Annotated in this window: 49 protein-coding genes, 6 pseudogenes and 2 riboswitches (1 of these 57 running past the window's edge); of the genes and pseudogenes, 25 read left to right on the top strand and 30 right to left on the bottom strand. The window is 69.0% G+C overall.

The features are described 5' to 3' along the window. The coding region (locus ACWDEX_RS23740; protein ID WP_450465971.1) for a helix-turn-helix domain-containing protein at positions 1–103 on the top strand (103 nt) is incomplete at its 5' end. 256 nt (positions 104–359) lie between these two features. Here the strand turns inward: ACWDEX_RS23740 and ACWDEX_RS23745 are convergent. After that, positions 360–1,562: an IS110 family transposase gene (locus tag ACWDEX_RS23745; RefSeq protein WP_450465856.1), complete on the bottom strand. Its 1,203-nt coding sequence runs from the start codon at positions 1,560–1,562 to the stop codon at positions 360–362. Positions 1,563–1,802: 240 nt separating this feature from the next. On the opposite strand from ACWDEX_RS23745, the pseudogene ACWDEX_RS23750 reads away from it, so the two are divergent. From ACWDEX_RS23750 to ACWDEX_RS23760, 3 genes and pseudogenes are all read left to right on the top strand, one after another. After that, a pseudogene (locus tag ACWDEX_RS23750) lies at positions 1,803–1,943 on the top strand (IS5/IS1182 family transposase); the annotation flags it as partial. A gap of 13 nt (positions 1,944–1,956) precedes the next feature. Continuing rightward, on the top strand, positions 1,957–2,256 hold the full coding sequence (locus ACWDEX_RS23755; protein ID WP_450465985.1) for a hypothetical protein: 300 nt from the start codon (positions 1,957–1,959) through the stop codon (positions 2,254–2,256). Between the two features lie 165 nt (positions 2,257–2,421). After that, positions 2,422–2,781, top strand: a pseudogene (locus tag ACWDEX_RS23760) (transposase); the annotation flags it as partial. 319 nt (positions 2,782–3,100) lie between these two features. Here ACWDEX_RS23760 and ACWDEX_RS23765 read toward each other — a convergent pair. Continuing rightward, positions 3,101–3,472, bottom strand: a complete 372-nt coding sequence (locus tag ACWDEX_RS23765; protein WP_450465857.1) for a peptidoglycan-binding domain-containing protein — start codon at positions 3,470–3,472, stop codon at positions 3,101–3,103. Positions 3,473–4,361: 889 nt separating this feature from the next. Here ACWDEX_RS23765 and ACWDEX_RS23770 point away from each other — a divergent pair. From ACWDEX_RS23770 to ACWDEX_RS23785, 4 genes and pseudogenes are all read left to right on the top strand, one after another. Further along, a complete protein-coding gene (locus tag ACWDEX_RS23770) occupies positions 4,362–5,624 on the top strand; it encodes a sensor histidine kinase (RefSeq protein ID WP_450465859.1) in 1,263 nt (420 codons plus the stop codon). 50 nt (positions 5,625–5,674) lie between these two features. Beyond that, positions 5,675–6,361, top strand: a pseudogene (locus tag ACWDEX_RS23775) (response regulator); the annotation flags it as partial. Positions 6,362–6,757: 396 nt separating this feature from the next. Further along, positions 6,758–10,498, top strand: coding sequence for a S8 family serine peptidase (locus ACWDEX_RS23780; protein ID WP_450465860.1), 3,741 nt, complete (start codon positions 6,758–6,760; stop codon positions 10,496–10,498). Between the two features lie 586 nt (positions 10,499–11,084). After that, positions 11,085–11,522, top strand: a complete 438-nt coding sequence (locus tag ACWDEX_RS23785; RefSeq protein ID WP_450465861.1) for an FAD-dependent monooxygenase — start codon at positions 11,085–11,087, stop codon at positions 11,520–11,522. Between the two features lie 366 nt (positions 11,523–11,888). Here the strand turns inward: ACWDEX_RS23785 and ACWDEX_RS23790 are convergent, their stop codons facing one another. Continuing rightward, positions 11,889–13,301: an aminopeptidase P family protein gene (locus tag ACWDEX_RS23790; RefSeq protein WP_450465862.1), complete on the bottom strand. Its 1,413-nt coding sequence runs from the start codon at positions 13,299–13,301 to the stop codon at positions 11,889–11,891. Between the two features lie 145 nt (positions 13,302–13,446). Between ACWDEX_RS23790 and ACWDEX_RS23795 the strand changes: the two genes are divergently transcribed. The 3 genes and pseudogenes from ACWDEX_RS23795 to ACWDEX_RS23805 form a co-directional block, all read left to right on the top strand. Beyond that, entirely contained in the window at positions 13,447–14,430 is a 984-nt protein-coding gene (locus ACWDEX_RS23795) for a helix-turn-helix transcriptional regulator (protein ID WP_450465863.1), read from the top strand. A 69-nt stretch (positions 14,431–14,499) separates the two neighbouring features. Continuing rightward, a complete protein-coding gene (locus ACWDEX_RS23800) occupies positions 14,500–14,826 on the top strand; it encodes a hypothetical protein (protein ID WP_450465972.1) in 327 nt (108 codons plus the stop codon). A 131-nt stretch (positions 14,827–14,957) separates the two neighbouring features. Continuing rightward, a pseudogene (locus ACWDEX_RS23805) lies at positions 14,958–15,194 on the top strand (helix-turn-helix domain-containing protein); the annotation flags it as partial. A gap of 81 nt (positions 15,195–15,275) precedes the next feature. Here ACWDEX_RS23805 and ACWDEX_RS23810 read toward each other — a convergent pair. After that, positions 15,276–15,929, bottom strand: coding sequence for a hypothetical protein (locus tag ACWDEX_RS23810; RefSeq protein ID WP_450465864.1), 654 nt, complete (start codon positions 15,927–15,929; stop codon positions 15,276–15,278). Between the two features lie 416 nt (positions 15,930–16,345). Between ACWDEX_RS23810 and ACWDEX_RS23815 the strand changes: the two are divergent. Next, positions 16,346–16,582: pseudogene (locus tag ACWDEX_RS23815) on the top strand (transposase); the annotation flags it as partial. Between the two features lie 290 nt (positions 16,583–16,872). Here ACWDEX_RS23815 and otr(A) read toward each other — a convergent pair. The 5 genes from otr(A) to ACWDEX_RS23840 all read right to left on the bottom strand — a co-directional run bounded on the left by otr(A) (position 16,873) and on the right by ACWDEX_RS23840 (position 20,516). Continuing rightward, positions 16,873–18,858, bottom strand: coding sequence for a tetracycline resistance ribosomal protection protein Otr(A) (gene otr(A), locus ACWDEX_RS23820; RefSeq protein WP_450465865.1), 1,986 nt, complete (start codon positions 18,856–18,858; stop codon positions 16,873–16,875). Positions 18,859–19,015: 157 nt separating this feature from the next. Then, on the bottom strand, positions 19,016–19,210 hold the full coding sequence (locus ACWDEX_RS23825; protein ID WP_450465866.1) for a hypothetical protein: 195 nt from the start codon (positions 19,208–19,210) through the stop codon (positions 19,016–19,018). Between the two features lie 93 nt (positions 19,211–19,303). Then, a complete protein-coding gene (locus ACWDEX_RS23830; RefSeq protein WP_450465867.1) occupies positions 19,304–19,741 on the bottom strand; it encodes a DDE-type integrase/transposase/recombinase in 438 nt (145 codons plus the stop codon). Continuing rightward, positions 19,738–20,208 carry an IS3 family transposase gene (locus tag ACWDEX_RS23835; RefSeq protein ID WP_450465868.1) on the bottom strand — a complete coding sequence of 157 codons (471 nt, stop codon included), beginning with the start codon at positions 20,206–20,208 and terminating at the stop codon, positions 19,738–19,740. The genes ACWDEX_RS23830 and ACWDEX_RS23835 overlap by 4 nt, the downstream gene beginning before the upstream one ends. A gap of 2 nt (positions 20,209–20,210) precedes the next feature. Continuing rightward, on the bottom strand, positions 20,211–20,516 hold the full coding sequence (locus ACWDEX_RS23840) for a transposase (protein WP_450465869.1): 306 nt from the start codon (positions 20,514–20,516) through the stop codon (positions 20,211–20,213). Positions 20,517–20,683: 167 nt separating this feature from the next. Then, positions 20,684–20,801, top strand: a riboswitch (cobalamin riboswitch). 61 nt (positions 20,802–20,862) lie between these two features. Between ACWDEX_RS23840 and ACWDEX_RS23845 the strand changes: the two genes are divergently transcribed. Both ACWDEX_RS23845 and ACWDEX_RS23850 read left to right on the top strand, forming a co-directional pair. Beyond that, entirely contained in the window at positions 20,863–21,258 is a 396-nt protein-coding gene (locus ACWDEX_RS23845; RefSeq protein ID WP_450465870.1) for a (2Fe-2S) ferredoxin domain-containing protein, read from the top strand. Continuing rightward, positions 21,255–21,941 (top strand): (2Fe-2S)-binding protein, encoded by a 687-nt coding sequence (locus ACWDEX_RS23850; protein ID WP_450465871.1) that lies wholly within the window; start codon positions 21,255–21,257, stop codon positions 21,939–21,941. Before ACWDEX_RS23845 ends, ACWDEX_RS23850 begins: the two co-directional genes overlap by 4 nt. Positions 21,942–22,040: 99 nt before the next feature. Here ACWDEX_RS23850 and ACWDEX_RS23855 read toward each other — a convergent pair whose 3' ends face one another. Genes ACWDEX_RS23855 through ACWDEX_RS23870 form a run of 4 tightly spaced genes read right to left on the bottom strand, consistent with a single transcriptional unit; the run spans position 22,041 to position 25,550 of the window. Further along, positions 22,041–22,619, bottom strand: coding sequence for a histidine phosphatase family protein (locus tag ACWDEX_RS23855; RefSeq protein ID WP_450465872.1), 579 nt, complete (start codon positions 22,617–22,619; stop codon positions 22,041–22,043). Further along, on the bottom strand, positions 22,616–23,413 hold the full coding sequence (locus tag ACWDEX_RS23860; RefSeq protein ID WP_450465874.1) for an ABC transporter ATP-binding protein: 798 nt from the start codon (positions 23,411–23,413) through the stop codon (positions 22,616–22,618). The genes ACWDEX_RS23855 and ACWDEX_RS23860 overlap by 4 nt, the downstream gene beginning before the upstream one ends. Then, on the bottom strand, positions 23,410–24,492 hold the full coding sequence (locus ACWDEX_RS23865; protein ID WP_450465875.1) for a FecCD family ABC transporter permease: 1,083 nt from the start codon (positions 24,490–24,492) through the stop codon (positions 23,410–23,412). Before ACWDEX_RS23865 ends, ACWDEX_RS23860 begins: the two co-directional genes overlap by 4 nt. Then, entirely contained in the window at positions 24,489–25,550 is a 1,062-nt protein-coding gene (locus ACWDEX_RS23870; protein ID WP_450465876.1) for an ABC transporter substrate-binding protein, read from the bottom strand. The genes ACWDEX_RS23865 and ACWDEX_RS23870 overlap by 4 nt, the downstream gene beginning before the upstream one ends. Positions 25,551–25,580: 30 nt before the next feature. Continuing rightward, a riboswitch (cobalamin riboswitch) is annotated at positions 25,581–25,751 on the bottom strand. A 297-nt stretch (positions 25,752–26,048) separates the two neighbouring features. Here ACWDEX_RS23870 and ACWDEX_RS23875 point away from each other — a divergent pair. Both ACWDEX_RS23875 and ACWDEX_RS23880 read left to right on the top strand, forming a co-directional pair. Continuing rightward, entirely contained in the window at positions 26,049–26,543 is a 495-nt protein-coding gene (locus ACWDEX_RS23875) for a hypothetical protein (RefSeq protein ID WP_450465877.1), read from the top strand. A gap of 180 nt (positions 26,544–26,723) precedes the next feature. Further along, positions 26,724–27,949, top strand: a pseudogene (locus ACWDEX_RS23880) (IS256 family transposase). A gap of 439 nt (positions 27,950–28,388) precedes the next feature. On the opposite strand, the gene ACWDEX_RS23885 reads toward ACWDEX_RS23880, so the two are convergent. Together ACWDEX_RS23885 and ACWDEX_RS23890 are read right to left on the bottom strand one after the other, a co-directional pair. Continuing rightward, positions 28,389–29,549: an alanine racemase gene (locus ACWDEX_RS23885; protein ID WP_450465879.1), complete on the bottom strand. Its 1,161-nt coding sequence runs from the start codon at positions 29,547–29,549 to the stop codon at positions 28,389–28,391. A gap of 192 nt (positions 29,550–29,741) precedes the next feature. Continuing rightward, positions 29,742–30,500, bottom strand: a complete 759-nt coding sequence (locus ACWDEX_RS23890; protein WP_450465880.1) for a GntR family transcriptional regulator — start codon at positions 30,498–30,500, stop codon at positions 29,742–29,744. A 263-nt stretch (positions 30,501–30,763) separates the two neighbouring features. Between ACWDEX_RS23890 and ACWDEX_RS23895 the strand changes: the two genes are divergently transcribed. The 6 genes from ACWDEX_RS23895 to ACWDEX_RS23920 all read left to right on the top strand — a co-directional run bounded on the left by ACWDEX_RS23895 (position 30,764) and on the right by ACWDEX_RS23920 (position 37,452). Continuing rightward, complete coding sequence (locus ACWDEX_RS23895; protein ID WP_450465973.1) at positions 30,764–31,873, top strand: ABC transporter substrate-binding protein; 1,110 nt, start codon at positions 30,764–30,766, stop codon at positions 31,871–31,873. Positions 31,874–31,962: 89 nt separating this feature from the next. Continuing rightward, the gene (locus tag ACWDEX_RS23900; protein WP_450465974.1) at positions 31,963–32,796 is read left to right on the top strand and encodes an ABC transporter permease; all 834 of its coding nucleotides are present in this window, start codon (positions 31,963–31,965) and stop codon (positions 32,794–32,796) included. Continuing rightward, the gene (locus ACWDEX_RS23905) at positions 32,784–33,614 is read left to right on the top strand and encodes an ABC transporter permease (RefSeq protein ID WP_450465881.1); all 831 of its coding nucleotides are present in this window, start codon (positions 32,784–32,786) and stop codon (positions 33,612–33,614) included. The genes ACWDEX_RS23900 and ACWDEX_RS23905 overlap by 13 nt, the downstream gene beginning before the upstream one ends. Then, a complete protein-coding gene (locus ACWDEX_RS23910; protein WP_450465883.1) occupies positions 33,611–34,747 on the top strand; it encodes an ABC transporter ATP-binding protein in 1,137 nt (378 codons plus the stop codon). The genes ACWDEX_RS23905 and ACWDEX_RS23910 overlap by 4 nt, the downstream gene beginning before the upstream one ends. 121 nt (positions 34,748–34,868) lie before the next feature. Further along, positions 34,869–35,558 carry an HAD family hydrolase gene (locus ACWDEX_RS23915; protein WP_450465884.1) on the top strand — a complete coding sequence of 230 codons (690 nt, stop codon included), beginning with the start codon at positions 34,869–34,871 and terminating at the stop codon, positions 35,556–35,558. Between the two features lie 4 nt (positions 35,559–35,562). Further along, positions 35,563–37,452, top strand: a complete 1,890-nt coding sequence (locus tag ACWDEX_RS23920; RefSeq protein WP_450465885.1) for a phosphocholine-specific phospholipase C — start codon at positions 35,563–35,565, stop codon at positions 37,450–37,452. 619 nt (positions 37,453–38,071) lie between these two features. Here ACWDEX_RS23920 and ACWDEX_RS23925 read toward each other — a convergent pair. From ACWDEX_RS23925 to gcvPA, 15 genes are all read right to left on the bottom strand, one after another. Next, positions 38,072–38,533 (bottom strand): hypothetical protein, encoded by a 462-nt coding sequence (locus ACWDEX_RS23925; RefSeq protein ID WP_450465886.1) that lies wholly within the window; start codon positions 38,531–38,533, stop codon positions 38,072–38,074. A gap of 52 nt (positions 38,534–38,585) precedes the next feature. Next, entirely contained in the window at positions 38,586–39,851 is a 1,266-nt protein-coding gene (locus tag ACWDEX_RS23930; RefSeq protein WP_450465888.1) for an alpha/beta hydrolase family protein, read from the bottom strand. A 390-nt stretch (positions 39,852–40,241) separates the two neighbouring features. Next, entirely contained in the window at positions 40,242–40,901 is a 660-nt protein-coding gene (locus ACWDEX_RS23935) for a response regulator (RefSeq protein WP_450465889.1), read from the bottom strand. Continuing rightward, positions 40,898–42,097 carry a sensor histidine kinase gene (locus ACWDEX_RS23940; RefSeq protein ID WP_450465890.1) on the bottom strand — a complete coding sequence of 400 codons (1,200 nt, stop codon included), beginning with the start codon at positions 42,095–42,097 and terminating at the stop codon, positions 40,898–40,900. Before ACWDEX_RS23940 ends, ACWDEX_RS23935 begins: the two co-directional genes overlap by 4 nt. Positions 42,098–42,208: 111 nt before the next feature. Next, positions 42,209–43,480, bottom strand: a complete 1,272-nt coding sequence (locus ACWDEX_RS23945) for an alpha/beta fold hydrolase (protein ID WP_450465892.1) — start codon at positions 43,478–43,480, stop codon at positions 42,209–42,211. A gap of 112 nt (positions 43,481–43,592) precedes the next feature. Further along, positions 43,593–44,249: a response regulator gene (locus ACWDEX_RS23950; protein ID WP_450465893.1), complete on the bottom strand. Its 657-nt coding sequence runs from the start codon at positions 44,247–44,249 to the stop codon at positions 43,593–43,595. Further along, positions 44,234–46,276 (bottom strand): histidine kinase, encoded by a 2,043-nt coding sequence (locus ACWDEX_RS23955; RefSeq protein ID WP_450465894.1) that lies wholly within the window; start codon positions 46,274–46,276, stop codon positions 44,234–44,236. Before ACWDEX_RS23955 ends, ACWDEX_RS23950 begins: the two co-directional genes overlap by 16 nt. Positions 46,277–46,944: 668 nt before the next feature. Beyond that, entirely contained in the window at positions 46,945–47,559 is a 615-nt protein-coding gene (locus tag ACWDEX_RS23960; RefSeq protein WP_450465895.1) for a tyrosinase family protein, read from the bottom strand. A 4-nt stretch (positions 47,560–47,563) separates the two neighbouring features. Next, a complete protein-coding gene (locus tag ACWDEX_RS23965) occupies positions 47,564–48,007 on the bottom strand; it encodes an ROK family protein (RefSeq protein ID WP_450465975.1) in 444 nt (147 codons plus the stop codon). 255 nt (positions 48,008–48,262) lie between these two features. Continuing rightward, positions 48,263–48,652: a transposase gene (locus ACWDEX_RS23970; protein WP_450465976.1), complete on the bottom strand. Its 390-nt coding sequence runs from the start codon at positions 48,650–48,652 to the stop codon at positions 48,263–48,265. A gap of 134 nt (positions 48,653–48,786) precedes the next feature. Further along, the gene (locus ACWDEX_RS23975) at positions 48,787–49,428 is read right to left on the bottom strand and encodes a GntR family transcriptional regulator (protein ID WP_450465896.1); all 642 of its coding nucleotides are present in this window, start codon (positions 49,426–49,428) and stop codon (positions 48,787–48,789) included. 49 nt (positions 49,429–49,477) lie between these two features. After that, a complete protein-coding gene (locus tag ACWDEX_RS23980; RefSeq protein WP_450465897.1) occupies positions 49,478–50,224 on the bottom strand; it encodes an SDR family NAD(P)-dependent oxidoreductase in 747 nt (248 codons plus the stop codon). Positions 50,225–50,272: 48 nt separating this feature from the next. Beyond that, positions 50,273–51,472, bottom strand: coding sequence for an ATP-NAD kinase family protein (locus ACWDEX_RS23985; protein WP_450465898.1), 1,200 nt, complete (start codon positions 51,470–51,472; stop codon positions 50,273–50,275). Further along, positions 51,469–53,061, bottom strand: coding sequence for an aminomethyl-transferring glycine dehydrogenase subunit GcvPB (gcvPB, locus tag ACWDEX_RS23990; RefSeq protein WP_450465900.1), 1,593 nt, complete (start codon positions 53,059–53,061; stop codon positions 51,469–51,471). Before gcvPB ends, ACWDEX_RS23985 begins: the two co-directional genes overlap by 4 nt. Next, positions 53,058–54,437, bottom strand: a complete 1,380-nt coding sequence (gene gcvPA / locus ACWDEX_RS23995; RefSeq protein WP_450465902.1) for an aminomethyl-transferring glycine dehydrogenase subunit GcvPA — start codon at positions 54,435–54,437, stop codon at positions 53,058–53,060. The genes gcvPB and gcvPA overlap by 4 nt, the downstream gene beginning before the upstream one ends. Positions 54,438–54,589: 152 nt before the next feature. Here gcvPA and ACWDEX_RS24000 point away from each other — a divergent pair, with 152 nt between their 5' ends. The 3 genes in view from ACWDEX_RS24000 to ACWDEX_RS24010 are tightly spaced (at most 4 nt apart) and all read left to right on the top strand, a layout consistent with a single transcriptional unit that may run on beyond the window. Further along, the gene (locus ACWDEX_RS24000) at positions 54,590–55,930 is read left to right on the top strand and encodes an ABC transporter substrate-binding protein (RefSeq protein WP_450465977.1); all 1,341 of its coding nucleotides are present in this window, start codon (positions 54,590–54,592) and stop codon (positions 55,928–55,930) included. 4 nt (positions 55,931–55,934) lie between these two features. Continuing rightward, positions 55,935–56,867, top strand: coding sequence for a carbohydrate ABC transporter permease (locus ACWDEX_RS24005; RefSeq protein WP_450465904.1), 933 nt, complete (start codon positions 55,935–55,937; stop codon positions 56,865–56,867). Further along, positions 56,864–57,671: the 5' portion of a carbohydrate ABC transporter permease gene (locus tag ACWDEX_RS24010; RefSeq protein ID WP_450465905.1), read on the top strand. The gene runs 50 nt beyond the window's last position; the window shows 808 of its 858 coding nt (coding positions 1–808); the start codon lies at positions 56,864–56,866; the stop codon falls past the right edge of the window. Before ACWDEX_RS24005 ends, ACWDEX_RS24010 begins: the two co-directional genes overlap by 4 nt.

Here is a 57,671-nt window from a genome sequence, read left to right on the forward strand (position 1 = left end):
CAAGAACGACCGGGCGAAGGCGATCCGCTTCTCCACCCTCACCGCGATCTGCCGCGAACTGAACTGCCAGCCCGGCGACCTGCTCAGCGTCCGCAAAGACTGACCTTCCACGGAAGACCTGAACAGGGGGATCTCGACCCGTCGCGCACGTCGTCAGCCGGACCACGGAAGCCATCTGGCCTCGTTGTCAGACGATCACGGTGCTCGGCAACCACGCACGACCTGCACGAGAATCCGGACACCGCACTCACACCAGCCCCGTGACCAGCAACGTCAGGATGAAATGGGCCCATCGATGTTTCCCGTGTTGTCCTCGACTCCGCCCACGTAAGGGCTAAAAAGTGCCTCTATGGCTTTCGTCAAGCTGTGATGGAAGTCGGGGGCTCGTAGAAGGTGCCGTCTCTGAGCATGGCGAAGAGCACGTCGATGCGTCGCCGGGCGAGGGCGACCAGGGCTGCGACATGGTGCTTTCCTTCGCGACGCTTCCTGTCGTAGTAGGCGCGTGACTCCGGTTGCGAGAGCGAGGCGAACGCGGCGAGGTAGAAGGCGCGTTTGAGCTGTTTGTTGCCACGCCGGGCGGGGTGTTCACCGCGGATGGAGGAACCGGAGGCACGGGTGACCGGGGCCAGGCCGGCGTAGGCGGCCAGGTGTCCGGCCGTGGCGAAGGTGCTGCCGTCGCCGACGTCGACGAGGATGCGGGCGGCAGTCCTGACCCCGATGCCGGGCATGGAGGTCAGGACCTGGGAAAGAGGGTGAGCCTCCAGAAGTTCCTCGATCCTCGCGGCGAGGAGTCTGCGTTGGTCCAGTAGAGAGCCGAGCATGGAGACGAGGCTGGGGATGATCAGGGCGGCAGCGTCGGTGCCCGGGACTACCACGCTTTGCTCGTCGAGTGCGGTGAAGATGTCATCGACCAGGCGCTCGGCCATCCGCGGCGCCTTCGGCCGCAGTAGTGTGACCAGCCTGCGTCGTCCTGCTTTCCTGAGCTGGGCCGGGGAGCCGAAGCGTTCGAGCAGTGTGAGCACGGCAGGGTGGTCCAGGCGCGGGCCAACGACCCTTTCTAGCGGTGGATGGATCTGCGTCAGCAGGCCCCGCAGGCGGTTCTTGGTCCGCGTGGCCTCGGCGGCCAGGTCGTCGTCAAACCCGGTAAGCATCTCCAGCTCGGCCACGGTCTCATCGGCCTGTTCAACAGCACGCAGTGTGTGCGGCATCGCTCGGGCCGCGTCCGCGATGACGTGCGCGTCGCGGGCGTCGGTCTTGGCCTCACCCGGGTAGAGGTCGGCGATTCGCCGCATCGTCAGGCCCGGGAGGTAGGCGACGCGGCAGCCCGCGTCACGGGCCACGGCCAGAGGCAACGCACCTATGGAGGCGGGCTGGTCGACCACCACCAAAACGGTGCCGTGTTTGGCCTGGAGCTTGGTGAACACCTCACGAAGCTTCGGTTCGGTGTTGGGCAGCCGCTTGTCGAAGACCTTCTTGCCCGCTGGGGTCAGCGCCGTGGCATGGTGTTCGCCCTTGCCGACGTCCAGACCCAGGTAGACGTCGATCTCGCCGTCAGCGGTCACGTGCTTGCTCCTGTGCTCGGTGCTCTTCCCGGCCCTCACCTGCGGCATCAGCGTGCCGGCATCCACGTTACGAAGAGACTGCCTCCCCCGTCCGGGATCGGCGCTCGGGCCTCTGATCAGCGGTCTGCCAATGCCTTCGATCCCGGTGACACCACTTTTTCGATCATCGTCGACTGGGGGCTCAAGTCATGCCGGGGCCGAAGGCCGGGAGCCTCATTGCGAGGCCACGAAGAAGGTAACGGGGGCGAACACACAGGTCCGAGTCCCGTGGACCGGGGCAAGCCGGGTTCCACGATGCACGTCCTGTCGGACGCGAACGGACTGCCCCTGGTCGTCGGCGTCTCAGCGGCCAACGTCCACGACAGCGAAGGGCTGAAGCCTGCTCGGAGTCGCGTTGCCGCGCTGGGGCTGCGGACACCTGGACTGCGAGTCCGGGGTGCGCTGGTCGAACGGCGAACGCTGCGCGGTGTGCGAGGAAGTCGTCGCCGACAAGTTCGCCGCCCGCCAGCGCGCCCAGCGTATGGATCAGGGCCTGTGCCCTGAGCACGGCATCAAGCCCGGCCGGTCCGGCGTCTGCCGGGACTGCGAGCTCCAGCAGGTGATCGACGTGGGCACAGCGCCGCTGCCGGGCCCACGTGAACCGGGGGCCCGCCTCGCGGTTCCTGCGGTGAGTGCGGGTGCCGGATCTTCCTGACCGGCCGGGCCCTCGATGACGGTCTGTGCAAGCTGTGCCGCGAGGAAGCCTCCGCCTTGGCCATCGGCGACGCGCCCGCCACTGCGGCCGGGCATCCGGTCTGCTCGGGCCGGGATGGTGACGTCCCGTGCGGCCGTGAGGCTCTGCCGACCCGTACGTCCTCGCGCCACCAACACCACCGGCCAGAAGATCGCGGAGCTGGAGCTGCGGCACCGCCAGCGGGCCCGCACCGAGGACCGCATCCACGCCGCCCGCGCCACCGGCCTGCGCAACCTGCCCCTGCACGACGCCGCGCAGAACCAGATCTGGCTGGAGATCGTCCAGATCGCCCTCGACCTGCTCGCCCTCACCGGCACAGCCCGCCTCTGGGAACCCCGCCGCCTGCGGCTGCGGCTCTTTTGTGCCGCCGCCCAGCTCGCCACCACCGGACGGCGTCGCATCCTCCGCTTTGCCGGGCACTGGCCCTGGACCCATGTGATCACAGACGCCCTGGCCCGGCTGCAAGCACTGCCCAACACTGGCTGACCAGCAACGTTCCCCGTCCCTACGAACCACACCACCACACCGGAGCGTGGAAGCCGGCGCCCACCCGACGCGACAGCCGGGCCACCAACCTGCCCACCCGCAGAAATCTCCGCCTCGAACAAATGGAAAGGGACCGTCAGCAAGCTGACGGCCCCTCATGAAAGATCGAGGCTAATCGACGCCCTCCGTTAGATAATATTGCGTCACGAATGGCGCCTTCCGCCAGGAGCCGCTGGCGACCTTAAGGAGATGGCCACTTATTGTTGCAATCGCTGCTCAAAACCCGGGCCGCCAGATTCCTTTTTGACGGATAACCCGATCAGTAGTTGCGCAGTCCGTACCAGGTGTTCTTGCCGACGATGCCGTCGACACCGAGATGGTAGTCAGACTGGAAGGCGCGGACTGCGGAGCGAGTGCCCGAGCCGAAGTCGCCGTCGATCCCATAGGGGCCCACGCTGTAGCCCAGTGAGATCAGAAGGCACTGGGCCTCGCGAACAGTGTCGCCCTTGGCCCCGTAACTGATGGTGGGCGGCGTGGTCCGGTTGTCGTAGCCGCAATACCAGCCGGTGACGGACGAGGTAGCGGCAGTTCGCTCCGGGGCTGCAGCAGCGGGGCCCACGGTCACTGCGGTCGCGCCAACAGCAAGGACAGAGGAGACGAAGGCAGCGGCGACAAACCGACGAGCTCTCATCAGACAGACCTTCCAGTCGAAGACGGACGGTTTCCAGTGCGGCGCGATCTTAAAGCCCAGGGCGCCACGGACACCGATCCTCGCGGCCCTTCACCTGGTAGGCAAGGTGCATTCTTCGGGTTGGCAGTATCCAATCGACGGAATCAGCCATTCAATGTGTCATTAAGGCCACTTGGGCTGCAGAAAGGCCATCTAAGGTGACCCACCGGTAGTTACAGAAATGGCTGAACTGCCCTGCCTGAGGCGGACCTTCCATATCTTTCCTGTGTACTGCTTTTCGGCCACCTTTCCATAAAGGATGCCCTGTTCTGTTTGCGTCATTGTCGCAGTCTTTAACTTGATCTTTAGCTCGGGCGTCGAACAGCGTCTCGTACTTGATCACCCGGTCTGGTAACTGCCGTACGGACAGGCGGCCTTCGGCTGAGCATGTGGTCCGACCAAGGAACACACACGCTCAGCACGAAGGCCGTGGGGATGAGTCTGCTGCATCACGCTGTCCGGCAGGACCCGTTCGTGGAACTGTCACGCTTCCGGGGCGAGTTCTACTCGTCGTGATCGCCGGTGTCGTCCACCGGGTCGACCCCCCGCAGCAGGTGCAAAGTCTAGGCCATGCGCCCGTATTCGGCGAACGCGGTGCCCAGCGGGGTCGGGCGGCCCTCGCCGCCGCCCGTGCCGGGCGTCGCGAGCCGACGGCGCATCGAACTCGCCGGCCTGTGGCGCCGAAGGCCAATTTTGATGCTGTCTCTCCGGATCTCGAATATCCCGCAGTTCAGGAAAGTTGAGGATAAAGCGCTGTTTTGGATCAATCAAAGGATGGACATGCCCCCCAGTTGGTACACGGCTTAGTCTCTGCGCTGACCGCCTGAGGTGAACCGGGAGTGAGGCGCGGATGAGGATTGGGCAGCTCAGAGGGGTGGCGTACGCCATGCCGCCGGCGCTGCGGCTTGCGTTGAACGGCTTGCTCGTGTCCTCGCTCGTTCTGGCCCTTGCGGTCGTGGTCGGTCCGGGAACGACTGTGGCGAGGCAGGACGCGTCCATCGTCGTCGCCTTGTGCGTGCTCTTCGCCGCCACGTACGCGGCCGGTTTCGCCGGTCCTGTCAGGCTTGCCGGCGCTCGCCGTCGTGAGGATCGCGCCGAGTCCGTCGACACGGGCGGGCAGAACCCGGGCCGTACGGTGCGCTGGCTCGGCGCGATGACTGTGGTGTGGGTCTGCCTCATGGCATTCCATGCGGGGTTCAGCTGGCTGGCGTTCCCGTTGATCGTGCTGTATGTCCAACTGCTGCCACTGCGGCTGGCAATCCCGGCCGTCACCGTGGCTACCGCCATCGTGGTTGCCGCCAAGGGAGTACAGACCGGCACGCTGGATATCCCGCATGTGGCCGGGCCGGTGATGGGCGCGCTGGCCTCCACCTTGATGGTGTTCGGGTACCGGTCGGTGCACCGGGAGCGCCAGGCCCGCCAAGCGCTCATCGGTGAGCTGGTTGTCGCCCGGGACAGGCTGGCGGAGTCGCAGCGGGAGGCCGGCCGACTTGCCGAACGCCAGCGACTGGCCCGGGAGATCCACGACACGGTCGCGCAGGGCCTGTCGAGTGTGATCATGTTGTTGCGCGCCACCGCCGCCGCGCTGCCGCCGGACGCATCCGTGGCGCGGGAGAGGACCGAGGCGGCCACCGAGGTCGCCACGGCGAACCTCGCCGAGTGCCGGCACTTCATGTGCGAGCTGAGCCCGCCGCCCCTGGTCGAGACGCCCCTGCCCGAGGCGTTGCGCCGGCTGGTCGACCGAAGTGCGGACAACAGTCTCAGCACCGCGTTCCATCTGCACGGGGATCTGTACCCGCTGGGTGCCGAGTGCGATGTGGCGCTGCTGCGGCTGACCCAGGAGGCGCTGGCCAATGTGCGCGGGCACGCGCGCGCTGCCCATTGTGTGGTGAGCCTGTCCTACCTGGACGACCGGGTCACTCTCGACGTCTTTGACGACGGCAAGGGGTTCGATCCTCAACTGCCCAGGCAGGATGCCCGTGGCGGCTTCGGACTGCACGGGATGCGCCAGCGGATAGAGGAGCTGGGCGGCGCGCTCACCGTCGAGTCCGCGATCGGTGAGGGGACGGCGGTCGCCGCCAGCCTGCCGATGCCGCAAGGGGGGACGTCGTGACCGGGCCGCACACCGACCCCGAGCGGCAAAACACGGCCGAACCGCCCTCCATGGCGCAGGTGCGCGTGCTGATCGTCGACGACCACCCGGTGGTGCGCCGTGGCCTGCGCGCGCTGCTCGAGGACGTGCCCGAGGTCGTGGTGGCCGGTGAGGCGGGGGACGGCGCCGAGGCGCTGCGCATGGTCGCCGGGCCTGTGGCGGTCGATGTGGTCCTCATGGACCTGCGCATGGGCGGCGGTGTCGACGGGATGTCAGGCGCCGCCGCCGATGCGGCCGGCAGCGGGGGAGAGGGTGGCGAGCGCATGGACGGTGTCGAGGCCACCCGCCGCATCAGGGCCCTGCCCAAACCGCCCCGGGTGCTGATCCTCACCACCTACAGGACCGATGCCGAGATCTTCGCCGCCGTCGAAGCGGGTGCGACCGGTTACCTCCTCAAGGACGCACCGGTAGAGGAGCTGATCTCCGCGGTACGGGCCACCGCGATCGGCGAGACCGTGCTGGCCCCGCCCGTTGCCACCCGGCTGCTCGGCCGCACGCGAGCACCGCAGCACAGGCTGACACCACGTGAGATAGAGATCCTCACCCACCTCGCGAGGGGACTGTCGAACCGGCAGGTGTCACGAGCCCTGTTCATCAGCGAGGCAACGGTGAAGACCCACCTGGTCCACGTCTTCGGCAAGCTCGGGGTGGACAGCCGCACCGGCGCCGTGACGGCGGCACTGGCCCGTGGCCTGATCCCCGAGCCGCAGCCCGGCCCCACGTCGCCGACCGCACGGCCGAATCCGGTGGACCCCTCCAACCCGCTCGACCGGCCCGAGTTTCCGGATCCCGCAGCGCAGCGAGGTTCACGTGCCTGACATATCGGCGGCGCCCGGCCGCCGCATCAACACGGCACGCGGTCCGCCGACCTTGTGCTGCTGCACCGCTCGCACTTGAAAGCAGCACAACCCCACACCACAACCAACGCGTTGTTCCGCCGCGGCGCCGAATGCTGGCGACCGCGTGGCTTTCGCGCGCCCTTGTACCCCCTCGAGAAGGTCATCGCCTTAATGAGACAGTCACGACCGGCTGGGTCGACCGGATCCTCAGCCAGCCCGACCCCCCCCATAGCCTACCGGCTGACACGCCGTCCAGTGCGGACGGCCCTGGGGGTGCTGACCGCGGCCTGTGTGGCCGGCACGCTCGTCGCCCTGCCCGTCGCCGCCGCAGCAACACCGGCCGCGTCAGCCGCTCAGGCTGCCCAGCCACGGCATGACGGCCCTGTTGTCACCACACACAAACTCACCCTCGTCACGGGTGAGGTGGTGACGCTGGAGCGCCACGCAGACGGCTCCCAGGCAGCAACGGTCGCGCCCACGTCTGACGGCACCCCAGCGGCGTTCTCCACCTTGCGGGTGCGCGATGAGGTCTATGTCATCCCGGATGAGGCACAGCCGTACCTCGCCGCGAACAAGCTCGACCGCGAGCTGTTCAACGTCTCCAAGCTGGTCGAGTACGGCTACGACGACGCGCACCGTTCCGCCGTGCCGCTGATCGCGACCTACGCCGGCGCGCCGGGCAAGGCGGGCAAGGCGCTCAAGCAGGACGCGCCGGCCGGTTCGGCGAAGGAGCGCGTGCTGCCCAGCGCCAACGCGGTTGCGCTGCATGCCAGCAAGAAGAAGGCGGCGACGTTCTGGGAGGCCGTCGACGACGACAGCGCCGCCGCGACGACCAGACCGAAGCTTGCCGGTGGCATCAAGAAACTCTGGCTCGACCGGCCGGTGAACGTGACGCTGGACCGGAGCGTGCCGCAGATCGGCGCGCCGACCGCGTGGGCGGCCGGCTACGACGGCACTGGCACCAAGGTGGCCGTCCTCGACACCGGTATCGACCCCAACCACCCCGATGTGGCGGGTCGGGTGAAGAAGACGCAGAACTTCACCGACGATTCCGACGCGGTCGACCACCACGGTCACGGCACGCATGTCGCCTCTACCATCGCCGGTTCGGGTGCCGCGTCGGGCGGCAAGTACAAGGGTGTGGCGCCGGGCGCAGACCTGTACATCGGCAAGGTCCTCAACAAGGCGGGAGTCGGACTCGAGTCGGGGGTCATCGCCGGCATGGAGTGGGCGGTGGCCGAGGGTGCGGACGTCGTCAGCATGAGCCTGGGCTCGTCGGTCGCCAGTGACGGCACCGACCCGCTGAGCCAGGCCGTCAACCAGCTCACCGAGTCCTCCGGCACGCTGTTCGTCGTTGCGGCCGGCAATGAGGGCTCGGACAAGTCGACCGTGGGCGCGCCGGGTGCCGCCGACGCCGCGCTGACCGTGGGCGCGGTGTCCAAGTCGGAGGTGCTCGCGGGCTTCTCCAGCCGCGGCCCGCGCAAGGGCGACTTCGCGGTCAAGCCGGAGATCACCGCACCGGGTGTGGGAATCGTCGCCGCCCGCGCCGCCGGGACCTCGATGGGTAGCCCGGTCGACGCCAACTACACCTCGGCCAGCGGCACCTCGATGGCCACGCCGCACATGGCCGGCGCCGCGGCGATCCTCGCCCAGCGCCACCCGGACTGGACCGCGGACCGGCTCAAGCAGGTGCTGGTCAGCACCGCCAAGCAGGGCTCGTACACGGCCTATCAGCAGGGCGGCGGCCGGGTCGACGTACCCAAGGCGATCGACGCCACGGTCTACTCCAGTCCCGCAGTCGTCAGCATGGGCAAGTCGACGGCCGAGAGCGCGCCGGTCACCAAGACGGTCAGTTACGTCAACACCTCCGCAGCGGACACCACGCTGTCGCTCCGCCTGGCCGCCTCCGGGGAGACCGGGCCCGCACCGGACGGCACGTTCACGCTCAGCACCAACAGGGTGACGGTCCCGGCGAACTCCACCGCGAGCGTGACGGTGACCTACCACCCCGAACTCTGCGACCTGGGCGACTACACCGGTGTCATCACCGCCACCGCGCCCGACGGCACTGCGATCCACACCACCGTCGGCGCGACGAAGGGGGTGCCCACCGTCGACCTCACCGTCAACGCGATCGACCGGAACGGAAACCCGGCGCAGAGCGCCGACGTGATCGTGTTCGACCCGGACCAGGACGAGGTCATCCGGCCCTACCTCCAGGACGGGACGGCGACTGTCGCAGTGCCGCTGGGACGCTACTCGGTCATGGGCGTCGTCCAGACGTGGGACAAGGCCGGAGCCGAGGTCCTGGACGGTACCCTCGCCGGCGACCCCATGGTGGAGCTGAAGGCGGACAAGACGATCACGCTCGATGCCCGGCTGGGCAAGGAGGTCAAGGTCGCGACGCCCAAGGAGTCGGAGCCGAACGGGTACAAACTCGGGTACCGTCAGCAGCTCCCCGGCAATTACGGGGTCGACTTCATGAAGTTCATGTTGAGCCCGACCTGGGACCACGCCTATGTGGTGCCCACCGAGCCGGTGAAGCTCGGCACGTTCGAGTTCGACTTCCAGCAGCGCAGGTACGCCCCGACGATCCGGGCGTCCATTGCCGGGCAGGGCGGCGCGCTTCCGCTCGAGCCGGTGTTCAATGCGGCCCGGCTGGACGGCCCCAGCACGCTCCGGGCGGTCGACGCCGGCAAGGGACGGCCCGAGGACCTGGCGGGCAAGGACCTCACCGGCAAGCTCGCGGTGGTCACCAACGATGCCACCCGGAAGACGGCCGACCAGATCGCCGCCGTGGCCGATGCCGGCGCGAAGTCAGTGATCGTCGTCGGCGACCAGCCGGGCTCCTTCAACACCAGTGTGCCGTTCGCCGCCCGCACGGCCATCCCGGCTTGGACCCTCAACCGGGACGAAGGCGCGGTGCTCTTCGACCGGATGGCCGACGGCCCCGCGCAGGTCAACCTGCACGGCATCGCCAGCAGCCCCTATGTGTACAACATCGCGCTGATGGTTCCCGGTGGAATTCCTGCCAACCCCGTCGACGCGGTCACTACCGAGAACTCGGCCGTGGTGAAGTCCCAGTACCGCGGCGCCAAGGGCACCAGACTCGGCGAGGCCGCATCGGTGGTCCGCCCGAGGGAGCGTCTCATCATCCAGTGGGTGGAGTTCGTCGATGGGCCGCTGGACCGGGAGGAGTGGTACTCCACCGGCAGCAAGTGGCCGACCCTGAAGGACATGCGATGGTCCCACGCGGTCTTCCCGGCCGCCCCCAACATCGTCCGCCGCATGGATGACGTACTCCGCGTCTACAGCCCGGGCGAGCGGCGTGAGCAAACCTGGCTGGGCGCGGCGAACGGCCCGGCCGGGCCGGCGAACACCCTCGCGGTCCGCGAGGGCGACGACATGACCCTCATCGTCCCGGAGATGGGCGACAGTGAACCGGAACACTTCGGCTGGTTCGGCGCGGACGCCGACAACGCGAAGGTGCGGGTGTACCAGGACGGGAAGCTCCTCGCCGAGACGACGCGCGCGATGATGATGCTGTCGGTCAGCCCCGACCCGGCGACCTACCGGATCACCATGGACACATCGCACCCGGCGTGGTTCCCGCTGTCCACCGAGACCAGCACCGCGTGGACGTTCAAGTCCGCCCGGCCGGCGAGCGGGGAGGAGAACCTGGCGCTGCTCTGGCCTATGTACGGCTTCGGCCTGGATGCGGAGAACACCGCCAAGGGTGGCAACACCTACGACTTCGACCTGTCGTTCGCACTCCAGACCGGCACCACCCCGGACATCGACAGGGTCGAGGTGGAGATGTCCACCGACGACGGTGCCACCTGGAGCCCCGCGAAGGTGAAGAGCAAGAGCGACGGCCACTACAAGGTGTCCGTCAGCAACCCGGCAAAGGGGTACGTGTCCCTGCACGTCAAGGCACAGGACACCAACGGCAGCAGGATCGAGCAGACCCTGATCAAGGCCTACGCCGTGCGCTGACTCCTACGGCAGACCCTTCCCTTCCCTGACCGAGCCCGTGGTGCAAGGCACGCCCTTGCGCCACGGGCGCAGCTCTCCGGTCAGCCTGGGCGCACGACGGCGCCTCCACGGAACTGGACGCCCTCCCGGCAGCCGACGATGAGACCAAGCAGGCACGCAGGCTCGCGGCCGCTGGTGGTCTTGCCGGCACCGTCCGGGCCGAGCAGGGAGAAGATCGCCGCCCGTGGACTCGGTGATGTCGCCGCGCGCGGTGCTGATCTCCGCGGGGCCGCCCAGCCGGCCGACTTCGACGTTCGAGGGCAGCCGGAGCAACCCCGCCTGGCGAGGTTCGCCGCCCGCTCCCTCCAGACGGGCCGTTCAGAGGACGGAGTGTCCTGCCAGGGCGCATCCAGCCGGATCACGGTCCAGCCGGTGGGCTGCCGGCCCCATCTGCCGCCGCTGATCGCGCGTAAGAACCGCTCCCAGGGCGTGCCTGCCCGGTCGGCTACCAGGTGGGCTGCGGCCCAACGTCCGACCGTGCCAGACAATACGGTCCGGGTGGAGCTGGCGCTGGAATCTGATTAAACATACGTCTTGTACAAGCGTATTGGCCACGCACTTGCCGCTCGAAGGCGCCCAGGCCGCCCCGGACCTCTACTTCGACTCGCTGTCGCAGGTGCACATGGAGCGCTGGTCGACCGGCCGGACGGTGCTCGTCGGCGACGCCGCGTACTGCGCGTCGCCCGCCTCCGGGCAGGGCACCAGCTTGGCCCTGGCCGACGCGTACGAACTGGCCTTCGCGGCCGGCGACCACGCCGCCGGCTTCGACGCGTACGAGCGCGAGATGCGGCCGTTCGTCAATGCCAACCAGGACCTTGGCCCGGCCAACATCAAGCGGATGGTGATGCGCACCAAGGGCCAGGTCAGGACCTCGATGATGACGCTGGCGCTGCTCAACCGGATGCCGGCCAAGGACCGCATGATGGCCAAGGCGATCGAGCCGATCCACAAGGCCGCCAACGCTATCGCGCTGAAGGGGTACTGAGGACACGCCGTCGACCTGCCCGAGTCAGCGAATGACCGTGACTCGGGCGTCGCGTGGACCGATCCTTGCCTCGTCCGCTTGCCGGTCCATCACCGCCTCCTTCGCCCGCGCTGCTCACGTGTTGCCCGTGTGCCGTCGGAACCACCATGCGGCCGGCATTCCTCGGTCCCACAGGAACAGCGGAGCCGGCCAGGATGCTCACGGGGCGGCTCCGACGGCCGGCGCCGCCCCCTCCGGGGTCCGGCTGGGCTTCCCACCGGCCGGCTCGTCCGCTCGCTGTTGCGTGAGGTTGCGAGCTCGCGGTTCACGCGAGGGCAGGCTCGGCGGACGGCGGCCCTGCCTATGGCCCGGTACTACCTGATGTGCTCAGCCCGCGAACCGGGCCATCCACGCCTCGACCTCGTCTGCAGACCGCGGCAGGCCCGCCGACAGGTTCTCGTGACCATCGGCGGTGACGAGCAAGTCGTCCTCGATGCGTACGCCGATGCCGCGCCACTCCTGAGGCACGGTCAGATCGTCCGGCTGGAAGTACAGGCCGGGCTCGACGGTGAGCACCATGCCCGGCTCCAATACACCGTCGACGTACTCCTCAGCCCGGGCCTGCGCGCAGTCGTGGACGTCCAGGCCGAGCATGTGACCGGTACCGGCCATCGTGAAACGGCGCTGGAGGCCCAGCTCGTACGCGCGGTCGGCAGGCCCTTCGATGAAACCCCACTCGACCAGCCGCGCAGCCAGGGAACGCTGGGCCGCCTCATGAAAGTCCCGATACGCGGCGCCCGGCTTGACGGCCGCCATCCCCGCCTCCTGGGCCTCGTACACCGCGTCGTAGACCCTGCGCTGGACGGGGGTGAAGGTGCCGCTGATCGGCAGAGTGCGCGTGACGTCGGCGGTGTACAGGGTGCGCGACTCCACGCCCGCGTCGAGCAGGAGCAGTTCCCCGGGGCGCACCGGTCCGTCGTTGTCGGTCCAGTGCATGATCGTGGCGTGCTCGCCCGCGGCGCAGATCGTGCCATAGCCCACGGCGTTGCCCTCAAGGCGGGCGCGACGGAAGAAGGTTCCCTCGATCCACCGCTCGGACGACGCGATCGCCCGCGACAGCTCACCGACGACGTCCGTGAATCCGCGCACCGTGGAGTCCACCGCCGAGCGGATCTCCTTGATCTCCCACTCGTCCTTCACGCTGCGTAGATCGCTGAGGGCCTCTTCCAGCTCCGCGTCGCGCTCCGCCTCGGTGGCGACGGCGGCCTCCAGGGACGGGTCGATACCGCGGACGATGCGGGTCGGTGTGCCGGAGGCGGCCGTCAGCTCGCCGGCCGCGGTGCGGACGTCCCGGCACGGCAGGCCGAGCACGCGCTCCGCCTCGGCGAGGGAGCGGCGCCGGCCCATCCACAGCTCTGCTGTGGCACCGGTCCAGAACTCGTTGTTGTCCCTGCTGTCCCGCGGGAGTTGGTAGCAGTAGGCGTCGTGGCCACCGTCCGCACGGGGTTCGAGGACAAGGGCACCGTCCCGGGCCTGGTCGCCGGTCATGTGCACATAGCCCGAGTACGGCCGGAACGGGTAGGTGTCGTCGTTCGAACGGACCTTGAGATTCCCCGAAGGGATCACAAGCCGTTCACCCGGGAAGCGCGCGGAGAGCGCGGCCCGGCGCGCGGCCGCGTACGGGGCCTGCTCCTCGAGCGTCAGCTCACGCCTCTCGGTGTCCGCCCACCCCGTCCGCATCAGCGCGGACAGTTCCTCGGAGATCCCTGAGTACAAACCGTTCTTGCGGCCTTCCGCCACTGCATCCACCTTCCTGGGAGTCGAGCGCCGCCACGTGCCGACGGCTCGGCGAGGTTATCCCGCGACGCCCACACATGGTGCCCAGTAGTGCCACTGGCACAGATCGGCCACGCCTGGCCGGCCGCGGCCGTCGATAATGCGGCTCATGACGAACGCGAATCTCGGCGAGGCACTGCGGCTCCTGGGCATCGGTCAGGCGGCGGCCCGGGTCTATCTCACCCTGCTGGAGCTGGCTCCCGCGCCGCTGAGCGAGATCGGCGCCGCCGCTGGTCTGGACGGCCCCGGCCTGGTCACGGCGTACGGCGAGCTGGTCGACGCCGGCCTGGCCGCTGCCGCCGAGAGGGACGAGGACGTGGTGGCGCCGGTGGCACCGGCGGCCGGTCTCGAGGTCCTCGCCCGGCGTCGTGTGACCGGGGTCGAGGAATCCCGCATCGCGGTCGCGGGCGCCTTCGATTCGTTCCGGCGCCAGCGGCTCGCGGCCCACCACGACCACCTCGTCGAGATCGTCACCGGCGACGCCATCGGCCCCAGGATGCGCCAGGCCTGGGCCAGCGCCCGCCACCAGATCCGGCAGTTCGAGTCGCCCCCCTACTTCCCTGTGGCCAGTGCCACCGACGACGCACTGGCCACGCTGGCCCGCGGGGTCACGCAACGCGTCGTGTACTCCCGCGAGTCGCTGGAACGCCCGGACCATCTCGAAAAAGTCATCGAACCATGCATCAACGCCGGTGAGCAGGCCAGAGTGCTGCCGTCCGTCCCCGTCAAACTCGTGATCATCGACGAGGCATACGCCCTGGTGTCACTGTCGATCAAAGAGACCGACGTGCACAACACCATGCTGGTCGTACAACCGTGCGGTCTGCTCTCCGCCCTCATCGCACTGTTCGAGCAGTCGTGGCAGCACGCTCTGCCCTTCCACGGCGGCACGACCCGCCCAGGCGGTCTACCCCCCGCCGACCGCCGTCTGCTGTGGCTCCTGGCCGGCGGCACGAGCGACGACGTCATCGCCCGCGAACTGGGAATCAGCCGCCGCACGCTGTTCCGCCGCCTGCAGGTCATGATGGCCCGGCTGGGCGCCACGAACCGCTTCCAGCTGGCCCTGCAGGCCCAGCGCAACGGATGGTTGTGACGAGCCACTAGATCACCCCTGGCTGGGGCAGACGGAGGCACCCGGGGCAGGATGGGTGCCGTGCCCACCATGGTTGTTGAGATCCACGTACCGCTGCTGCCGATGTCGAACCTGGCGGACGGCGCCTACTCCTTCCCATGGATCGAGGAGGTTGAGGAGTTCCTGGCCGATCTCGAAGACCAAGGCGTGGTAGAGGTCTTCGACGAGGGAGAGGAGGACGAGGACGCCTACGTCTTCTTCATCACCGGAGCCGGCGAAGACCGTCTCCTGGCGGTAGCTTCCCGCGTGGCCAGGCTGCCCGGAGTGCCTGCGGGAACATTCGCGGTCGTCAGCAACGACGAGGCTGAGGAGTTCGGCCTGGGGCAACGGGTGACGCTTCCCCTGCCCGCGGCCTGAGATTCCGTGAGGGCCTCTGCTACGTATCAGGTTTCAGGTTCAACCGGGGGTGGCTACTGCGTGGGTGCCGAAGTGAAGCTCCTGGTAGATGGGTTGTCGACCAAGATCAACCTGTCTGCCTGGAGCTTCACGTGCTTGTCTATCCATCGGGAATCGATCTGTCCAGCAAGGCCCTTCGCTTCCTGACTGGCCGGCTGAGGACTCGACGCCGCGAACTCGGCACACGGTGGCGTCGCCTTCCGGAGCACCGGCAAGCCCTGCTGGTCCTGGCCCACCTGCGGTGCGGACACACGTATGCCCAGCTCGCGGCAGGATTCGGCATCGGTCTCACCAGCGTCTACCGATACGTATGCGAGGCCGTCGAGGTGCGCCGCTGACCGTACGGCCCGTAACTGTCCCCGCCCGGGTTCAACGACTGGTTCATGCGCACAGAACTCTTCATGATGCCCTTACGGCTTCGTGGCGTTCACCCAGGGAGCCAGGGCCTTGCGGAACGCCGGGAGGTCGGCGGATATCCACTCGGTCTTCGACTGAGGCTCGCCGTCAAGGAAGAACTCCTGGGCCGGACATGTATACCGGTCGTCACCCTTCACCTTCGTGCTGCCGAGCTTGCGGCCAGTCCTGGCCTCGTACAGCGTGACGGTGTACTGGCCCTGCCGGACGTAGCGGACGTAGTTGTCGGCCTGGTGTATGAAGCGGCAGGTCGTCACGAGCTTGCCCTTGTGCTCGTTGGCGACGCAGGCGATGAGCTGGACCGTCGCTGGATCGGGGTGGTACGTGTCGACCGGCGAGGCCGACGCCGTCTCGCCCGGCGACGGAAGCGGCGCCTGCGTGGCCGGAACACCCGACTGGTCGTTAGTGCCGAGCTGCACGGGATGCGGCCCCTTGCCCCGGTAGGCCGGCTGGCCCGTGAGCAGAGTCTCGGGGCCGTGCGGGTAGCAGTACGCCGCGAGTTCGTCGGAGGTCGTCGCGGTGGGGCGGGGGTCGGCCGAGGTCGCGGTGGTCAGGTTCGACGGGGACGGAGCGGCCTTCCGCCCATCGTCACCGCCGCCCCCGCTGCACGCCGACGCCAGCAGCACGACACCACCGATCAAGACCGACACGATGCCCCGAGCCCTTGTCACTGCTTCCGCCCCCTGCGTCTTCGTACGCGCACGCCCGTCGCGTCGCCGGTCCTCAATCCTTTCGGATCTGCGCCTCGCGATCAACGGCATGTCCGGCCCTTCGCTATGAACGGCGCGGTTGGTCCCGGACCGGGCGCCGGGCGTGACCTAGGAGCGTGAGTCAGTAATGGGTAGGCGGCCAGTTCTCTGCTCGATGGGATCGATCGCGGTCGCGCTGCCGGCATCTGCGGGGCGGTGGCTGGGGTTCTGTCCGTCTGGTGTGCGGCCTGGTTCGGGTCTGCGCTACCAGCGCATCCTCGCTGCGGTGCGGCAGGCTGATGGTCCGGTCGCGGTCCGGCAGATCGGCGAGGTGCTGGGCCGGGACACAGGCGTAGCCGAAAAGGCAGGAGTGGCACATGGTCGCCGAGGTGCGCGACGATCACCCGAACGGGACGGCCGCTTTGCAGACGGTGACCGAGAAGCTCGGCATCGGTTCCCGTGAGACGCTGCGGAACTGGGTGAAGCAGCACGAGATCGACGCGGGGCAACGTCCGGGGACGACGACGCAGGAGTCTGCCCAGCTCAAGGCGTTGAAGAAGGAAAACGCCGAACTGAAGCGGGCGAATGAGATCCTGAAGGCCGCGGCGAGTTTCTTCGCGTCAATGACAGAGTCTGGGACACGGGCCCACGGGTGGTGACACAGTGACAGACACCGGCGGGGCTGGCTCGTTTCTTTGCTGCCCCGGCAACGGTGGCTTGTCGGCGATGTGCCGCCCCGCCGGCCCTGGTCTCCGCCACGGAGTGGCCTGATAGGAGCGTGCCGCGCGAGCCCGATTGAGGCGTGCCCCCGCGGTGAGGGCCTTCCGGGTTCGGTGTGGATTGCGACATCAACATCGAACGACCAGAAGGCTCTCATGCCGCACGGGCGCGGTCCGGTGCCGGTTCAGACGCGCTTGAGTACATGCAGGATGTACTCGTCCCGGTTGAGCGGGTTGGGCCCCTCTGGTCGCGGCCGCACGGGCGGCTGTCCGGCGGTGGGCCGGTGCCCCCGGTGCTCGGCCAGGAACACCCCCTCTCCCTGGGTCAGTGCGGGAACCTGTTGGTTGAAGTCGTGCACGAGGCTGGTCGGCATCGTGCCCTCCAGCCGGAAGATGTCCCCTTCGGCCGTGGGCACGCCGGGAGTCGCGCCCAGCTCCGCCAGTTTCGCCAGCACCGGGCTGAGCCGGGTGGCGGGAACCTCCAGTTCGAAGGAGCTGACCGGCTCGTGCACCTGCGTCCCGGCCTGCCGTAGCGCGTCCATCAGGACCAGTGGCGTGGCCTCGCGGAAGTCGTTGGCCGCGCTGACCGGACTGGCGAAGCCGGTACGGGTCAGGGTGACGGCGCAGTCGGTGACTTGCCAGCCGTACAGACCGTGCCGCAGCGTGGTGTGCACCGCCTCCTCGATAGCCTTGTGGAAGGCCCGTGGGAGCGAGCCCAGTTCCACCGCCAGGCGGAACGTGATGCCCGCGCCCGGCTCGGCCGGTCCGACGTACAGACCCACGGTCGCCCAGAAGTAGTTGCGCGTGCGCGTGTCCAACTCGATCAGCGCCTCGCCCGTCCCCACGGGTTTCTCGATGCAGACCGTGCGGGTCGGGTCGAACCGGACCCGTACGCCGAAGGACTCCGCGAGCGTGCTGCCGAGGATCTCCTTCTGCACCTCCCCGTAGAGGCGGACCACCGCGCCGGCTGCGTTCTCCTCGTCCTGCCGCAGGTCGATCGAGGGGTCCTGCTCGTCCAGCATGCGCAGCGCGGCGTGCAGCCGCCCGGCGTCCGCCGGACGCTCCGGCCTGATCACGGTCTCCAGGCTGGGCGGGGCAAAGAAGTTCCGCGGCGGGGGACCGTCGAAATGCCCGGCCCGGTCACCGACTCGTACGTCCTTCAGACCCCACGCCTGCGCGATGTCCCCGGCAGTCGCCCGGGTCTCACTGGTGGCCGACCCGTGCTCGAAGACCCGCAATGCCGTGATCCGCCCGGCGTGCTCGGTGACCTGGCCCATGTGGTCGATGCGGTGCAGCGTCACTGAGTCTCGGGTGCCCAGCGTGCCGGAGACCAGCCTCAGGTACGCAACGGCCTCCCCGCGCGAACCACGGTCCACCTTGAACACGGTGGCCCGCAGCGGCGCGTCCCCCGCGTCGTGGACCGACGGCAGCAACGCCCGGATACCGCACACCAGATGGTCCAGGCCCACGCCGGTCAGCGCAGACCCGAAGAACACCGGGTGCACCAGACCACGCGCGGTCTGCGCGGCCAGTTCCTCCCCGTACTCCTTCTCGGTCAGCACGCGCTCCTCGTCCAAGTAAGCGGTGAGGAAGGCGTCGTCGTGGTCGGCCAGCAGCTCACCGACCCGGACGGCGAACGCCGGGTCGGTGCCCGGGGCGAGGGCGGTCGCGCGGGCCAGCGGCGTGCCGGCGTCCGCTACGGCCGAGAGCGCCACCGCAGCCGAGGTGAGCCGACCGCGGATCTCCCGCAGCACACCGTCGGGGCACGCGCCGCCCCGGTCGATCTTGTTGACGAAGACCAGCGTGGGGATGCCCAGCCTGCGCAGCGTCCGCATCAGGATGCGGGTCTGCGGCTGGACGCCCTCGACAGCAGAGACGACCAGGACGGCACCGTCGAGCACTCCGAGCGCCCGCTCGACCTCGGAGATGAAGTCGGAGTGCCCCGGGGTGTCGATGAGGTTGACCTTGAGACCGTCCAGGACGAACGTGGCCACGGCGGACCGGATGGTGATGCCGCGCTGCCGCTCCAGCTCCATCGAGTCGGTCTGCGTGGTGCCGGCGTCCACACTGCCGACCTCGTCAATCACTCCGGTGCGGTGCAGCAGGCGCTCGGTGAGGCTGGTCTTGCCGGCGTCAACGTGAGCCAGGATGCCCAGATTCAGCTTGTTCATGGAGGGGGTTCGGATTCCTCTGCGTCGTGATGCGGACCTTTCCTGCCGGATTCGTGGTCGCCTGCCGCATCGTTCCGCCCTCTCCGATGTCGCTCTAATCCGCCCGACGGGGACACACCCACGGGCGTGATCACGGTAGCAAGGGCCGCCGCGGCGGTCAGGGCTTGACGGCGACTATCAGCCAGTCGCCGAGGAGGCTGTCGATCCGTTCCGCCTGCAGGACCCGGAAGCCGGCCTCCTCGATCTCCGCGCGGTATTCATCGACGCTGCTGGACGAGCTGTCGCCGCGGATCAGGCCGTGATTGAGCCGCTGCAGAACGTCGTGCACCGTTGTGGTGGCCGGATCTGTCACCAGGTCGCAGACCGCTGGCCAGCAGAGACCTCGGCCTGCTCCGCGGGGGAGCTCGCAGGATGAAGTTCCCCCGTGATCGTGGACAGCGGATGGTTACGCTGCGGGGGCGAGGTCTTGTGCTGTCAGGGCCCTGGTTTCGACCGGGGTGACGTATCCGTAGACGGGATGCTTCCGTAGGCGTGTGCGGTTGTACTCGACCTCGATGAAGCGAAAGACGTCGGCGCGAGCTGCCTCGCGGGATGCCCAGATCGTGGTACCGATCTCCGCTTTCAACAGTCCGAAAAAGCTCTCAGCTGCGGCGTTATCGTAACATGAGCCAGTTCTGCCCATGCTCTGCCGAAGACCCAACTCCCTTATGAGAGTGCGGTATTCACGCGAGGAGTATTCCGAACCGCGATCCGAGTGCGCGATGCAGCCGTTCTTCAGCCCGCCTCGGCCGACGGCCATCCTCAGCGCGTCGACGACGAGCCCGGCCCGATGGTGGTCGGCCATCGCGTAGCCGACGACCTCGCGGGTGGCCAGGTCGATCACCGTGGCGAGATACCACCAGGGGCCAGCGTGGGCAGGTAGGTGATGTCAGAGACCAGTTTCGTGCCGGGCTCGGTGGCGGTGAAGTCCCGTCCGAGGAGGTCCGGTGACGGGGCCGCCTTCCGGTCCGGCCGGGTCAGGCCGCGGCGCCGGCGACGGGTGATCCCGCGGATGTCGTGCTCACGCATTATCCGCTCGACCCGCTTGTGATTGACCCGGTGCCGGTTCCTCCGCAGCGCGGCTGTGATCCTCGGGGCTCCGTAGGCCCGCCGCGACACGTCGTGGATGTGCCGGATCTCGTCGACCAACTGGTCCTCCTGGCGGGCCCGTTCCTGGGCCGCCGGACGGGCGGCGAGGTAGGCGTAATAGCCCGAGCGAAACACGCCCAGCACTCTGCACATCAGGGCGACACTGTGACCACCGGGGTTCTTCTCGGTGGCCTTCTCCACGTCGATGAACGCGTAGCGCACGGCTACTTCGTCGACTCCCTCGCGAAGAAGGCCGCGGCTTTTTTCAGGACCTCGATCGTCTGCTGCTGTTCCCGGTTCTCCCGACGCAGACGACGCAGTTCTTCCTTCTCATCGCTGGTCAGAGCACCCGAAGACCCCTGGCCCCGATCCGCCCTGTCCTGGTTCGCCCAGTTCCGCAGGCCCTCCGGGCTCACCCCGATCTCCCAGGCAACCTCCGTCACCGTCTTCCCCGACGAATGGACAAGCGCGACCGCGTCCCGCTTGAACTCGGCCGTGTACCGCTTGCTCGTGTTGCTCTTCTTGCTCACTACCTGGAAATGCTTCCTCCGGGACCGACCGTCCCAGTATCAGGCTGTCCAGCCCCACGGGGGAACTTCATCTGAGGCTTTACCCGGCGGTCGAACATCATCCACTGCCGCTGCTGCGGGTCTTGGGGTGGATGGCATGATGGCCCAGGACATGGGCGACGGCGGGCGAGGAAACCGGTGTGAATCCGGTGCGGTACCGCCACTGTGATCGGCGAGCGGATCCCGATGGGCCAACCGTGAGGCGGGAAGGCCGGGACGAGCACAGACCCGAGAGCCAGGAGACTCACGCTGTCGCCTCCTCGAAGAAGCCCGGGGCGGATTTCCCCGGTGAGAGGGAGGATGCGGCATGCCTGAGCAGCTCGCTGATGGAGACCAAGGCAGAGCGGCAGCGGCTGGTGCGGTTCTGTGCCGGGTGGTCGTGTGCCGGGACTGCTGCTGTGGAAGCACCAAGGTGCGGGGTGACCACGCGGCACAGACGGCGCGGCTGCGGGAGGTCGCCCCGGTGCGGATCTCTGAGTGCCTGGATGTCTGCGACCAGGCCAATGTCATCGTCGTGCAGCCCTCAGCAGCCGGGCGGGCGGCAGGGGCCCGACCGGTGTGGCTCGGTCTGGTCAACGACCGTGATGCCACCAAGGACATAGCCGGATGGGTGCGCGCTGGTGGGCCTGGGATGGCGGCCCGTCCCGAGATCCTGGACCTTTACCTGATCGATCCGCCGCACCGCGTGAGGACGACCTCATGAACCACGTCTCGGGTACTCGCGTCGTCGAGGCGCTGCGTGACGTGGCGGCCCTGGGCGGATTCTTCGTCCTCGACACGGTCACGACGCCGCCGGTCCAGGGAGCGGCCCCGGACGGTGGACGGCTCACGCAGGAGGGATTCGCCGCACGTGCCCGGGCGGTCAACGAGCGCTATGCGGCCGCCGAACCGCGGGTCGGGGTCTCCATCGCCCATCTGGGGCTTGCAGCCCGCCTCTGGTCGCCGGTCCTCGCCTGCGCGCTCATCCACGGGATCGTGCCGGCGATGAACACCGTGGAGTGGGCCGGTGACGGCTCGGCTCTCCGTCTGGCCGAGCCTCGAGGGCGATACACGTCGCGGCTGCCGTCCCTCGCCGACGCCGTCCACGCAGAGGTCTACAGTGCGTTGAACAGGGTGGAGGACTCCCTCACCGTGAAGCTGGCGCCTGGTCTGCTGGCCGGCAACTCTGCTTCTGCGATGGTCGGTTCGGCTTCACAGATCCTGAGGCTCAGGCCGAGTCTGCGTGAGCCCCTCACCCATCTGACGCGGGAGCTGCTGGAGAAGGGACGACTGCGGGGAACCGGTCGGTTCACCGGGCCCGATCTGACGTTCCGCCGCCGGAGCTGTTGCCTGTACTACCGGGCACCTGGTGGCACAAAGTGCGGAGACTGCTGCCTGGCACGGTGACCGGTGGACGCGGGGTGGGAGCAGTTCGGTCGACAGCTTCCGCGCAGGGCGCGGCGTTGGCGGTCCTGCTCCTCCCCGCGCCACCATGGCGTTCTCGGCTCAGGGCCCGCTGAGCGGCCGCCCCAGCCGCACATTCCACCGCCCCGTCCGCCCCGACAGCTCGGTGACCGTGAGCGGCGGCACGTCCAGGCGCCAGAACGCCATGGGCGCGGCTCCGATCGCGTGCACCGCCGCCGCCCGTACGATCTCCGGCTCGACCACAGCGACGACCCGCCCGTCCTCGGCGCGTGCTGCGTCGAGCCATGACGCGACCCGCGTGCACAATTCGGTGACGGACTCGCCGGACGGCGCTGCTGACCGTGGGTCGGACAGCCAACGGGCCAGATCCTCCGGGGCGTCGGCCGCTACCTCATCGAGGGTTCTGCCGCGCCACCGGCCCATGTCCAGGGGAGCGAGTTCGGCGGGTGCGGTGAGAGGACCGCCGAACCCGAGGGATTGTGCTGTCTCCCGGCAGCGGGTGGTGGCGGAGACGACGACCATGTCCGCGGGAGGAAGCAAACCGGCCGCGGCTTCTGCCTGCGCGCGGCCCTTGGCGTCCAACGGCGTGCCGTCGTCGAAGCGCCCCTGGCGCAGCGCGACGCCCAGCGCCGGTGACACCAGCAGTACACGCGTGGTCACTGGACCTCACCCGCCGGCACGTCCGATGGCAGGAACGTCACCTGGGGTTTGCCCGTGCGGGGGTGCACGGCGACCTCGGCGGCCACTTCGTAGACTTCCGCCAGCAGGCGCGTGGTGAGTACCTCCTGCGGTGTTCCGGACGCGACGACACCGCCATCGCGCAGGACGTACAGACGATCGCAGTAGTACGCGGCCAGATTGAGGTCGTGCAGGGCTACCAGGACCGTCGCGGGCAGCCGGGACAGGACGCCCAGGGTCTCCAACTGATGCCGGATGTCCAGGTGGTTGGTCGGTTCGTCGAGGACGAGGAGCGATGGCTGCTGTGCCAGGGCCCGGGCGATGAGTACTCGTTGGCGCTCGCCGCCGGAGAGCCGGTCGAAGGGGCGGTCGGCCAGAGCACCGGCGTCTACCGAGGCGAGCGCAGACTCGATCAGCGCGGCGTCCTCTGCCGTATCGCCGGAGAGCAGTCGCTTGTGCGGGGTGCGGCCCATCGCCACGACCTCGCGCACGGCCAGGTCGAGGCCGGCTGGTGCGTCCTGCACCACTGCGGCGAGGGTGCGCGCCAGGCGGCGCGGGGGAAGCGACCAGGCATCGACACCGTCCACGCGCACCGCTCCGGCCTCCGGACACAGCACTCGGTAGACGGCCCGCAGCAGGCTGGACTTGCCGCTGCCGTTGGGGCCGACGAGGCCGATCGTCTCGCCCGGCCGGGCCGTCAGCGTGACCTCATGAACGAGTCGCCGGGCGCCCGCGGTGAGAGTGAGGCCGTCGACGAGGAGTTCTGCCGCCTTCATACCGATCCTCCCGCGCTCCTGCGGGCGTCGCGCCGCATCAGCCACAGGAAGAACGGTCCTCCGCACAACGCGGTCAGGACGCCGACCGGGATCTCCGTCGGTGCCGCGACGGTCCGTGCCGCGATGTCGGCCAGGACGAGGAACGCGGCACCGCCAAGGGCCGCCGCCGGCAGTACGCGCCGGTGATCGCCGCCGACGACAAGCCGCACGATGTGCGGCAGCATCAGGCCGACGAAGCCGATCGGACCGGCCGCCGCGACCAGCACCCCGGTCACGAGCGAGATCAGGACGAACATCCGGGCACGGAACCGTGCCACGTCCAGGCCCATCGTCGCGGCGGCCTCCTCCCCGGCGAGCAGCAGGTTCAGATGCGGGGCCTGCACCATGAGAACGACGATCCCGAGGAGCAGCGCCAGACCGGGCAGCCACAACGACCCCCAGGACACACCGCCCAGGCCGCCCAGAGTCCACGCGAGCACGGCACGGACCTCGTCGGCCTGGTCTGTGGTCAGGAGCAGCAGATTGACCAGCGCGCTGAGCACCGATGCGACCGCCACCCCGGCCAGGATCAGCCGAAGCGAGGTGATGCGACCGCCCGTGCGCGCGGCCGCGTAGACGAGGACCAAGGCGCCCAGCGCCCCCGCGAACGCGGCCGCTGACAGCGACACCGTTCCGAAGACGCTCACCCCGAAAACGATGACCGCGACCGCGCCGAGGGAGGCACCGGAGGACACCCCGAGGAGATACGGCTCGGCCAGCGGATTGCGCACGAGGGCCTGCAATGCAGTTCCGACGACAGCCAGTCCGGCACCGGTGACCGCACCGAGCAGGACGCGCGGCCCCCGTACGTCGAGGACGATGGTCTCTCGTGCCTGGCTCCAGGTGGGATCGCTGCGGTCGGCGCCGAGCGCGTGCAGCACGATGCCCCAGACCTCACCGGGAGGCACCCGTACCGAGCCGAGGGCGAGCCCGGCCGTCACCGAGGCGACGAGCACCGCGGTGAGAACGACGAGGGTGGCGGCGAACGACACCCGGCGGCCGCGCTCCACCGCAGTGAGTTCCGCGGTGGCCGATGTCACTTGAAGCTCTCCGGGTGCAGTTCGCGCGCCAGGTCGTCCACCGCGGCGGCGGAGCGGACGCCGACCAGGGTGTCGGTCAGCGGCAGCACGACGAAACGCCGGTGCTTGATGGCCGGCACATCGGCGAGGGCCGGCTGGGAGAGCAGGTACTTCTTCTTCTGAGCGACGCTGCCGGAGCCCTCGTAGTCATAGATGGCGATGACCTCAGGCCCGCGCTCGATCACCTGCTCCCAGGAGACGTCACCGAACACGTCGTCAAGGTCGGAGAAGACGTTCTTGCCGCCGGCCAGGCGGATCAATTCGTTGCCCAGGCCCTTGCCGCCGGCCGTGAAGGCGGACTTGTCGCCGCTGTCGTACACGAACACGGAGACGTCACGCTCACCCTTCACCGCCCCGCTCGCCTTGTCGACCTGCGTGCGCAGCTTCGACACCAGCCGGGAGGCCCGCTCGGAGACGCCGAAGATCTTGCCGATGGTGCGTATCTCGGCGTAGGTGTCCTTCATGGTCACCTTCTTCGTGCCGTCGCAGTTCTCGCGGTTGAGGTAGGTGTCGATGCCCGCGTCGGCGAACGCCTCGCGCGAGCGGCCCTCCTTCTCGGCGAACGCGCTGGCGTAGCCGCCGTAGACGAAGTCAGGATCGGCGTCCAGGACCTTCTCGAACGACGGTGCCTTCTTCGACAGCCGCGGGATCGCCGCGTATTCCTTGCGCAGCGCGGGCAGGACCGCTGAGTCGGGGTACGACGTGCCAGCCATCCTGTCCTTCAGCCCCAGCGAGAGCATGAGCTCGGCGGGGTGCTGGTGGATGGTCACCGCGCGGGACGGGGGTTTGGTGTACGTCGTCTTCACACCGCAGTTGTCGATGGTGACGGGGAAGCCCTTGGCTGCCGGGACCGAGGTCTTTGGGGAGCCGGTGTCGGCGCCGGACGCACCACAGCCTCCGGTCAGCAGGATCGCCGACAGTGCAGTGACTGCCGCGCCGACGCGCACTGGGCGGCGCCCGCGCAGGGCCGTGTGCGACGGAGGGATCGGAGAAAGGGGACGGTTGTGACCGTCATGCATGGAAAGCCTCCTGCGGAGTCCGCGCTCCTCGGATCGGGCCCGCGACAGGCCAGTTTCCTGACTCCTGCGCGACACGCCTATGAGGGGTGACGCGCGGTCACAGTGGCGGGACCGTGCCGGATTCGCACCGGCTTCCTGTTTCCCGTCGCGGTGTTGACATGGTGATAGTACGGAGTGGCGGCCCACTGACAAACGCGGCTGCTCATGCGCCGCCTCATCCCCGTCCTTGCGCGGCGGGCCGCCCTGTGGATCGAAGCAGCCCCTGCCTGTACGTCTTCGTATGTGCCTCCGGGATCGCCGACGACGTTCAACACGATCAACAAGTCCTGTGCGAGGCGTACGGCATGGGCGTCCTGATCGGCTCGTACGAGCCCCACAAGCCGAGGCCGACGGCGGCGGGGGCCTTCTCCCGTCGGTGCAGCAGCAGGGTGCTCCCCGGGGGTAACGGGCGAGAAATCCGCGTGCCGGGCCGGCGTGGCGCACGGTAGAACACAGGGTGTGACCGTCTTCTTCTGCGCCAAGTGCGGCACCGCGCTCACCGGGGACCTGGCGGCCCTGCTCGCCGTCCCGGACGTCGACGATCCGGACACCAGCCGGAACAAGAAGACTAAGCGGGCCCGCTCCACCGTCCCGCGCGGGCACTATGCCATCGACCCCGACCCGTGGGGCGCGCCCTTCGTCCCGGCCACCAAACCCCGCCAGCACGCCCGCAGCACGGGCCGTGAACCGCTGCGGCCCGACACCGGGTCCACCGTCTCCGCGGGTCCGCGCAGCACCGTCGTCGTTCACCCCGACGACGTCCTCCCGCGCCTCGCTCCCTTCACCTGCGGGGACAACCAGACCGGATGCTGCGGCCCCACCGGCGCAGCCGGCCCCAACCTGGCCTGCGCCTGCGGCTCACGCCTGGCCACTTGGGCCGCCGACTGCATGGGCCCCAACGAACTGCACCTCGACCCCGTCCGTGTCCACGCCTGGCATCCCGACCCGGCATGACCGCACGCAACCCGCTGCACGATCGGGGCCGGCGACGCCGGCCCACGCCGTGAGAGCCCCTGGTCGCCCGGGATGGTGTCCCGTCGAGTGGTGTAGCAGCGATCTCTGCATAGCCCCTGGTCATAGGGCGGCCATCGCGCAACTCTCCGAGTAGAGAAGCTCGTTGAGAGAGGTGACGCGATGGCCTTGTCCCAGCATGACTTACTCCGGCTGATGGAGTCACTGCGTACGGCGGACGGAATCGAGTTGATCAGGGCTCTGGCCCAACGGATTCTGCAGGAGCTGATCGAGGCCGAGGCCACCACGTTCATCGGGGCGGAGCCCGGCGAGCACACCGAGACCCGCACCAATCTGCGCAACGGCCATCGCAGCAAGACGCTGACCACGCAGGCCGGGGATCTGGACCTGGCTATCCCCAAAGTCCGCACCGGCAGCTTCTTCCCGAGGTTGCTGGAACGCCGGCGCCGGGTCGACCGGGCCCTCTACGCGGTCATCGTCGAGGCGTACGTCCACGGCGTGTCCACCCGCAGCGTCGATGACCTGGTCAAGGCGCTGGGAGCGGACACCGGTATCTCCAAGAGCGAGGTCTCCCGGCTCTGCGCAGGGCTGGACGCCGAACTCACCGCCTTCCGCACCCGACCGCTGGACCACATCCGCTTCCCCTACATCTACCTGGACGCCACCTACTGCAAGGCCCGCGTGAACCACCAGATCGTGTCCCAGGCCGTGGTCATCGCCACCGGCATCACCGAGGACGGCGGCCGCGAGGTGCTGGGGTTGATGGTCGGGGACAGCGAGACCGAGGCATTCTGGAGCGAGTTCCTGCGCTCCCTGCGCGAACGAGGCCTGAACGGGGTCCGCCTGGTCATCACCGACCATCACAGTGGCCTGGTCAAGGCCGTGCGCAAGGTCATGCTGGGCGCCGGCTACCAAAGGTGCCGCGTTCACTTCCTGCGCAATGTCTTTGCGGTGATCCCGAAGGACTCCGCGGAGATGGTCGCGGCGACCATCCGCACAGTCTTCGCCCAGCCACACGCGGCAGCCGTCCGGGCCCAGCTCGACACCGTCGCGGACATGCTCGGTCGACAGTTTCCCAAGGTCAGGGCCATGCTCCTGGAAGCAAAGGAGGACCTGACCGCGTTCGCGGACTTCCCTGATCGGCACTGGAAGAAGATCCAGTCGACCAACCCGCTGGAGCGGATCAACCGCGAGATCAAACGCCGGACCGACGTCGTCCAGATCTTCCCCACCCCGACGCCCTCGAACGCCTCACCACCGCCGTGCTCGTCGAGATGCACGACGAATGGATCGCATTCCCCCGCCGCTACCTCCCCGAAGGCAGCATGGACACGATCTACCCAGCTGAAGAACAGCCCGACACGGCTACACCACTACAGGGGACATGACCCCGCCCGGCCCGACGCCCCGGCCCGAAACAGTTACGGACGGACCGATCTCAAACGAGCCCCGAGCCAGGAGCGTCTTTCAAAGTCCGATACCGCAGGCGCTGTGCGCCGTTCCCCGGGTGGAGGCCTGCATGACGCGAGCTCAGGGACCACCCCTGGCCGGTGATCGGCCGCAGACTATGGCGGTCGTTTAGGGGACGGGAGCAAGAACACCACGACGGCAGCGGAGCAGCATGGCCTGGCCGACGGACCTGAGTGGGCATTTAGAGATGGTTTATATCGGTAAGTAACTTTCACGGCCGTCAGACTTGAGGCGTTTGCCTCATACGCGCACCCTCGATTCCATCGAGCTTCGAACTTGGCCGCCCGTTTGCTCCGGTTCTCGCGTATGAAGTCCGGACTCTCGCCACTGGCGGCGAGGACGGGGCCACCAGGGTCATCAGCGGAATCGGGGGTGCCACACGTCTTGGATGCGGCCTTCGTCGTCGATCACGGTGATGTCGGGCCACCGGTCGAAGGCGGAGCACGGGTGTGAGATTCCGAGGTCGACTTCATCACCCACGTCCAGGCCGTGGGCATCCGTGAGGACCAGGTGGTGGTCGTAGATATGGGCCGCGGTGGCCCGCGCGGCCGCCCTCGGCGCACCCTGTGCGTCGCGGGAGCTGATGAGGACCGGCAGTCCGGCGTCGTAGGGCAGTTCACGTTTTCCGGCGCCGACGACGACCTGTCCTGGTTCCGGTGTGGAGAGCACGACCGCCCGAACGGTCAGCGCCGGCCGCAGTCCCGGCAGTGGCGAGACGTCGGCATACGTGCCGTGGTCGTGTGTGACGTAGCAGCCCGACCGCAGGACGGGCACCACCGGCGGACAATCAGGTGACTTTGCGAGTTGTGAAAAGGTGCGGAGGACCCGGTCGGGGAAGGCGGAGCCACCCATGCTGAAGACGGGCCGCGCTGTCTGGAACAGCGGTGTCAGGCTGCGGAAGAGCGAGACTGCCTGCTGGCAGTGTGCGTCGACGTCCGCGACCGTGGCTGCGTCCCGGCGATTCGGCCGGACGCCCTCGTAACCTGCGACTCCGGCCAGGAGAAGTCCTGGCGATGTCTGGCATGCAGTGGCGAGGCCATGCGCCGCAGCGGACTCCCGCACGCCGGTTCGTCCGCCTTGCACACCGATGTCTATGAGGACGCGCAGGGGATTGCGTGCCCCCTCCATGGCCGCCCGCGCCAGGCCCACGCCTACCGTCGAGTCCACGAAGCAGTAGAGCTCAAGATCAGGTGTTTCGTCGAGCCATCGCCTCAGGAGGGCGAGGTCGGGGCGGTGAATCACCTGGTTGGCGATGATGATCCGCCGCACCCCCCAGCCCAGCGCTATGCCGCACTGTCGCACCGTGGCGACCGTCACCCCCCACGCCCCGGCGGCCGTCTGCCGCTCGACGATGGGGCGTGTCATCGTGGTCTTGATGTGCGGACACAGTTCCACGCCCTGATCACGGCACCAGTCCGCCATGAGGCGCACATTGTGTTCCAGTGCCCGCACGTCGAGCCGAAGCTGGGGCATCTCAGGCACTCGGCGTGCGGTGAGTGCCGTGTCGTCGTGGTCCATCAGTCCTCCAGGTTCTCGGTAACCGGCCGCGCGCCCGTGGTGGCACCTCGGTCAGGAGCACTCGGACTCAGCTGAACCCGGTTCTCCGGTCGGCGGCACCGCGCATGGGCGGACTACCCTCGCGCGGCAGGCTACGGCAATGACGACCGGCTCGTTCGGTCACGGCCGACGCGCCGCCTTTGGGACGATCGGTCAGCCGCGTCGGCGCAGCAGAGCCGTCGTCGCCACTGAATTGTGCACCGTGAAGGCAACCGTGCCCGGCACGAAGCGGTCGTCCGACCACAGCAACGGTCTGCCCGTCTGGTCCGTGGCCCGCCGCCGCTCTCGCATCAGTGGCGCGTCGGGCGCGCAGCCGAGCAGGCGCGCATCGTCGGCCTCGGCGTGGACGAGGTCGATGGTGTGTTCCGTGTCCGCGAACACCACTCCCTCCTCCGTCAGCGACTCGGTGTGTGACACCGCATCGTGCTCAAGGCGGGCGATCATGGCACCGATGTGCTCGGGGTAGAGGGTCCGCTCGATCATGATCGGAACACGCGCCAGCGTCCGTAGCCGCAGGACCCGGTAGATCTGCGCCCCAGGCTCGAGGCCGAGTTGCTCGCACTCCGACGGGTTGGCCGGTCGGCTTTCGATGTCGATCGTGCGGCCGCCCGGTTCCTCTCCGAGCGCGCGTGCCCAGCGGGTGAAGCTGAGCAGTTCGAAGAAGCTCTGGGTGCGTGCGGTGCCGAGCACGACGCGCCGCGTGCCCCGTCTGGACGTGACCAGGCCGTTGGCGCGCAGCACCGCCAGTGCCTGACGGACGGTGCCGCGTGACACGCCGTACTGCTGGGCGAGTTGTTCCTCGCTGGGCAGCCGGCCGTCCGACCCGAAGGAGCCGACGGCGATGGCCTCACGCAAGTCGGCCGCCAACCGTCGATACCGGGCTCCGGTGGTGCCGCCCCCCGCGACCGCCATGTCGTTCTCCTTCTCTCAGCCGCCCATCGACGCTCTGACGAGACCCTATCCGCTCACCGAGCCTGGCTCACCGGCCGGGCGCTCTCGCTGCGGGGCTTGCGAATGTCTTCCCCAGAGGCTCGTCGGCCCGTTCCTCGGCGTTCACCCTCCATACACGGCCCTCCGAGGTAATGGGCCAAGTTGTACAGCCAACTTTTTCCTTTCGGGAGACCCCTGTGAGACTGCACCGCATTCGCTCGGCGGGCCTTGCCTGCTCCCTCGCCATGGCCGCGCTCGGGCTCAGCGCATGCGGCGTGACCAGCACAAACGAGGTCAACGGCAGCGACAGCAAGGCCGCGACCGCCACCTCGGCAAAGGACCTCGGCGGCATGGACGCCCTCGTCGCTGCCGCGAAGAAGGAAGGCAAGTTGAACGCCATCGCTCTTCCTCGCGACTGGGCGAACTACGGCGAGATCATCGACACCTTCGAGAAGAAGTACGGGATCAAGGTCGAGGTCGAGAACCCCGACGGCTCCAGCCAGGACGAGATCACCGCGGCCACCTCCCGCAAGGGTCAGGACCGGTCTCCGGACGTCATCGACGTGGGCAGCGCCTTCGCCGTCAGCGCGGCCGAGCAGAACATGCTGGCGCCGTACCGGGTCAGCGCGTTCAACCAGATCCCGAAGACACAGAAGGACGCCCAGGCCCGCTGGTACAACGACTTCGGCGGCTATGTCTCGATCGGCTGTGACGCGAACCGCGTCAAGAAGTGCCCCAAGACCTTCGCCGACCTGCTGGATCCGCAGTACAAGGGTCAGGTCGCGCTGACCGGCAACCCCACGAAGTCCGGCTCGGCCTTCGGCGCCGTGTACGCCTCGGCCCTCGCCCGCAAGGGTTCCTTCGACGACATCAAGCCCGGCCTGGACTTCTTCGCCGACCTGAAGAAGGCCGGCAACTTCAACCCTGTCGAGTCGAGCCCCGCGACCATTCAAAAGGGTGAGACGCCGATCAACATCACCTGGGACTACCTCAACACCGGATACGCGGACGATCTGCGCGGCAAGGGCGTCGACTGGAAGGTGAGCATCCCGTCCGACGGCGCGTACGCCGAGTACTACTCGCAGGCGATCGTGAAGTGGGCACCGCACCCGGCCGCGGCCCGCCTGTGGCAGGAGTTCCTGTACAGCCCCGAGGGCCAGAACCTGTGGCTCAAGGGCCACGCCCGCCCCGTGCTGATGCCGGCGATGCAGCAGTCCGGGACCCTCGACGCGGCCCTCGCCGCCAAACTCCCGCAGACACCCGGCAAGGGCACGATCGCCTTCCCGACCGAGGGTCAGATCAGCAAGGCCAAGCAGACAGTCGTCCAGGGCTGGGCCCAGGCAGTCGCCGGATGAGCGCCGTCCAGACGGCCGGGGGCGACAGCCGGACCCGCTCCTACGGCAGCAAGGCCGGCCTCGGGCCGCCCCGGCGGCGCGTCCCGCGCATGGCAAGCTGGCTCGGTGCCGCGCCGCTGCTCGTCTTCGCCGCCGTGGTGTTCGGCCTGGTTCTCGCGACGATGGTGGTCGGCGCCTTCACGACGCCGGAGTCCGCGCCGGGAGGAGCCCGCCTCACCGGCGCGAACATGAGCGCCTCGCTGCACGGCCCCTACCTGACCGCGTTGATCGGCAGTGTCAAACTCTCCGCCGTCTCCGCGTTGATCGCCACCGTGGTCGGCCTGCCGATCGCCCACGTGATCGTGACCTCGCGCTTCCGAGCCCTGCGCGAGGCGGTCCTGGCCGCATCGGGCGTACTGGCGAACTTCGGCGGCGTGCCGCTCGCATTCGCATTCGTGGCCACGCTCGGCAACGCCGGCGTCCTGACGAGCCGATTCCACCTGCGCAGCCACGGCTGGAACCTGTACAGCTTCTGGGGTCTGACCTTGGTCTACCTTTACTTCCTCATTCCGCTCATGGTGCTCACGCTCACCCCGGCTCTGGAGGGGCTGCGGCGGCAGTGGCAGGAGGCCGCCCGCAACAACGGCGCGAACGCCTTCCTGTACTGGACGCATGTCGCGCTGCCGATCCTCATGCCATCGCTGCTCGGCGGCTTTGTGCTGCTGTTCGGCTCCGCGTTCAGCGCCTACGCGACCGCCGCAGCGATGGTCGGCAGCTCGGTACCGCTGGTCACCATGCAGATCGCGGACGCGTTGTCCGGGAACGTCCTGGTCGGCCAGGGCAACGTCGCGCTCGCGCTCGGCGTTGACATGGTGCTGGTCGCGGGGCTCGTCGTGGCCATTCAGCTGCCACTGCAGCGCAGGAGCGCGCGATGGCTCGCCTGACCACGCTCCGATACGGGCGCGCCGCCGTGTTGTTGGTCACTGGTGCGTACTTCCTCGTCCCGCTCGCATGCGCCGTCGCCTTCAGTATCGGCGCGGGCGTCCCAGGTCAGCGCATCGGCTTCGAGGCCTATACCGGCATCTTCAGTGCCGGCGGCTTCACCGACAGCCTCGTTCTGACCCTGAAACTGGCCACCGCCACCATCGCGCTCGTCATGGGTCTGCTCGTGCCCGCTCTGGTCACGGTACGGCTGGCCGCGCCACGCCTGCGCACACTCGTCGAGATCGTGTGCCTGCTGCCGCTGGTCGTACCCGCTGTCGCCCTGGTCGCCGGCTTCAGCGCGGTACTGCGCTGGGGATCGGACCATGCCGCCGGTACGCCGCTCTTCCAAGCCCTGGTCGCGCTCCAGAACCCGCAATTCCCCCTCGTCCTGGTTCTCGCGTACACGCTGATGGCGCTGCCGCTGGCATACCGCACGCTCGACACCGGGCTCGCAGCCATCGACCTGCGCATGCTCGTCGAGGCCGCCCGGGCCTGCCGGGCGCCATGGCCGCGCACCCTCCTGCACGTGGTGCTGCCCAACCTGCGCGGGGCGCTGCTCAACACGGCGTTCCTGACCCTGGCGCTGGTGCTCGGCGAGTACACCGTTGCGGCGATCCTCGGCTATCAGCCGTTCGCCGTGTGGATCCTCGCCATCAGCGGCTCGCAGGCCCAGATGTCGGTGGCCGTTTCGGTGTTGGGGCTGCTCGTCACCTGGGTGCTGTTGCTGATCATCGCCACCGCCGGCCGCGCTCGCCGTCGTCCCAAGGAGACCTCATGACCGACCTGACAATCGATGTCGAAACCATCAGCCGGACGCGGACCGGTGCCACCGTCGAGTTCCGCGGGCTGCATCGTTCCTTCGGCGCCACGACGGCGCTGGACGGCCTGGACCTGACGGTCGAGCCGGGTGAGTTCGTGGCACTGCTCGGCCCGTCCGGATGCGGCAAGACCACCGCACTGCGGACCCTCGCCGGATTCGAACGGCCCGACTCGGGCACGTTGCTCGTGGACGGCGAGGACATCACGGGCGTTCCCGCCCACCGCCGCGACGTGGGCATGGTGTTCCAGTCCTACAGCCTCTTTCCGCACCTGACCGCCATCGACAACGTCGCCTTCGGGCTGCGGATGAGTGGCGTCGGCAAAGCCGCGCGGCGGGCTCGCGCCGCCGAACTCCTGGAGCTGGTCGGTCTGCCGCAGCACGCCGGCCGCTTCCCGCATCAACTGTCCGGAGGCCAACAGCAGCGGATCGCCCTCGCGCGGGCTCTGGCACTGCGGCCACGCGTGCTGCTGCTCGACGAGCCGCTGTCGGCGCTCGACGCACAGGTACGCCTGACGCTCCGCGAGGAGATCCGCAGTCTCCAGCAGAAACTGGGCATCACCACCCTGTTCGTGACACACGATCAGGAGGAGGCCCTGTCCATGGCCGACCGGGTCGCGGTGATGCGTGCCGGAAGACTGGAGCAGTGCGCACCTCCGGCGGAACTGTACGAACGCCCTGCGACCGCGTTCGTCGCCGAGTTCGTGGGCGTGATGAGCCGGATCCCGGCCCGGGCCGGGGCGGACGACGGGACCGTGGACGCGCTCGGCCGCTCGCTGCCCGTCCACGGGAGGCTCCCGGGCGCCGCCGAGGTCGCCGGTGGAACGGGTGAAGTGGACGTCCTGGTACGGCCCGAGGCCATCGAGGTCACGGCGGACGGCACGGGCACATCCCGCATCGTGGGGGCGGCGTTCCTGGGTGCGACGACACGGCTGACCGTGCGGCTGACCGACGGCGGCGAGGTGATGGCCGATGTGCCGACCCACGCCATGGCCACGCTCCCGGTCGGTGCGGCGGTGACGCTGACACTGCCGGACCGCCCCGTGCTCGTGGATCGTCACCGCCGAGGAAACAGTGGCCGCGGCGGGAGCTGACGGTTCCCGCCGGTGCCCGGCCGGACGACGCCGTCGATTCGGACCAACCCACCTGACGCCCGGCAGCCGACGCGCGGAGCCCGCGCCTTTGCCTGTTCGCCACACACCGGAGAAACCCACCTTGAACCATCGCATCGCAGCGCCCGGCCTTCCCGCTGCCGTTCTGTTCGACATGGACGGCACGCTCGTCGACACCGAACGGCTGTGGTGGGCCACGGCGGAACAGGTCGCCGACAGGATCGGGCGGCCACTGACCGACGCGGACATGCCTCACGTGCTGGGCCGCCCGGCCACGCACACCGCCGCCCATCTGCACCGCACCGCCGGCCCGGCGGCCCCCGACCTCGCCACCCTCGTCACCGAACTGGATGCTGCCTTCGCCGCCCGTGTCGCCCGCGAGATCGTCCCGCGCCCGGGCGTACTGCGCCTGCTGAACGAACTGGCCGCGGCAGCCGTGCCCGCGGCGATCGTCTCCGCTTCGCCGCGCCATGTCGTCGACCTGGTACGCAAGGCGCTGGGTGAGGACCGGTTCGCTCTGACCGTCGCCGTCGAGGACACCGCCCGCACGAAGCCCGCGCCCGACCCCTACCTCGCCGCGGCCGCCGCCCTGGGCGTCGAACCGCACGCGTGCGTGGTCGTCGAGGACACGCCCACGGGGGTCGCCGCGGCCGAGGCCGCCGGGTGCACGGTGCTGGCCGTGCCCTCCACCGTACCGATCCAGCCCGCGGCCAACCGGACCGTCCTCGACTCCCTGGAGCGTGCCGACCTGGGCTTGCTCGCCTCCCTCCTCACGTCGGCGGAAAGGAACTAACGCCATGGACGACATCCGGCACGTCGTGATCCTGATGCAGGAGAACCGCAGCTTCGATCACTATTTCGGCACACTGAACGGCGTGCGCGGCTTCGACGACCGCCAGGCCCTGACGTTCCCGAACGGCGACAGCGTCTTTCGCCAGCCCGCCCTGGCCCGGCCCGACGGCGGTCATCTGCTGCCTTACCGTATGGACTCCACGAAGTTCAACGCGCAAAACGCCGACGGCCTGCCGCACGACTGGGAGAGCGGTCACGAGGCCATCAACAACGGCGCGATGAACCGCTGGACGTCCGCCAAGGGCGAGCAGAGCATGGGCTACCTCACCCGTGACGACATCCCCTACCAGTACGCGCTGGCCGACGCATTCACGCTGTGTGACGCGTACTTCTGCTCACTGGCCGGGCCCACCAGCCCCAACCGCCTCTACCTGTGGACCGGCACGGTCGGCCCGGGCCGCGACGGTACGACGGGCCCGTGGATCGACAACACCCCGCTGCCCGAAAGCCCGGTCTGCGACTGGACCACCTACGCAGAGCGCTTGTCGGCCGCCGACGTCACCTGGCGCGTCTACCACACGCCTGGTCTGGACGAGCGCTACGGCAACTACGAGGACAACGCCCTTGAGTACTTCGGCCAGTTCCACACCTTCGACAAGGACGACCCGCGTTACATCAACGCGATGACGAAGTGGGACCTGTCGGCGTTCGACGCGCACTGCAAGGACGGCACCTTGCCGACGGTGTCCTGGCTGGTCTCGCCCTACCTGTTCTGCGAGCATCCGACCGCCAGCCCCGCCTATGGCGCGCATTGGGTGAACACCGCTCTTCAGTCGCTGTTCGCGAACCCGGAGGTGTGGCGGCACACGGTGTTCCTCGTGATGTACGACGAGAACGACGGCTACTTCGACCACGTGGTGCCGCCGTTCCCGCCCGCAAGGACCCCTGAGGAGTTCGTGGACGGGCAGCCGATCGGGCTGGGCAACCGCGTTCCGCTGTGGGTGATATCGCCGTGGTCGCGTGGCGGCTGGGTCAACTCCCAGGTCTTCGACCACACCTCCGTGCTGCGCTTCCTCGAGCTCGTCACCGGCGTGCGGGAGCCCAACATCTCGCAGTGGCGCCGCGCCGTGTGCGGTGACCTCACGAGCTGCTTCGACTTCACCCGGCCCGACTTCTCGATCCCCGTACTGCCGGACACCCGCGAACTGGTGGAGCAAGCCGATGCGGCGATGGAGCTGCCGGCGGTGGAGCTCCCGGCGCCGGGCGCACAGGTCATGGCCACCCAGGAGCCGGGTGGCACGCGCCCGCACCGGCCGCTGCCGTACCGCCCCTGGGTCGACGTCGCCGTGGACCGCGCCACCGGCAAGGTCACCTGCACGCTCGCCAACGAGGGAACGGCGGCCTTCCACTTCACGGTGTTCCCGAACATTGCCCGGCCGTTCGCCGGAACGCCGTTCACCGTCGCACAGCACAGCACCGCCGCCTACGTGTGGGACGCCATACGCACCGGCGGACGCTACGACTTCACCGTCCACGGCGCCGACGGATTCGTCTGCCGCTTCGCGGGGACAGTGGCGGGGGTCGACGAGGACGACAGCGGCGTCCCTCGGGTGGCGGCGGTCCTGGAGAGCAGCGATCCGGACAACGCGTCGGTCGAGTTGCGGCTGGGCAATGACGGCGGGACCTCCGTGTGCTTCACGATCGCCCCGAACGACTTCGGCGGTACGGCGCGCACTCAGCTGGTCGGCCCGCGCGAGCAGGTCACCTTGACGTGGCCCACGGACGACGGGCGGTACGACATCACCATCACCGCTGACGGCGACACGGGCTTCGCCCGGCGATACGCGGGGACGGTCCACGCGGCACCGGACGCGAGTGCGGCCACTGCCGCCTGAGCCGTCGCGCTCAGGCAGCAGTCGCCTCTGTCCGCTTTCATGCCATGCTGCGGCTGGTGCGGGGGAGTCGGCCGCCCGCCTCGGGTGGCGGTGCACCGCGTCGGCCGCCTTTGTCGGCATTTGCCCCAGGGGTCGCCATGCACTGCTTGATTGCGGACCGGGGGCGCCGGGCGACGGCGAGGGTGAAGAGGTCCGGTCGGCCGGAGGACTTGCACAAGGTCCCGGACGCGCCCTCTTCCTTGCCGTCCGCGTTCCATCAAGCGTGTCCTCGGGGCCGGCGGAATGGCCGCTTGTGCCGGTGGCGCGAAAGGCGCCGTACGGGGTTCCCGTGCGGCGCCTCCACTTGTGGGCAGGCCGCGTTACTTCAGCGCGTACGCCCGGCTGACGGTCTGGACCGTGCGGTTGCCCGCCTTGTCCCAGACCTCGGCCTCGAGTTGCGGACCTTGGCGTAGTCGGCCTTCTTGCTGGGGGTTGACAGGTTCGCCGGGATGCCGGTGTCCCAGTCGTACTGGCCCGTGTACTGGTAGCGCGACTCCTTGATGCTCCGGACGTCGATCGTGGTCCGGCCGGCAACTATGACGAAGGCCGCAGGCTCACCTCCGACGTCGCGGCCGCATTTTCACGTCGACTTGGCCCGAAGGTCGGCCCAGTGCCCCACCTCCTGCGGATCGGGGGGATCAGGGCGGTAGCCGGGATCCCTCTCGCGCCGTAGTCTGACACGCGCATGAACCAGCGCATCCTTCGGTAGGGGAGGCGCGCGTCGGCCCACCAGGATCCACAGCCACCCGTTGTCGTGGAGGGGTGCATCGGCGAAGTCCTCGGTCAGAGCGCAGGCGAGTGGATCGCGGATGCTCCGCGGTGGGCGCTGCGCGCCGGCGGCTTCGCGCCCGATCCGCTGACTGGCGCTGTGCCGGTGCTGCACCCAGCCGCCGTTCGGCGCCCGCTCGCCCGGCTCGACGGCGATGTGCCGGATGAGACAATCGGCGCCTTCCTTGTGGTGCGGGATCGTCGGATTACGCCAGAGCGTCGATGATGACGACCCACCGCTCTCGCAACTCTCCAGGCCCGGGTCATCGCCCAAACCAACCACCCAACAGCAAGATCAAGACGACGTGTTGATGATCCGCAAGCTCTTACCTGGTGAGCGGAAAAATGATCTCCGGGTAGTGCGGTGACGGGCCGTCGAACAGGTTGGTGTGGTGGTGGCGTAGGCGCAGGTCGAAGAAGGCGAGCAGGTAGGCGCGTTGGGCGGCGATGGCGTGCGGGCCGTCGCCGGAGCCGAGGAAGTGGTCGAGCTGCTCTGCGGGCCAGCCGATGACGGGTTGGGCCTGCGGGATGAGCAGTTCGAAGTCGGTGTAGGACAGGTGTCCGGAGTTTGTGAGGTGCAGTCGTTGGCGCCAGCCGGTGAGTTCGGGCCACAGCGCGTCCCACATGGCGTCGCGGGTCGGGTTGACCCAGCCGGAGCTCATCAGCAGGAGTGGCTGGGCCAGGCCGTCGGTGGCCACCGTGCCGAAGACAGGGCCGTCGAGGCTGGCGCCGGCCCGGACGCGGGAATCGTCATGCATGGTCTGCAAGGTGGTGGCGCCGCCCATGGAGTGGCCGAACATGCCGACCGAGGTCAGGTCGAGGGCAGCGCCCAGACCGCGTGGCACGGGCCGGTGTTCGGCGTCGGGGTTGGCGCCGGCGGCGAGGGCAGCCAGCCGGTCCAGGACGAAGCGGGTGTCGGTGGCACGGACGGCGACGACGCCCGCGTCGCTCATCGCGTGCACGGCCGCGGTATTGCGGATCTCGACGCGTCCGTCGGGGAACTCGACCTCCCCGGCGTCGAAGGTGTGGTCGATGGTGACGACGATGTACCCGTGGCCGGCCAGTTCCTCAACCAGGGCGGTGTCGAACGTACGGTCGCCGCGTGAGCCATGCGAATACAGGATGACCGGGTGGCGGGTGGCGCGGTCGGCGGGAGCGTCTTCGTGGCCGTGGGTGAGCGGCCAGCTGAGGCGGCCGGTCGGGATGTTGAAGTAGTCGGACTCCAGGTGTGCCTGCTCGGCGCTGCTCATCCAGCGGGCTGCCGGGTGGCCGACGGTAGTGGTGGCGGGATACCAGAGCTGGATCTTCAGTTCCCGGGAGCGGGGGGTGGGTGCCCAGGGGTCGGGGCGGCCGCTGTCGACCAGGTGCATGGTGGTGGTACCGATGCGGTGCCGTCCGGTGGGTGCGGGCAGGGTCAGACGCAGTTGCCTGGTCGTTGCGGCAGCGGTGGCCCTGGCCATGGTGGCGGTGGCGGGCGCGGCGTTGGGGGCGGCTGCGGTGGCTGTGCCGGCGACCAGAGCGCCGGCGGTGATCAGTGCGGCGGGCAGGGTCAGCGCTCGGGACAGCGTGTTCCGTCGGTGATGTGTCGTCATGTTCGTTGATCCTCCAGGGGTTCGGCGTGGCGTGGTTCCACCGTGCCCGGGGTGTGGGCGCGGGCGCGTCTGACCACGGTCCGACGCTTGGAGTGCGGATACGACCGTGGTCATAGGCTCGCGGTCAGAGCCCGCCGGGCGCAGCGCAGCGACCCTGGAGGGGCGGACGATCGCCGCGCGACTTTTCTGCGTACGGATCAACGGCCGTCGATGGGGGCGCGGGGTCCCGAAAGGTGCCGAGACCGCACTGAGCTGCGGCGTACGGATACACGGCCACGGAGGCGGAATCCCCGGCTGTCTCACGGTCGCCTTCACCTCCACCGACACCCGCCGCCAGGTCGCGCTCTCGGTCAACCGTCTGCCATCGATCGCCCGGCCCGGCCCAGCCGTTCACAGCGGGCCGGGAGGGAGTCCGTGCTGGTAGGCGATGATGACCAGACGGACCCGGTCGCGGGCGCCGAGCTTGCTGAGCAGTCGGCTGACATGGGTCTTGGTGGTGCCCTCGGTGATGTGCAGGCGGTCGGAGATCTCTGCATTGGTGAGGCCCGTTGCGACCAGGGTGAGCACCTCGCGTTCGCGGTGGGTGATGCCGAGGGGCGGGGGCGGCTCGGGAGGTGCGCCGGGAACGGGACGGGAGGTGAAGTCCTCGATGAGCCGGCGGGTGACGCTGGGAGCCAGGAGGGCGTCTCCCCGGGCGACCGCCTGAATTCCGGCGAGCATGTCCAGCGGAAGCGTGTCCTTGAGCAGAAAGCCGCTGGCGCCGGCGCGGAGTGCCCCGTAGACGTAGGAGCCGGTGTCGAACGTGGTGAGGATCAGCACCCGCACCGACGTGGACCGGGTGACCAGCCTGGTCGCCTCTATGCCGTCCATGCCGGGCATCCGGATGTCCATCAGCACGACGTCCGGTTGTTCTCGGCGGGCGACAGCGACGGCCTCTTGGCCGTTCGATGCCTCTCCCACGACGCTGAAGCCGTCGGCCGCCCGGATGATCCCGGCGAAACCCGCCCGTACCAGTGCCTGGTCGTCGGCCACCACCACGCGGATCGTCACGAGCGGTCCCCTGCGAGCAGCAGTGCGACGACGACCCGGAATCCCCGCTCCGGCAGTGGACCGGCTTCGAACCGGCCGCCGTACAGACGGACCCGCTCGGCCATCCCGGCCAGGCCGTGGCCGCCCTCGCCGACCGGGCCGCCCCGCCCGTCGTCGGTTACGTCGATGCCGAGCTGGTCGTTCTCATAGGCGATCTCGACGCGGACGGCAGCCGGACCGGCGTGCTTCACGACGTTGGTGAGTGCCTCCTGGAGGATGCGGTAGGCCGACAGCTCGATCCCCGGGGGCAGTTCGCGGCGTTCGCCGATGATCGACAGCGAGACCTCGACTCCGGCTTCCTCGATCCGGGTGACCAGCGGCTCCAGGTCGGTCAGGCGTGGGGCCGGCGGCAGTCCTTCGGCCTCGCCCGCGCGGAGTACGCCAAGCAGTCCGCGCAACTCGCGGAGGGAGTCCCGGCTCACCTCCTGGATGGTGGCGAGCGCTGTGCGCGCCTGTGCGGGGTTCTGGTCGATCACGAAGTGGCCGTAACCGGCCTGTACGCCGACGACGCTCATGCTGTGCGCGATCACGTCGTGCAGTTCGCGGGCGATGCGCAGCCGTTCCCCGGCCAGTTCGCCCTGCAGCACGGCGGCCTGATGTTCACGCAGTTCGGTGGCGTACGACCGGTTGCGGCCCACCAGGTGGCCGATCGTCCAGGCGATGAGTCCGACGATGACGGCGAGCACGACGCCTTCCTGGAGTTCCGGCGAACCCCAGGGCACCCCGAGCAGTGCTGCCGCCAGACTCAGGCCGAGCACGGTGAGTGCCGTACGGCGGGGTTGCCCGGCCGCCACCTGATAGATCACCATCGCGCCCGCAACGACCACTGCGGCGCCGACCGGCGTGGCCAGTGAGTAACGACCGGCCCCGGCCAGCAGCGCGATCCATGCGGCCAGGACGGCCGCGCAGGCCGCTCGCGGGAACGGGCAACGCACGGCCACGGCGACGCCGACCGCCAACGCGGTGGTGACGGCCACGGCGAGAGCGGCCCGCGAGGGCTGCGGATAGCCGCGGTGGTGCGGGTCGTAGCTGTGATACAGGTGCGGAAGGGCCGAGATCGCGAGCGCGGCAAGGAGGAATCCCGTCAGGCAGTCCACCGCGCCCCAGTGTGCCGGACGTAGCCTCTTGGCCAGCGGCGGACGCGGTTCGGAGTGCATACGGGGAGAGTACGGGCCCGAGCCCGCCCGGTCGTCATGCTGTGGTCATACTCCTGGGGTTGTACGCCCGGCCCGATTGACCACGTCACCCGGACTGGTTCAACGCTCTGGTCAGTTGAACCTTCCGGGTTCGGGCAGCGGTTTACCCAGGAGGAAGGCTCGCAGCAACGCGGTGTAGAGGCGTGGCTGCCCGCGTGAGATGGAGTGACCGGCTCCCTTGACGGTCACGAACTTTGAGTCCGGGAGGGTGCGCTGGTACTCAGCGGTCACGACGGGTTTGATGAAGTCGCATTCCCCTCGCATGATCAGAGAGGGGACGTGCGCGGTGCGCAGAATCGGTCGAGGGTCGGGGAGCTGTTCAAAGTCCTTGCGGGTCATCTGGTTGCTGTAGAAGCCCTGGGGATTGTTGTGCGCCCTGGTGGGCAGCGCGCCCTTGCATGAGGTGCTGTCCTTTCCCTGCAGGGCGACTTCGTGCAGCCAGTGGTCGACCTCGCGGTCGCCGACCAGCGCGTGCGCGGCGCCGGGGTTGATCTGAAGCAGCAGGCTCGCCGCGAGCAGCCGGGGGTTGCTGTTCAGCCGGTCGAGCCGTGCCTTTTGGGCGGGGGCGAGCCGGTTCCAGGGTTCCCCGGCTGTGGAGCCGGGGTATTCGTGGCCCCACAGTGCGCCTGGCGAGGTGAACACTGCTTTGGCCACGTGCTTGCTGTGGGCCGCCAGGTACTGGGCGGCAAGTGACCCTCCCCATGACTGGCCGACGAGGATGATCCGGTCAGCGCCGAGCGTGCGCCGGATCGCTTCGAGATCGGCGACCTGGCGGGCGACGGTGTACCCGGTGATGTCCCGCAGTCTGGTGGACCGGCCGGCGCCGAGCTGGTCGTAGGAGTAGACGTCGAAGCCGTCCGACGCGAGTTCACGACCGCCGGTGGGCATGCCCTCGCCGGGCGTGCCCGGCCCTCCATGCAGGAAGATCACCGGTGTCGGCCTGGCCTTACCGGCGGCGGAGGCGTGGACATAGGCGATGCGCGATCCAGTCGGCAGATTCCAGAATTTGACGCCAGGTAGGGCGGGGGCTGCCGTGGTGGTGGGCATCGGACGGAAAATGGTGACACTGGCGAGGACAGCGACGGCCACGGTCAGGCCGACCGAGAGGAATGCGGCTGCCCGCAGGCCCGGGCGGCGTTCGAGGCCGAGCAGGGCGAACGCCGCGCGGCCCAGCAGCCCGCTTGCCAGCGCGCTGAAGGCGAGAGCGGCGAGGGCCAGGGCTGGCACGCTCGTGGTGACGAACGCTGTGGCGAGGAAACCGGCCGTTGCGACGAAAGGGGTCAGTGGTATCGCCAGGAGCAGAAGGGCGCCGCCAGTGAGACGGCGGGGAAGTGTGTGTGACATGCGTTCGAGGCTAGGGAGACGGCGCGGGCAATCCATCCAGCTCCGGGACGGTCTGGCAGCATGCGCCGACCGCCCTACGGCGGGGTGACACCCCCGCCTCGCGGCGGGGGTGTCAGCGGCTGCCGGGGCGGATCAGACCCGTCTCATATGCGGCGATCGTCGCCTGCACCCGGTCGCGTACGCCGAGCTTGCCGAGGAGGACGGAGACGTGGTCCTTCACGGTGGGCGGGCTCACACCCAGCACTGCCGCGATTTCCGCATTGGACAGCCCGCGTGCGACCTGCCGGAGGACCTCGGTCTCGCGCGGAGTGAGCCGGTCGAGCCGTGCGGTGTCGAGTGGGCCGGGCGCGTCGGCGAACCGGTCGATCAGTCTGCGGGTCACCACAGGATCGAGCAGCGCGGCTCCCCCGTAGATCACCCGCACCGCGTCGATTACCCGCTCCGGTTCGGCGTCCTTGAGCAGGAAGCCGGCGGCCCCGGCGCGCAGCGCGGCGAACAGATACTCGTCGAGATCGAAGGTGGTGAGCACCAGTACGCGGGTTGCGGGGTTTCGTTCGGTGATCCTTGCGGTCGCCGCGAGGCCGCCGATTCCCGGCATCCGGATGTCCATCAGCGCGACGTCTGGCCGCGACGACAGAGCGAGTTCGACCGCCGTCTCGCCGTCTGCGGCCTGCCCGACGACGCACAGGTCGGGTTCTGCGCCGAGAATCGCCGCGATCCCGGCCCGTACGACGGCCTGATCGTCCGCGACGGTCACTCTGATCGCCATGGGAAGACCTCCGGCAGCCACACTCGTACCGCACCGCGGTCGGTCGTCGAGAGGGTACCGCCAGCGGCGTCCGCAATTGCGCGCAGCTGCCGCTCCACCCCCGGAACGGCGGGTGCTGGACCGGAGACCTCTACCCCGTCGTGGACTCTGCGCACGGTGAGAGCAACGCCCACGGCCATGAGCGTGGAGGCGATCCGGTACGCGAAGACCTCCACGACAGCGGGCAGCGGACGGCGCGGGCCGATGTAGTGGACGGCGCCGCCGTATCGCCTGGCCAGTGCGGCGATCCCGGAAGTAGTAGGGGGCGGGTCGTCTTCCCAGTCCCTCCCGTCACTCACGTCGTTGTTGTCCCGTCCGCGTAGCCCGGACAGCAGCCCCCGCAGAGCGGTGAGACCAGCACGGGCTTCCTCCCGTACGGTCCGCAGGTTCCCCGCCTCGGCTGCAGCGACCACCGCCTGCGCGTGCCGGAGCGCCGTGCCCCGCAGCCCGGTGGCGAACCGCACACGCTGCTCGTGCACCGCGGCGTCGGCGTCCCCATCGAGCAGTACCCGCCGCCGGGCGTCGGCAGCCCGCAGCCGGTCACGACGCCGGGCGGTCCGGCGCCCCCACGACCAGACGGCGAAGGCCGGGAGGGCCAGCATGCACGTCAGCACGACCCAGGCCGCCACACGGCTGCCGGTGATACCCCTGCCGCTCGCCAGTGCGAGGCCACCTACGGCGGCGACGCCGAGCGGCGCGAACAGGCCCCGCCGGAGCGTCAGATACACCCCGGCGCTGTACACGAGCGTCAGCTCGACCCATCCGTACACCAGGAAGATGTCGCTCACCGGCGGCTGTGTCCAGTCGGCCCGATCGCAGGCCTGCCACAGCACCAGGGCTAGCAGCACCGCCACGAGCGCGCGTCCGGGTGCACGCGAGCGCCAGCCCAGCGGCACGGCGTGCAGGCCCGACAGCACGACCGTCGGCACCGCAGGGAGCACGCCGCCGAAGGAATCCGGTACATCGGCTGACAGCAGGCTCGCACCGAGCGAGAGCGCGATCGCCAGGACCACCAGCGCATAGTCGAGCGCAATCATCCCGCGCCAGCGGGGCCACCGGCGGATGTGAGGTGCTGCCGCCGCGGGCAGTTGAGCCCGAACGCTCCAGCCGGCACCGCCTTGGCTGTCCTGCCCTACCGGTCCAGCAGAGAGCGTCCCGCCCGCCGCGGTGACCGTGGCCGCTAGCCCCGCGAGGCCGCGACCGGTCCCGAGGCCCGGCTCGACAGCCGTACCGCCGTCGTCCGTGATGGTGACGATGAGCAGGGGATCGCCATGGGCCGCCCTGCTGCCGCCCGCGGGCTCGTCCCGGTCAAAGGCCCCCTCGACCCGGACACGCACCACCGCGCCCCCTGCGTACCGGGCTGCGTTGGTCAACGCCTCTCGGACAACCCGGTATGCCGCATCCGTACTGCTCGCCGGCGCCATGTCCACCGTGCGCCGGTAGTCCACTGCGTGCGCGGCAGCCAGCGCGTCGATATCGGCGAAGGTGGCGAGGGCCGCGCACTCGCCCAGCTTGGTGAGACGCTCCAGCTCGCGAACGGCCTGCCGGCCCGCCTCGCCGGCGTGCTGCAGCGCAGCACCGGTCTGTTCCTGGTTGGCGAGCCGGAGCGCAGCGCCCGCGGACACCACGACCCCAGTCAGCCGGTGCGCGGCCACATCGTGCAGCTCTGCCGCCAGCCGGTCCCGTTCGGCGAGCGCCGCGAACAGGGGGACTGCCACAGTGCCGGCCTCGTAGTCGGCCAGCGCAGACCGATGGGCCAACCTGTGTCGGAGTGACCGGCCCGTCGCCCAGGCGATCGCCACCCCGCCGCCGGCCATCAGCACGACCCCTGCCACATAATGCAGCGGCTCACCGCGGGCAGCGGCGACTCCGGCGGCGGCCAGCGTGACGATGACCGCTCCCACGAGGGAGGGCCCAGCGGTTCGGTGCACGGCCAGGAGATGGAGCACGACCAACACGGAGACCGCCGCAAGGACAGAAAGGACCATTGCGTGTCCTGCAAAGAGGCCGTCCCGCGCCGACCACATGAACCGATTCACCTACCTGAATCGGCGGCGAGAAGTCCCCTCGGCCACCTCTTCCCCAGGGGTGGTTCGGCGTCCGAGTACTTCCTCAGGGCCGGTGTGCACTTCCAGCAGCCCAGAACGTTTCAGGCCGATAAGCCAGTCCATCTCATCCGGCGCCAGCCGCTTGACGATCCCCATACCCGCAGACTAACCAACCAGTTGAAGGCGAGGAACGTCTTGTTGGACGCCGAACACCCCAACCTCACCAGCGCCGTTCCCATCGCCGATGCCGCCGGCCTCCCCAACAGCCGTCTCCCCTGGCCGAGTACCTGGTCGTTTATCTCCACAAGCGCCGCCACTTCCACGACGCCCTCGCCATCGCCAACACGCCGTGACCGCGACCCGCGAGCTCGGCGAGCGTCACGGCGAAGGCCAGGCGCGGAACAACCTCGGCAACGCTCGGGACGAGATACGTGGACCTCGGGGACTGCGCACACTATGGCGAAGGCTCACATGGGTTTCCAGGGCCAGTGGCGGGTGAATCTCAGATGCCGCCTTCGCGCGGTGGTCACCAGTTGTGCGGCGGCGGAGAATCCGCGCCCGCCGCCCACGTCTCGATGCGGAGGGCGGCGGCGGTTGTGGCGCTGGTTTCAGGGCAGTTGGTCGTAGGTGTAGGCCTTGCTCACGTCCAACATGCTTCTCGGCGTGTAGGGGTAACTTGCGGGGATGGCGAGGGTGTCGCCGATCCGTTCACCGCCGTATGGATTCGCCGGGAATGTCATGCCCGGCGTGTAGATCCGGTCGTAGCGTTGCATCCAGCTTTCCCAGATCCGGTCCACGTTGCAGTGGTGCAGGAAGAACACCGGGTCGTTGGGGGAGCTCATGGGTTGCATGTCTCCGCCTACCCACAGGTGAACCTGATTGTGCGTCCATGGACGCCTCGCTGGGAACCAGCCTTCGAGTCGACCGCGGAAACCGTCCGAGTTGACGCTGAAGGCGACGGTGTCGTATCGGTCTTCCGGTTTGGGGTTGGGGCCGACTGGTGCGAAATCGAGGGCGGCTTTCACGTCAGCGCTGGTCGGCAGTGTTTCCCAGCCGTCCGGCCAGGGCAGAGCGAATTCCCGGGCCAGACCACGCCCCCTGCCGTTGTCGGCCTGGGATGGCCGTCCGTCGGCGCCGCTTTCGATGCGGACGGTGAAGTTGTTCGGGTCGTTCGGGTAGAAGCCGAACGGTCCGTCGGAGACGGGGTTTCCTTGCCCGCCCATACAGTCATTCGCCCAGATGGGAGCATCGGCGCCGCGACACCGTCTCCTCCAGAGGCCGCCCCTCGTACGACAGCAGGTGGGCGCTGCCGTCCGGCGGCACGTCCGGCCCGTCGTTGACGGGCTCGCCATGGTCGAGGAAGGCGGAGCCGACGCCGCTGCCCAACGTGACGCAGACGGCGCGCTCATGGCCGGCGGTCGCCCCCGCGACGAACTCCCCAATGCCGAAGGCGTCGGCGTCGTTGAGGAACCGCAGCGCGCCGGGTGCCGGGCGCATCCGCCGCGAGAGCTCTGTGCGCACGTTCACCCCGTACAGGGCGTCGAACTTGCCGACATCGCGGAAGAGCGCGAGGCCGGACTCGTAGTCGAAGGGGCCGGGCAAGGCCATCCCCCAGGTGGCGTTCGCCGGGGCGCTGATCCGCGCGGCGGTGACGGCGATGCCGTCGAGGATCTCCTCTGCCGTGCCTTACGCGGGCAGCGGGTGGCGCACCACGTCCCCCACGGTCCGTCCGGCGGTCAGGTCCACGAGGGCGGCGGCGACGTGGGTGCCACCGATCTCCAGTACGGGCACGGGCTCGGTCAGCATGTGATCGGCCTCCGGCGTGGGGTCGCGGCGGGGCCCGGGTGCCGCGGGGTGGGCGGGGCGGGTGGGGTGGTGTGGTTCATGAACTGGCTTCCTTTTCAAAGTGGTTCATCACCGTGCCGCTCAGCGCATCGCGCGGAAGGTACCCCGGCGCAGGGCCGCCTCGATCCCCTCCAGGCTGCGGCCACGTGTCACAGCTGTCGCCGTACCAGCTGACCTACTACCCCAAACTGAGCCATTAGCCGCTGTCTTGATGGTGCCCTCCACTCCGGAGCGGACCGCGTAGTGGGTCTTCCACTCGGGTGTCTGCTGCTCGTTGCGGACACGGACTTGCAGGTCGCGTAGTTCTCGTGGGGGAAAGCCCACGTTCCGGGCTCTCTCGCGGGAGGTGGTGCACCGGGGGCGGTCCGGACACGGCTGACACCGAGCCTTTTCAACTCGGTTGAAACTCGCCCTGCCCAGGCCCCGTTCTGCCCGGCCGCTGCTGACCCTCTCGTCCGGGACCCCGTTCATCGCACGGTCACGCCACGCCACCGCCACCGTCCAGCGGGGAGACCCGCCGTCCCTGCTGCCGGATCCCGTCGCCGACCGGTGTGCGGGCTGAGCAGGCCGTCGAGGCCGATGAGCGGACCATGACGGCGTGGCCCTCAGTCCTTGAGATGCTCCAGGATCCGGTGCATCCCGCTGTTCCAGTTCTCCTTGAGCGCCGCCACCGCCGCGTCGATGTCGCCGCGCTGCAGACACTCCGCGATCCGCTCGTGCTCCACGGCGGAGCGCTCCAGGATGTCCTGGTCGCCGAGGGCCACCCGCTCGTAGCGGTGCATCGTCACCTTCATCGAGGTGATCAGCTTCATCAGCCGGTCGTTGGTGCAGCCCGACAGGAGCAGGTCGTGCCACGCGTCGTCGTAACGCTCTATGACGTCATGCGGCGCCTGCGGCGCGGAGAAGGCCCGTGCCTCCTCGAGGAGACGGGGAGCCGTCGCCCGTAGATGCTCCGGGTCGCTGGACTCCAGGGCCAGCGCCTCCAGCGCCGCCACGATCGCGGTCAGATCACGGAACTCCTGCGCGCTCAGCGGCGTGAACCGGAAGCCCTTGCCGCGCTCGCTGGTGATGACGCCCTCGCGCTCGAGCGTGATCAACGCTTCGCGCAGCGGGGTGCGGCTGACCCCGAGTTCGGTGGCGAGCTGCCCCTCGTTGATCGGCTCGTTGGTCGCGATCGTGCCGCGCCCGAGTCGCTTGATCAGTTCCTCCTTGACCTGTTCGCGCAGCGGGCGGTTTTCGATTGGCATGTGAGGCAGCCCTTCTCTTTCGTCCGGTCGATTATCCGTTACCGACGAGTCACGCGGTACCGGCGCCGTCGACCGGGATGATCGCCCCGCTCACGAACGACGACGCGTCGGACGCAAGGAACGCGACGGTCTGTGCGATGTCCCTCGGTTGCCCGATCCGGCCGAGGGGCCTCTCGGCGGCGTCGGCGTAGAACGCGTCGGAACTCTCGCCGAGTTGCCGGGCCTCCTCGGCGAGCATGCCGGTGGCCGTGTCGCCGGGGCAGACGCAGTTGACGCGGATGTTGTCGGGCCCGTGGTCGATGGCCATGGCGCGGGTCATATTGACAACGGCGCCTTTGGAGGCACAGTACGAGACGGCGCGGCCGCCGCCCGAGATGCCCCATCCCGACCCGGTGTTGATGATCGAGCCGCCGCCCTGTGCGGCCATGCCGGGTATCACCAGGCGGCTCATCAGCATGATGGAGCGGACGTTCACGGCCATCACCAGGTCCCAGTCGTCCTCGTTGATTTCGCAGACGGTGGAGCGGCGGATGATGCCGGCGTTGTTGAACAGCACGTCGACGCCGCCGAAGCGTTCCTGCGCGGCGGCGGCCACGGCCTGGCAGTCCTCGCGTCGCGAGACGTCGCAGCGGACGAAGACGCCGCCGGTGTCCTTGGCGGTCTGCTCGCCTCCGTCCGTGTCGATGTCGGCGATGACGACGCGGGCGCCGAGTTCGGCGAGGACATGAGCGGTTGCCCGGCCGATGCCGGTGGCTCCGCCGGTGACGATGGCACGCTTGCCGTCGAGAGTGATCATGAGGCTTCCTTTACAGGGTAGGGGGCGCGGTTTCAAGTGGTCGACCGGTCAGGTGGTCAGGCGGTACAGCGACGTGCGGCGCCGGCCGGTGATGACGGGCAGATGGCCCGCCAGTTCGGCATCCAGCGCCTCGTCGCCCGTGTCGAGGAGGAGGGGGCGGCCGCCCAGAGACGCCAGCTTCTGTTCGGTGCACAGCACGAGCAGCCGCTCCCGGCCGCCCGCCGCGCGCAGGACACGCGGCGAGATCTGCTGGTTGCCGCGGCCGAGGAGAAAGCCCTGGCCGCCGATGGGGGAGAGGGCGATCCAGCACGGTCCCGCCGCGAGGAGGGCGTCCTCTCCGGCGTCGCGTAGAACGACCCCCGCGGGGTGACCGGGCCGCAGCGCGAGCACGTCGACGCCGGTGAGGGAGACATCGGCACCCAGCGCGGCTGCTACGGCGCGGGTGGTGCTGCCCGGGCCGAGCGCCAGCAGTCCGTCGCCGACACGCTCGGCGACCTCGGCGGCGATGCCGCCGACCGCCTCCGGAGCACCGGCCGTGCTGCCGGTCTTGCGCTGCTGGACACGCACGGGCACGTCGGGGACGCGGAGCCAACCGTAGAGGCGGGAGGTGACGCGTCCTGCGCGCAGTTCGTCCTCGTCGCGGTCCATCACTTCGGCGTCGCGCAGGCGTACGGAGCCGGAGCGGGCGAGCCACGCGGCGGCGACCTCGCCCGCCGCGCGCGGGCTGACGCCGAACACGGCCGAGTGCATCTTGACGCCGGTCGGCACCCCGAGCACCGGGCAGTGCACCCCGTCGAGCGCGGCGAGCACATCCCGGGTGGTGCCGTCGCCACCGGCGAAGAGCAGCAGGTCGACTCCCTCGGCGACGACGGCGCACACGGCGGCGACCGTGTCCTCGGCGGAGGTCTCGTCCGCGACCTCCGGGGCGTACACGACCCTCGCCGTCAGCCCGGCCATGGCGACGGAGTCGGCCCCCATGGCACCGGCGGCGGTGACGACTTCCGGTTCTGCGCCGGGGCACCCACCGCCCGGCCCCACGACCGCGCCACCCAGCGCACCGACAGCGGCGCCCGATCCTGCACGCGGTTCACGCAGTTCACGCAGTGCCGCAGCCGCCCGTTCTCCCGCCAGGGGCATCGCGCCCAGGGCGAGGGCACGGTGGCGGCGCTCCCGGCCGTCGGTGCCGCCCAGGCCCACCCGGCCGCCGAGGCCGGCGACCGGGTTGACCACCAGGCCGATCCTGGTCAACGGGCCGCCTCACCAAGGATCTTGCGGCGGTAGGCGCGCCAGGAGACGGCCCATGTGGCCGGGTCGTCCAGGCTCTCCGGGCGGACCCGGTGGATGGTCGAACGGTGCGGGGCCGTGCGGACCGTGTCCGGGGACTCGTACGCCTCGCGGGCGATCTCGGCGAGGATCGCCGCGTACTCGTCGAGGTCGGCGCGCGTGTACGACTCGGTCGGTTCGAGCGTCATCGGCTCGGGGACGAGGTACGGGTGGTGGCTCGTCCAGTAGTGCGTGCCGAAGTCCGCGGCGCGCAGCCCGAGGTCCTCGGAGTGCAGCCCGGTGTCCTCGTGCAGCTTCTGCCAGCTGTAGCGGACCTGTTCGACGCGCGGCCGCCCCTGGGCGTACGGCACCGAGACTCCCGGGATCTGCCGGACCTTGTGGAGCAGGTAGTTGTTGTTGAGGACCGCTGTCTCCGCGGCGGAGCGGAGCCCCTCCGCGCCGAGCGACATGATCCACGCGTACGCGCGCACGAGGTTCGGTACCACCCCGTAGAACGGCCGCATCTTTCCGACAGACTCGGGCCGGTCGTCGTCCAGACGGTAGCGCTCGCCATCGAACTCGACGGTGGGGCGCGGCAGATACGGCGCCAGCTCCTCCGTCACCGCGCACGCTCCGGCCGCCGGCCCACCGCAGGCGTGCGGCGTCGAGAACGTCTTGTGCAGATTGAAGTGGCACAGGTCGAACCCGGCCTCGCGGGCGCGCGTGATGCCGAGGATGCCGTTCGCGTTGGCCTGGTCGTACGAGCACAGGCCTCCCGCCTCGTGCACGATCCGTACGAATTCCTCGATGCGCGGGTTGTAGATGCCCGTGTCCTCGGGGTTGGTGATCAGCAGCGCGGCCGTGCGCGGTCCGACCGCGGCCTTGAGCGCCTCGATGTCCGGGTAGCCGTCCGCGTCCGGGTGGAGGGTGATGACCTTGAATCCGGCCGTCTTCGCGCAGGCCGCGTTCGACGGGTGGGAGAAGATCGTCGTGATGACTTCGTCACGCTGCTCCAGCTCGCCGCGCGCAGCGAAGTACGCCCGGATCATGGCCACGTTCGTGTAGATCGCGGCAGAGCCGGCCCCCGGCTGGAGGGAGACCCGGTCCATGCCGGAGATCTCCTTGAGGAACAGTTCCAGGCTGTGAATGATGCCGAGGACGCCCTGGACGGTGTCCTCGTCCTGGAGCGGATGCAGCGCCGCGATGCGCGGGTCACGGACGAACTGGTCGTTGACCTTGGGGCTGTACTTCATGGTGCAGGTGCCCTGGCCGACGTCGATGTTGAGGTCGGCGCCCAGGTTCTCCTGCGACAGACGCAAGTAGTGACGCAGGACCTGCTGCTGTGACATCTCGGGCAGGGCGGGCGGCTCGGCGCGGCGCAGCGTCGGGGGAATCTCCACCGGGGCGATGGAGGGGTCCGGCGCCGGGACAAGCACGCCGCGTTCGCCCGGCGAACCGAGCTCGAAGATCAGCTTCTCGTCCCAGGATGCCTGCTGGAAGCGGCGCAGGCGCGGCTTGGGCGCGATCCGCGCGTCCTCGGGGGAGACAGGTGCGGGTGCGTGGTGGGCGGTCACTTGACGATCTCCTCGAGGGTGGCGGCGAGCCGGTCGATGTCTGCCTTGGAGTGGACTTCGGTGACGCAGAAGGATGCCTCGTGCTCGCCGGTGGGCACGGAGCCGTAGATGCCGTGCTCCTTGAGGTCGGCGCGGATCTCGGCGGCGGTTTTGCCGCCGGTGTAGCGCACGGTGAAGTCGGCGAAGTGCAGGGCGTCGCCGTACGGGACCTCGATGCCGGGCACCTGGGCGAGGCGCTGCCGGGCGTACGCGGTGTGGGCGAGGATCGTGTCGCCGATCTCGCGCATGCCCTGCGGTCCCATCAGGGCGAGATAGACACCGGCGCCGATGCCGTGCAGCGCGGCCGCCGTGCCCACCCACTCCTTGCCCTCCTCGCGCAGGGCGAAGGAGGTCCGCTCGTATGCGACGTCGCCGAAGCCGTACTCGCCCTCGACCGCGGTGGGCGCGAGCCCGAACAGGCGCGAGGGGTACTCGGCGACCAGCCGCTCCTCGTCGCGGGTGGCGATGAAGCCGGCGTTGCCGCCGCCGAAGCTCTGATGGATGCCGAGCGGCTGGATGTCGCCGCAGGCGATGTCCGCGCTGTACGCGGAGGGAGGTGCGAGCACGCCGAGGGTGAGCGGATTGCAGCCGACGACGTACAACGCGCCCGCATCGTGCGCGAGTTCCGCAAGCCGCGGCAGTGACGGGTCGACGATGCCGAGGGCCGACGGGGCGTCCGCGTAGATGGCCGCGGTGTCACTGGCGGCCAGCTCCTCGTGCAGCGCATCGAGGTCGGCGCAGCCCGTCTCCGGGTCGACCGGGACCACGGTGACGTCATGATCGGGGCGGACGTAGTCCCGTATGCGTGACAGCTTGTCCGTGTCGATCGCGGTGGCGACGAGCACTCGGCGGCGCCCGGTGATGCGGCCCGCCATGCGCAGGGCGGTTCCCGCGGCCTGGAAGCCGTCGTACACCGGGACGTTGACGACCTCGACGTCGAGGAGCTCGGCCATCATCGACTGGTACTCCCACAGCGCCTGGAAGCGGCCGTGGTCCTCGTAGGGCTCGCCCGCGTACGCCGTGAGGAACTCGCTGCGGTTGACCACCTCGTCCACGACCGCGGGCACATGGTGCTGGTAACAGCCCGAGCCGAGGAAGCTGAGGACCTGCCGCGTTGAGGTGTTGCGGGCGAGCAGTTCCTCCATGTGCCGGGTGAGTTCGGCTTCCGAACGCAGCGGTGCCGGCAGGTCGAGGGGGCGGTGCAGCCGGATCCTGTCCGGGATGTCGGCGTAGAAGTCCTCGACGCTCGCCGCGCCGATCTCGTCGAGCATCGCCTGCCGCACGGCCGGCACGGAGTTCGGGATGTAGGGGTGGACAGAGTTCTCGGACGACGTCATGCCGTGCCTTTCGCGTAGGCAAGGTCAGCTTGGTCCGGCCGGGGCGGCCGGCCTCAAAAGTCTTTGCACGTACACCTCTTGACGACGGACTCCGTCATTCAGTGTTCTGAATACAGCATTAGGCATTCAGGCTCCAGGAGGCAAGAGTGTCAATGAGACCCACCCGGCGGGCCGTTCTGGCCACAGGCCTCGCGGCCACGGCGTCGGCCCTGCTCAGCGGCTGTGCCATGGGTGGCGCGGGCGGCGGCGGACAGGCCCGCGACATCGGAGGGAAAGGGGACGACAAAGGAGGAAAGGTCAGCGGCAGGATCACCGTCTGGTCGTGGGACGTGGCAGCCAAAGCCATGAAGCGCCTCGCCGGCGACTTCGAACAGCGCCACCCCGGCACCACTGTCGACGTCGTCGACATCGGCTACGACAACGCCTACGACAAGATCACCGTAGGCCTGCGCGGGGGCACGGGCCTCGCGGACGTCCTCACGGTCGAGGGCAGCCACATGCCGCGCTACATAGGCAACTTCCCGGCCGGCTTCTACAACCTGATGAGCCTCGGCGGTCGCTACGGCGGCGACTTCGAGCGCGCGGCATGGCGCACGGTCACCGGCCCCGGCAGCAAGCTGTACGCCCTGCCCTGGGACATCGGCCCGTGCGCTGTCTACTACCGCACCGACCACTTCCGCGCCGCGGGTGTTGATCCCCACTCCCTGCTCACCTGGGACGACTACGTCAAGGCCGGCATCCGCATCAAGAAGGCCACCGGCCACAAGCTGCTCATCCAGGACTCCACGGACAAGGACGCCGGGATCTTCCCGATGCTGCTGCAACAGCAGGGCCAGTCCTACTTCAAGGGCGGCCGCGTCGCCGTCGACACCCCGGAGGCCGTCAAGGCCCTGACCTTGATGAAGACCCTCAGCGACGAGGGCCTGGTGGCCTACGAGAAGGGCTGGGACGGACTTGTCACCGGCACCAAGGAGGGCAAGGCCGCCACGACGCCCACCGCCGCCTGGTGGACGGGCACCCTCACCTCTGAAATGCCGGAGCTGAAGGGCAGGTTCGGGGTGGTGCCGCTGCCCGGCTTCACCACCGACGGCATCCGCACCTCCAACATCGGCGGATCCACCCTCTGTGTACCTGCGCAGAGCAAGAATCCGCGGCTGGCCTGGGCCTTCATCGAGTTCCTGCTCACCGGCAAGGACAACCAGATCTCCATGCTCACACGCGAAGGTCTCTTCCCCGCCTATCTGCCCGCGCTCGACGACCCCTATCTGAACGAGAGGCAGGACTACTTCGGCGGGCAGCGTACCCTCGGCGTCTTCGCCCGCCTCGCCCGCAACATCCCTCCGGTCGAGAACAACAAGGACGACGCCAAGGCATCCGACATCATGATCTCCGCCGTCAACGGCGTGATGCTGCGCGGCCGGGACCCGCGCCGCTCCCTGGCCTCGGCCGCCGAGCAACTCGCCAGGGCCACCGGCCGTAAGAGGGTGGAGTAGCGCGATGGCCGCCCCTACCGCCTTCGACGGGCCTCTCGCCCCGGTGCGCAAACTCTCCGTGGCACGCGGCAGACGACGGCGCCCGCGCCTGGCTGCCTGGATCTTCGCAGGCCCCGCGGCCGTCCTCTTCGGGCTCTTCTTCGCCTATCCGCTGGGTGCGAGCCTGCTGCAGAGCTTCACCTCCGAGGACGCGGGCATCACCCGCTGGGTCGGGCTCGGCCAGTACCGGCGGATGATCGACGACCCGGCGTTCCTGGAGTCGCTGTTCAACACCGGCGTCATCCTCGCCGTACAGGTCCCAGTGATGATCGGCCTCGCACTGGCCCTTGCCGTGCTGCTCAACCAGTCATGGCTCCGCTTCCGCGGCACCTGGCGCGCGGTCTACTTCCTGCCCGCCGTCACCACCCTCGTCGCGTACGCCGTCGTCTTCCAGGTTCTGCTCAGGACGGACGGCGGCCTGGTGAACCAGATCCTCGGCGCGATCGGCGTCGGCCCCATCGACTGGCTCAACAGCCCCACCTGGGCCCGCATTTCGCTCATCGTGTCCCTCACCTGGCGCTGGACCGGATACAACGCCGTCATCCTGCTCGCCGGACTGCAGACGATCGGCAAGGAACAGTACGAGGCCGCCTCGATCGACGGCGCCGGGACCCTGACCACCTACCTCCGCGTGATCCTGCCGCAGCTGCGGCCCGTGGTCCTCTTCTGCGTCATCACCTCCACCATCGGCACCCTCCAGCTCTTCGACGAGAACTACGTCCTCACCCGTGGCGGCCCCGACGACGCGACCCTCACCCCCGTCGTCTACCTCTACAAGGTCGGCTTCCAGCAGTTCGACTTCGGCTACGCCGCCGCGATCGCCTGGGTCGTCGTCGCGCTGATCGCCGCGATCTCCGCCCTCCAGTACCTCGCGTTCGGAAGGGAGCGCCGCCGGTGACCGCCCTCTCCCCGGCCCCGGCACCGGTCCACCCGGCCCGCCGCGCCGGCCGCTGCCTCGTATGGCTGCTGCTCGCCCTCGGGGCCGTGGTCAGCCTGGTGCCGTTCCTGTGGATGGCGATCGCCGCCACGCACTCCACGCCGGAACTGTTCCGCTCGCCGCCGCCGTTCCTGCCCGGCGGGCGGCTGCTCGACAATCTCGTGCGCCTCCAGGACACCATCGGATTCGGCCGCGTGCTCCTCAACAGCGTCGGGATCGCCGTCGTGCACACCGCGCTCAGCTCGCTGATCTCCGCGATGTGCGGCTACGGGCTCGCCAAGTACCGCTTCCGCGGCCGCGGTCTGCTGCTCGGCGCGGTGCTCGCGACGATGATGATCCCGTTCCAGGTGCTCCTGGTGCCGCTGTTCCAGATGATGGCGAGCGTCGGCTGGATCGACTCCTACCAGGCCGTGATCCTGCCGTTCCTCGCGAACTCCTTCGGCATCCTGCTGATGCGGCAGGGCTTCGTCGACTTCCCTGACGAACTCCTCGAATCGGCCCGCGTCGACGGCTCCGGGGATCTGCGCACCTTCTACCAGGTCGTGCTTCCGTGCGTACGCCCCCAACTGGGGGCCCTGGTGATCTTCACCTTCATGGGCCAGTGGAACAGCTTTATCTGGCCTCTGCTCATGCTCAACACCGAGGACAAATACACCGTGCCCGTCGCACTCAACACCCTCACGGGTCTCTCCCATGTCGACTACTCAGGACTGATGCTCGGCTCGCTGCTCGCGACCCTGCCACTCATGGCGCTCTTCCTGCTCT

The sequence above is a fragment of the Streptomyces sp. NPDC001020 genome, assembly GCF_053599115.1.

Excerpts from the sequence above, each read along its gene's own strand:
- ACWDEX_RS23765 (WP_450465857.1), bottom strand. The coding sequence starts at position 3,472 with ATGAGAGCTCGTCGGTTTGTCGCCGCTGCCTTCGTCTCCTCTGTCCTT.
- ACWDEX_RS23770 (WP_450465859.1), top strand. The coding sequence starts at position 4,362 with ATGAGGATTGGGCAGCTCAGAGGGGTGGCGTACGCCATGCCGCCGGCG.
- ACWDEX_RS23795 (WP_450465863.1), top strand. The coding sequence starts at position 13,447 with ATGACGAACGCGAATCTCGGCGAGGCACTGCGGCTCCTGGGCATCGGT.
- ACWDEX_RS23800 (WP_450465972.1), top strand. The coding sequence starts at position 14,500 with ATGGTTGTTGAGATCCACGTACCGCTGCTGCCGATGTCGAACCTGGCG.
- ACWDEX_RS23845 (WP_450465870.1), top strand. The coding sequence starts at position 20,863 with ATGCCTGAGCAGCTCGCTGATGGAGACCAAGGCAGAGCGGCAGCGGCT.
- ACWDEX_RS23850 (WP_450465871.1), top strand. The coding sequence starts at position 21,255 with ATGAACCACGTCTCGGGTACTCGCGTCGTCGAGGCGCTGCGTGACGTG.
- ACWDEX_RS23860 (WP_450465874.1), bottom strand. The coding sequence starts at position 23,413 with ATGAAGGCGGCAGAACTCCTCGTCGACGGCCTCACTCTCACCGCGGGC.
- ACWDEX_RS23870 (WP_450465876.1), bottom strand. The coding sequence starts at position 25,550 with ATGCATGACGGTCACAACCGTCCCCTTTCTCCGATCCCTCCGTCGCAC.
- ACWDEX_RS23885 (WP_450465879.1), bottom strand. The coding sequence starts at position 29,549 with ATGGACCACGACGACACGGCACTCACCGCACGCCGAGTGCCTGAGATG.
- ACWDEX_RS23890 (WP_450465880.1), bottom strand. The coding sequence starts at position 30,500 with ATGGCGGTCGCGGGGGGCGGCACCACCGGAGCCCGGTATCGACGGTTG.
- ACWDEX_RS23895 (WP_450465973.1), top strand. The coding sequence starts at position 30,764 with ATGGCCGCGCTCGGGCTCAGCGCATGCGGCGTGACCAGCACAAACGAG.
- ACWDEX_RS23900 (WP_450465974.1), top strand. The coding sequence starts at position 31,963 with ATGGCAAGCTGGCTCGGTGCCGCGCCGCTGCTCGTCTTCGCCGCCGTG.
- ACWDEX_RS23905 (WP_450465881.1), top strand. The coding sequence starts at position 32,784 with ATGGCTCGCCTGACCACGCTCCGATACGGGCGCGCCGCCGTGTTGTTG.
- ACWDEX_RS23910 (WP_450465883.1), top strand. The coding sequence starts at position 33,611 with ATGACCGACCTGACAATCGATGTCGAAACCATCAGCCGGACGCGGACC.
- ACWDEX_RS23920 (WP_450465885.1), top strand. The coding sequence starts at position 35,563 with ATGGACGACATCCGGCACGTCGTGATCCTGATGCAGGAGAACCGCAGC.
- ACWDEX_RS23930 (WP_450465888.1), bottom strand. The coding sequence starts at position 39,851 with ATGACGACACATCACCGACGGAACACGCTGTCCCGAGCGCTGACCCTG.
- ACWDEX_RS23940 (WP_450465890.1), bottom strand. The coding sequence starts at position 42,097 with ATGCACTCCGAACCGCGTCCGCCGCTGGCCAAGAGGCTACGTCCGGCA.
- ACWDEX_RS23945 (WP_450465892.1), bottom strand. The coding sequence starts at position 43,480 with ATGTCACACACACTTCCCCGCCGTCTCACTGGCGGCGCCCTTCTGCTC.
- ACWDEX_RS23950 (WP_450465893.1), bottom strand. The coding sequence starts at position 44,249 with ATGGCGATCAGAGTGACCGTCGCGGACGATCAGGCCGTCGTACGGGCC.
- ACWDEX_RS23955 (WP_450465894.1), bottom strand. The coding sequence starts at position 46,276 with ATGGTCCTTTCTGTCCTTGCGGCGGTCTCCGTGTTGGTCGTGCTCCAT.
- ACWDEX_RS23960 (WP_450465895.1), bottom strand. The coding sequence starts at position 47,559 with ATGGGCGGGCAAGGAAACCCCGTCTCCGACGGACCGTTCGGCTTCTAC.
- ACWDEX_RS23970 (WP_450465976.1), bottom strand. The coding sequence starts at position 48,652 with ATGAACGGGGTCCCGGACGAGAGGGTCAGCAGCGGCCGGGCAGAACGG.
- ACWDEX_RS23975 (WP_450465896.1), bottom strand. The coding sequence starts at position 49,428 with ATGCCAATCGAAAACCGCCCGCTGCGCGAACAGGTCAAGGAGGAACTG.
- ACWDEX_RS23980 (WP_450465897.1), bottom strand. The coding sequence starts at position 50,224 with ATGATCACTCTCGACGGCAAGCGTGCCATCGTCACCGGCGGAGCCACC.
- gcvPA (WP_450465902.1), bottom strand. The coding sequence starts at position 54,437 with ATGACGTCGTCCGAGAACTCTGTCCACCCCTACATCCCGAACTCCGTG.
- ACWDEX_RS24000 (WP_450465977.1), top strand. The coding sequence starts at position 54,590 with ATGAGACCCACCCGGCGGGCCGTTCTGGCCACAGGCCTCGCGGCCACG.
- ACWDEX_RS24005 (WP_450465904.1), top strand. The coding sequence starts at position 55,935 with ATGGCCGCCCCTACCGCCTTCGACGGGCCTCTCGCCCCGGTGCGCAAA.